The organism is Actinomycetospora sp. CA-101289 (assembly GCF_050955895.1).
Classification (GTDB): domain Bacteria; phylum Actinomycetota; class Actinomycetes; order Mycobacteriales; family Pseudonocardiaceae; genus Actinomycetospora.
Genome location: NZ_CP192093.1, coordinates 2,134,703 through 2,190,134 on the forward strand (window position 1 = coordinate 2,134,703; position 55,432 = coordinate 2,190,134).

Sequence of the window (55,432 nt, forward strand, 5' to 3'; positions counted from 1 at the left end):
TGCCTCCACCGTGCGGAGCGCCGGTCGGCCTTCCCCCGGGCGCTGCGTGTCCCGGGGCCGTTGGACACCGGTGCGCTGCGCGCACTGCTCGACCCGGGATCCGTCGCCCCGCCCACCGGGTCGCGACACAGGCGCGACGACCGTCGCGCTGGTACCAGGAAGCAGGTCGACCCCCATGAGCCAGCCGTGAAGCCCTCACGATGAAGGCGCAGGCGTAGGAGACGAGGTCGCGGGCCCCCCGCTGACCTCGAGGATGAGGAGATCAGTGGCAGGCAAGGCCCGGGTGCACGAGCTCGCGAAGGAGCTCGGCGTCACCAGCAAGCAGGTACTCACACAGCTGGAGTCCCTCGGCGAGTTCGTCAAGTCGGCGTCCTCGACGGTGGAGGCCCCCGTCGCGCGCAAGCTGCGCGACTCCATGTCCGGCGGCGGCAACGGCGGCAGCGGCCGCCGGCCGCGCCCCGGCGCGTCCCCCGGGCCGCGGCCCGGCGGCGGTGCGCCCCGACCCGGCCCGTCGGCCGGTGGCTCGTCCGGTGGCGCCCCGCGCCCCGACGCGGCCCCCGGTCCCCGTCCCGACCAGCCCGCCGGCGGCGGCAACGGCGGCGCCCCGCGTCCCGGACCCCGTCCCGCGTCCCCGGGCCAGCAGCCCGCGGCCGAGCCCGAGGCCCAGCCCGCGGCGGCGTCCGCGGCGGCGCCGGAGGCCCCCGCGGCTCCGTCCACCGACGGTGGCCAGGCGCCCGCAGGAGACCGTCCCCGTCCGGGCGGCGACCGCCCGCGCCCCGGTGGCATCCCGCGCCCGGGTGGCGACCGTCCCGCCGAGCGTGGCGGCGACCAGCGCATGGGCAACCGCGACGGCCGCGACGGCTCGCGCCAGCAGCAGCGCCCGGCCGCGGCCCAGGACGGCCAGGCCGGCCCGCAGGGTGGCGACACCTCCACGGTGCCGCCGCGCCCGCAGGCGCCGAAGCCCGGCCCGAAGTCGCCGCGGGTCGGCAACAACCCGTTCGGTGTCGGCTCCGGCGCCCCGCCGCGTCCGCAGCGCCCGCAGCAGCCCGGCCAGGCGCCGGGTCAGGGCCCGCGCCCGCCGCGTGACGGCGACGCCCCCGCCCCGCGCCCGCCGCGTGACGGCGAGCGTCCCGCGGCCGCGGCCGACCGTCCGCCGCGTCCCGGCGGCGGCAGCGCGACCCCGGGCAACATGCCCCCGCGCCCGAACCCCGGCATGATGCCGGCCCGCCCGGCCGGTCCGCCCGGACGCGGTGGCCCCGGTGGCCCCGGTGGCCCCGGCGCCGGTCGCGGTGGTCCCGGTGCGGGTCGTGGCGGCCCCGGTGGACCCGGTGGCGGTCGCGGAGCCCCCGGTGGGTTCCGTCCCGGCGGCGGTGGCGGCCCCGGTGGGGGCGGCGCCCCCGCGGGTGGCGGCGGTTTCCGTGGCGGCGGTGGCCGTCCCGGCGGCCCCGGTGGCCGTGGTCGTGGCGGCGGTGCCGCGGGTGCCTTCGGGCGCGCCGGTGGCCCGGTGCGTCGTGGCCGCAAGTCGAAGCGGCAGAAGCGCCAGGAGTTCGACAACATGCAGGCCCCCTCGGTCGGCGGCGTCCGCCTGCCGAAGGGCCGTGGTGAGGTCGTCCGCCTGCCGCGCGGTGCCTCGCTCACCGACTTCGCCGAGAAGATCGACGCCAACCCGGCGTCGCTCGTGCAGGTCCTGTTCCACCTCGGCGAGATGGTCACGGCGACCCAGTCGGTCTCCGACGACATCCTCGAGCTGCTCGGCGGCGAGATGAACTACCAGGTGCAGGTCGTCTCCCCCGAGGAGGAGGACCGCGAGCTCCTGGAGTCGTTCTCGCTCACCTACGGCTCCGACGACGGTGGCGACGAAGACCTCGAGGCCCGTCCGCCGGTCGTCACGGTCATGGGTCACGTCGACCACGGCAAGACGCGCCTGCTGGACACCATCCGCAAGACGAAGGTGGCCGAGGCCGAGGCCGGCGGCATCACCCAGCACATCGGCGCCTACCAGGTCGACACCGAGCTCGAGGGCGTCGAGCGCAAGATCACCTTCATCGACACCCCGGGTCACGAGGCGTTCACCGCCATGCGTGCCCGAGGCGCGAAGTCCACGGACATCGCGGTGATCGTGGTCGCGGCCGACGACGGCGTCATGCCCCAGACGATCGAGGCGATCAACCACGCGCAGGCGGCCGACGTGCCGATCGTGGTGGCGGTCAACAAGATCGACAAGGAGGGCGCCAACCCGGCCAAGATCCGGCAGCAGCTCACCGAGTACGGGCTGGTGGCCGAGGAGTTCGGCGGCGACACGATGTTCGTCGACATCTCGGCCCGCCAGAACATCAACATCGACGGGCTGCTCGAGGCCGTCCTGCTCACCGCGGACGCCTCGCTGGACCTCCGGGCCAACCCGGACATGGAGGCCCAGGGTGTCGCGATCGAGGCGCACCTCGACCGCGGCCGCGGTCCCGTGGCCACGGTGCTGGTGCAGCGCGGCACGCTGCACGTCGGCGACTCGGTCGTCGCCGGCGACGCGTCGGGCCGCGTCCGACGGATGCTCGACGAGTTCGGCGAGGACGTGAAGGAGGCCCTGCCCTCCCGTCCGGTGCAGGTCATCGGCTTCACGTCGGTGCCCGGCGCGGGCGACACGTTCCTCGTCGTCGACGAGGATCGCGTGGCCCGGCAGATCGCCGACCGCCGCCGCGCCCGCGAGCGCAACGCGCAGCTGGCGAGCCGCCGCAAGCGCGTCAGCCTCGAGGACCTCGACGCCGCGCTGAAGGAGACCAACGAGCTCAACCTGATCATCAAGGGCGACAACTCGGGAACCGTCGAGGCTCTCGAGGACGCGCTCATGAAGATCGACGTGGGCGAGGAGGTCCAGCTGCGGGTGCTGCACCGCGGCGTCGGTGCGATCACCGAGGGCGACATCAACCTCGCGATCGCCTCCGACGTCATCGTCCTGGGCTTCAACGTCCGGGCCGAGGGCAAGGCCACGGAGCTGGCCACCCGCGAGGGCATCGACATCCGCTACTACTCGGTGATCTACCAGGCCATCGACGAGATCGAGCAGGCCCTCAAGGGCAAGCTCAAGCCGATCTACGAGGAGGTGGAGCTCGGCACCGCGGAGGTGCGCGAGGTCTTCCGCTCCTCGCGTGTCGGCGCGATCGCCGGTTGCCTGGTCACCGAGGGGATCATCCGCCGCAACGCCAAGGCCCGCCTGGTCCGCGACGGTGCGGTGGTCGCGGAGAGCCTCACGGTGAACTCGCTCAAGCGGTTCAAGGACGACGCGACCGAGGTCCGCGACGGCTACGAGTGCGGTCTGACGCTCGGGTCGTTCAACGACATCAAGGTCGAGGACAAGATCATGACCTACGAGATGCGGGAGAAGCCCCGCGAGTAGTGCGTGATGCCTCGGGGCGGTCGGTCCGGCCGCCCCGAGGCACCCTCCTCCCCGGACCGGATGCCCCGTGTACGTCGGTGCCCTGGAGCTCGACCTGCTGCTCGGCGGTGAGGTCGGCTCGATCAAGCAGAAGCGCTCGGTCGTCCGTCCCGTCGTGGCCGAGCTCAAGCGGTACGGGGTGGCGGTCGCCGAGGCCGGCCACCTCGACCTGCACCGGCGCGCCCTCCTCGGGGTGGCGGCGGTCGCGGCCGACGCCGCGCACGTCGGCGAGGTGCTCGACCAGTGCGAGCGCGTCGTCGCCGCCCACCCCGAGTTCCAGGTGCTCTCGGCGCGGACCCGCTGGCTGGGCCCGCACGACGACTAGTCCCCACTCCCAGAAGGAGCGTTCGCCATGGTCGACGCGCCACGGGCCCGCAGGCTCGCCAAGCGGATCTCCCAGATCGTCGCCTCGACCCTCGAGCACGAGGTCAAGGACCCGCGCCTGGCGATGGTGACGATCACCGACGCCCGCGTGACGCCCGACCTGCGCGAGGCCACCGTCTTCTACACCGTCTACGGCGGCGAGCCCGAGCGCACCGGCTCCGCGGCCGCGCTGGCCAGCGCCAAGGGCGTGGTGCGCAGCGCCGTCGGCCGCCACACCGGGGTCCGCTTCACGCCGACCCTGGAGTTCGTCCCGGACGCGGTGCCCGAGGGTGCCAAGCGTCTCGACGAGCTGCTCGAGGGCGCCCGCCAGGCCGACGCCGAGGTCGAGGCGCTCGCGGTCGGCGCGACCTACGCCGGCGAGGCCGACCCGTACCGCAAGCCCCGCGAGGACGACGACGAGGACCTGCCGGTGGGGGACGAGCCCGCCGACCTCGGGTCCGGCTCCGACCTGCCCGGGGCACGGTCGACGGGCTGACGCCGCCTCCGTACGGTCACGCGGGCGCCCGCGGAGGGCGCGCGGACGAGGGGAGCGCACCGGCCATGGTGGACGGGACGAGCCGGCCGGTCGACCTCGCCGAGGCGGTCGGCCTGCTGACCGCCGCGCGGCAGGTCGTCCTGCTCGCCCACGTCAACCCCGACGCCGACGCGCTGGGCAGCGCCCTGGCGCTGGGCCTCGCGCTGCACCGCCGGGGCGCCGAGGTCCAGGTGTCGTTCGGCGCGCCCGAGCGCCCGGCGGAGTCGTTGCGCGACCTCGACGTCGACGGCCTCGTGGTGCCCGCCGACCGCGTCGTGCCCGCGCCGGAGCTGCTCGTCGTCCTCGACACCGGCAGCGTCGACCGCCTCGGCCCGCTCGCCGACCGGGCGACCACGGCCGGGACGACGCTGGTCATCGACCACCACGTGTCCAACGCGGGCTTCGGCACCCACTACTACGTCGACCCGCGCGCCGAGGCCACCGCCGTGATGGTGCTGCACCTGCTCGACGCGATGGGGGCGTCGGTCGACCTGCCGACCGCGCGGTGCCTCTACGCCGGGCTCGTCACCGACACCCGCAACTTCCGCGCCGCGTCGCCCGACACCCACGCCATGGCGGCGCGCCTGCTCGTCGCCGGTGTCGACGCCGAGGCCGTGACGCGTCCCCTGCTCGACACCCACCCGTTCTCGTGGTTGGCGATGCTGTCGGCGGTGCTGGCCACGGCGACCCTGGAGGTCGACGAGGCGCGGGGCCTGGGCCTCGTGCACGCGCTGATCCGCCGCGACCTCGTCAGCGGCGGCCGGCAGGAGGAGGTCGAGAGCGTCATCGACGTCCTGCGCACCACCGCCGAGGCCGAGGCCGCCGTCGTCCTCAAGCAGGTCGGCGAGCACCGCTGGACCGCCTCGATGCGCTCTAAGGGCCACATCGACGTCGCCGCCGCGGCCTCGGCCCTGGGCGGGGGCGGGCACCGCGTGGCGTCGGGGTTCACGCTCGACGGCGACGCCCCGGAGATCCTCAACCGCGTCCGCCGCGCGCTCGCGGACGCGCCGTTGCTGGGATGACCGCCCGGGACGCAGCGCTCGACCCGGGTCCACGCCGGGTGCTCGCGCTGGCCTCCTCCGCGCTCGTCGTCCTCGTCGCCGAGCCGCTCTACCTGCTGGTCGACACCGCCGTCGTCGGGCACCTCGGCGCCGTGCCGCTGGCGGGCCTCGCGGTGGGCGGGGTCGTGCTCGCGCAGGTCGCGAGCCTGGGCACGTTCCTCGCCTACGGCACCACGGCCCGCGCCGCCCGCCACCACGGCGCGGGCGACCGCCCCGCCGCCGTCGCCGAGGGCGTCGCCGCGACGTGGATCGCCCTGCTCGTCGGGGCCGTCGTGGTGCTGGCGGGCTGGCTCGCGGCCCCGTGGATCGCCGCGCTGCTGGGCGGCGGGGGAGCGGTCGCCGACGCCGCGACGGGCTGGCTGCGGATCGCGGTGTGGGGCGCGCCCGGGATCCTCGTCGCGCTCGCGGGCCACGGCTGGATGCGCGGGGTGCAGGACACCCGCCGCCCCATCGTCGTCGTGCTCGCGGGAAACGGGCTGTCGGCGATCGCGTGCCCGGTGCTGGTGTACGGCGCGGGGCCGGTGCCGGCGCTGGGTCTCGAGGGCTCGGCGTGGGCGAACGTGGGCGCCCAGGTGGTGGTCGGGGTGCTGTTCCTCGTCGCGCTCGGGCGGGAGCGGGTCGCGCTGCGGCCGGTGACCGCGGACATGCGGGCCCAGTTCGGGCTCGGGCGCGACCTGCTCCTGCGCAGCGCGGCGTTCCAGGCGTGCTTCCTGTCGGCGACCGCGGTGGCGGCGCGCTTCGGCGCGCCGTCGGTGGCCGCCCACCAGATCGTGCTGCAGCTCTGGGTCTTCATGGTCACGGTGCTCGACGCGCTGGCCATCGCCGCGCAGTCGCTGGTCGGGGCGGCGCTGGGCGCGGCCGCGGTGGGCACGGCGCGCCGGGTCAGCGGGCGGGTCACGCGCTACGGCCTGGTGCTCGGGTGCGTCGCCGGTGTGGTGTTCGCGGCGACGGCGGGCGTGCTGCCGGGGGTGTTCACGCCCGACCCCGCCGTGCGCGACGTCGTGCCGCAGGCGTGGTGGTTCTTCGTGGCGCTGCAGCCGCTCGCGGCCTACGTGTTCGCGCTCGACGGGGTGCTGCTCGGTGCCGGCGACGCCGCCTACCTGCGGCGGATCACGGTCGGCTCGGCGCTCGGCGCGTTCCTCCCGATGATCTGGTTGTCCCTCGTCCTCGACTGGGGGCTCGTCGGCATCTGGGCGGGGCTGTCGCTCTTCATCGCCGCGCGCGCCGTGGCGGTGGGGCTGCGGGTGCGGGGCGAGAGCTGGGCGGTGACGGGGACGTAGGCGGGGTGCCGAGCGCCTGGTGATCGCTCCGGGTGCTCCTTCGGCCTCGCTGGGCGGGCTTCCCGGAGCAGCGGGAGCGATCACGGGCGCGAGGGGCACGCTGCGCATGATCGACAGGTCCTCGACCTGCCTGGTGTGCCCCTCGCGGGGCTCGGGCGCGTGGTGATCGCTCCGGGTGCTCCTCCCGGCTCGCTGGGCGGGCTTCACGGAGCACCGGGAGCGATCACGGGCGCGAGGGGCACGCTGCGCATGATCAACGGGGCCGGCGCCTGCCGAATGTGCCCCTCGCGAGGCCCGGGCGCGCAGTGATCGCTCCGGGTGCTCCTCCGTGCTCGCTGAGCGGGCTCCCCGGAGCACCGGGAGCGATCATGATCCCGGGCGGGGCGACGCGCAGGCCGGCGTTGTCGGGGGTCGGTGCTCCCATCATCGGTGTGGAGTTCGACGCGCAGGTGACGGCGTGGCTCGAGGACGTCCTCGTGGCGCTGCGGGCCACGGGGCTGATCGAGCTCGTGGAACGCACGGTGGCCGGGGTGTGGGAGCGCAACGTCGACCGCCACGACCCCGTGGTCGCGGGCGACACCGCGACGTCGCTGGGCATCACGGCGTCGGAGAACATCCGCACGCTGCTCCTGCGCGCCGACGACGACACCTGGGCCGCGCGCGGGGTGGCGATCACGTCGGTGCAGCAGGCGCTCGTGCTGCGCGCCGCCGGCCTGCGCGTACTGCTCATGAAGGCCGACGCCGGGGTGCCCGCGTGGTCGGGCACGCGCTGGGAGGCCGAGAGCGACGTCCGGCGCCTCGCGGCCGAGGAGAACGCCGCGAGCTACGAGCCGCCCGTCGAGCACCAGACCGGCCAGTTCTGGTGGCCCGTTCTCGCGCCCGGGGCGGGCGACGACCCCTCCCGCCTGCGCCACCTCGTGCTCGTGTGGGGCGGCGACCCGGTCGCCGCGACGACGACGGGCCACCTCGGCGTGCCCTACGCCGGGCCGCCGGGCAGCGCCCCGTGGCTCGCGGTGGCGACGGTCTGGCGCCACGGTCCCGACGACGTGCCCCACCCGCCCGAGCCGGTGATCGCGGTGCCCCGCGCCCGCCGGCCGCCCGACGCGCGGACCCTGCGATGAGGACGCTGCGGTGAGCGCCTCAGCCCGCCGTGCGCAGGTCGGCGGCGGGGAACGGGGGCAGCTCGTCGCGCCCCAGCGACGCGCGCCCGGCGAGCCTCCACGCGCGGGCGACGACGTCGGCGTCCTCCTCGGTGACGAGGTTGCCCATGACGCGCAGCGCCACCGTCATCAGGGCCCGCGAGCGCATGCCCACCGGCCCGGCCAGGGGCAGCAGGCGCGGCATCGTCAGCAGCTTGGCCAGGCGCCGGGCGATCGAGAACGCCGAGCCGTAGTGCGACCGCAGGGTGGCGGGCCAGGCGAGGGTGAGGTCGTCGTCGGTGGCGAGCAGGGCCGCGATGGTCCGCCCGCTCTCGAGGCCGTAGTCGATGCCCTCGCCGTTGAGCGGGTTCACGAGCCCGGCGGCGTCGCCGACCAGCGCCCAATTGCGTCCGGCCACGCCGGAGACGGCGCCGCCCATCGGCAGCAGGGCGGAGGCGACGTCGTGCACCTCGCCCTCGAGCCGCCAGTCCTCGCGGCGCTGCTCCGCGTAGTGCGCGATCAGCGAGCGCAGCCGCACGTTCGCGGGCCGGGCCTCGGTGGCCAGGGTGCCGACGCCGATGTTGACGTTGCCGTCGTGCAGCGGGAACACCCACCCGTAGCCCGAGAGCACGTCGTCGTCGGTGCCGCGCAGCTCGAGGTGCGACGAGATCCACTCGTCGTCGTGTCGCCCGGAGCGCACGTAGCCGCGCGCGGCCACGCCGTACGCGGTGTCGCGGTGCCACTCGCGCCCGAGCACGCGGCCCAGGGGCGAGCGCGCCCCGTCGGCGACGACGAGCCGGCGGCACACGACGGTGGTGGTCTCCTCGCCGACGGCGAACACCACGCCGGTGACCCGGTCGCCGTCGCGCACGACGTCCACCGCGCGGGCGCCCTCCAGCGGCTGCGCGCCCCGCTCGAGGGCCGCGGTGCGGATGCGGGCGTCGAGCTCGGTGCGCGCCACCGCCCCGCCGTACGCGGGCAGCGAGCCCCCGGGCCACGGCAGCTCCAGCAGCTGCCCGAACCCCGCGGCGCGCAGCCCGCGGTTCGTGCCCCGCCCGCGCACCCACTCGCCGAGGCCCAGGTGCTCGAGCTCGCCGATGGCGCGCGGGGTCAGCCCGTCACCGCAGGCCTTGTCGCGCGGGAAGACCGCGGCGTCGGCGAGGAGCACGTCGTGGCCGGCGTCGGCGGCCCACGCCGCGGCGGCCGACCCGGCGGGGCCGGCGCCCACGACGAGGACGTCGGTGCGGGTCGGGGTGGTCACGCCCCCAGGATGCCTGCTCCGGACGCGGGCGGCCGGGTCACGACCTGTGGCGGCGGGCATGATGCCCGCCGTGTCCGGTCAGCGTCGCGAGGGTCGACAGCAGCGTGAGCGGCGGGAGCCCCCGCCGCCGGGGCTGCTGGTGGTGGACAAGCCCGCCGGGTGGACGTCGCACGACGTCGTCGGGCGGGCCCGCCGGCTGGTGGGCACGCGCAAGGTCGGGCACGCCGGCACGCTCGACCCGATGGCCACCGGGGTGCTGGTGCTCGGGGTCGAACGGGCGACGAAGCTGCTCGGGCACCTCGCGCTCGACACGAAGAGCTACCTCGCCACCATCCGCCTGGGGCTCGCCACCAGCACCGACGACGCCGAAGGGGAGCCGCTCGGCGAGCCGGTCGACACCGCGCACCTCGCGCCGGACGCGGTCGCCGCCGGCATCGCGGCGCTCACGGGCGAGATCGCGCAGGTCCCGAGCAGCGTCTCGGCGATCAAGGTCGACGGCCGCCGCGCCTACGAGCGCGCCCGGGCGGGGGAGGAGGTCCGGCTCGAGGCCCGCCCGGTCACCGTCGGGCGCTTCGACGTCCTCGCGGAGCGCGCCGAGGGGCCGTACCGCGACCTCGACGTCCTCGTCGACTGCTCGTCGGGGACCTACGTGCGCGCCCTGGCCCGCGACCTCGGCGCCGGGCTCGGCGTCGGCGGGCACCTCACGGCGCTGCGCCGCACGCGGGTCGGCCCGTTCACGCTGGCGCACGCCCGCACGGTCGAGGCGCTCGCCGCCGAGGAGGAGGAGCACGGGCGCGCGGCGCTGTCGCTCGACCTCGACGACGCCGTCGCCACCGCGTTCCCGCGCCGCGACGCCGACGCCGACGAGGCCGCCGACCTCTCCCACGGCCGGCCCCTGACCGCGGCGGGCGCCGGGGGCACGGTGGGCGTGTTCGGGCCCGACGGGCACGTGGTGGGACTGGTCGCCGACGACCGCGGCGCCGCCCGCCCGGTGCTGGTCCTCGCGCCCGCCTGATCGCGCCCGCCTGATCAGCAGGGCCCGGGTCACCGCCCGTAGGCTCGCCGCGTGCAACGCTGGCGGGGACTCGACGGGGTGCCGTCGGGCTGGGGTCGGTGCGTCGTGACGATCGGCGTGTTCGACGGTGTCCACCGCGGCCACCAGCAGCTGATCGCGCGGGCGGTCGCGCACGGCCGCGAGCTGGGCCTGCCGACGGTGCTCATCACGTTCGACCCGCACCCGGCGTCGGTGCTGCGCCCCGGCACCCACCCGGTGCGGCTGACCTCGCTGACCCGCCGGGCCGAGCTGGTCGCCGAGCTCGGCGTCGACGCCTTCTGGGTGCTGCCGTTCACCATCGAGCTCGCGCGGGTGCCGCCCGACGAGTTCGTCCACGAGCTGCTCGTCGACCGGCTGCACGCGGCGATGGTCGTCGTCGGGCGCAACTTCACGTTCGGCTACCGCGCCGCTGGTGACGTCGCCGAGCTCGAGCGCCTCGGCCAGCGCTTCGGCTTCGCCGCCGAGGGCGTCGACCTCGTCACCGAGCCCTTCGGGGCCGCGGCCGGCGGCTCGACCGTGACGTTCTCGTCGACCTACGTGCGCGCCTGCATCAGCGCCGGCGACGTCCGCGCCGCGGCCGAGGCCCTGGGCCGGCCCCACCGCCTCGAGGGCGTGGTGGTCCGCGGCGATCAGCGCGGGCGCGAGCTCGGCTACCCGACCGCCAACGTCGACTGCGGCGAGCACGCCGCCATCCCCACCGACGGGGTGTACGCGTGCTGGTTCCACCACCAGGGCCGGGCCCGCCCGTCCGCGGTCTCGGTGGGCACCAACCCGACGTTCTCCGGGCGTGTCCGCACCGTCGAGGCGTTCGTCCTGGACACGGACGAGGACCTCTACGGCGCGCGGGTCGCGCTCGACTTCGTCGACCGCCTGCGCGGGATGGACCGCTTCGACTCGGTCGACGAGCTGATCCACCAGATGGACCGCGACGTGGCGCGCACCCGCGAGGTCCTGGAGCTCTGAGCACCGGCCGTCCGGCGGCAGTCGCGCCGAACCGCCCCCACCGCCGCGCGCCGGGTGCCACCATCGCCGCCGGGTGGAGATCCCGTGGTGGGAGGGGTGCGTGGAGGCCGACGCGGTGCGCCGCAACCGGGAGCTGCAGCGTCGCTTCTACGGCGAGCCCCTGGGCGACCGGCTGCGCCGCCTGCTGGCCGCGCTCGGGGTGTCGCAGACGGTCCTCGCGGACACGCTCGGTGTCAGCCCGCCGATGCTCTCGCAGCTGATGAGCGGACGGCGGGTGAAGATCGGGACGCCGGCGGTGTGGGGGCGCCTGGTCATGCTCGAGGAGCGGGTCGGTCACGCCACCGGCGACCGCGCCGCCGTGGTCGCCCTGCTCGCCGAGGTGCGCGCCGCCGAGCCCCGCGCCGAGGTCCCGCTCGCCCGGCGCCGCCCGCCCGACGACGACCGTTCCTACGAGCTGCTGCGCACCGCCGCCGGCCCGGACGAGCTGGCCCGGGCCGCCGACACCCTCGACGGCGGGTTCCCCTCGCTGGCCAGCCTGCTACGCCGGGCCGCGGGCCGCTGACCGGGCTGTCGGGCCCGTCGGTACACTGGAACTCGACACGCCTGGCTGCGGTCCGTGGTGGCCGGGCGGCGGGTGGTCCCGTCGTGGTCCGACCACGGCCCGACCCCCGTGGACACGCGATGCCCGTGACGGGCACACCGTCCCCGCATCGCCGGTCGACACGGCACCGTAGAACAGACAGGAGCACCACCCCCGTGGCACTGACCACCGAGCAGAAGTCGGCCACGCTCGCCGAGTACGGCGTGCACCAGACCGACACCGGATCGCCCGAGGCGCAGGTCGCGCTGCTGACGCAGCGCATCGTGCGGCTCACCGAGCACCTCAAGATGCACAAGCACGACCACCACTCGCGACGCGGGCTGCTGCTGCTGGTCGGCCGCCGCCGTCGTCTGCTGAAGTACGTGGCCTCCGTGGACGTGGCCCGCTACCGCTCGCTCATCGAGCGGCTGGGGCTGCGGCGCTGACGAGGCCTCGCTGAACCCCGCGCCCGCCCCGCGCCGACCGGCAGTCACGCCGGCCGGCGCGGTGGCGTGCGCACCACAGAACGGCCCCGCCGTCACCGCCCGCGCACCCCGGACGCCCGCGCGTCGGCCGGTCCTCGGTAGTGGCTCCCGGACACACCCCGCACCGGCGGGGAGTCCGGGCGCTTCGATCGAAGACCGCTCGCTCGCCGGCCGCGTCGCGGGGAGCACCGCGGACGGGATGCGGTAGGGGCCCTGCAGAGGAGACCCTTCATGACCGAGACCGACTCGGGCGTCCACGAGACCACCGCGGTCCTGGACAACGGTGCCTACGGCACCCGCACCGTCCGCTTCGAGACGGGCCGATTGGCCCGCCAGGCGGCCGGTGCCGTCGTCGCCTACCTGGACGACGACACCATGCTCCTGTCCGCCACGACCGCCTCCAAGCGGCCGAAGGACAACTTCGACTTCTTCCCGCTGACGGTGGACGTCGAGGAGCGCATGTACGCCGCGGGCCGGATCCCCGGCTCGTTCTTCCGCCGCGAGGGTCGTCCGTCGACCGACGCGATCCTCACCTGCCGGCTCATCGACCGGCCGCTGCGCCCGACCTTCGTCGGCAACCTGCGCAACGAGGTCCAGGTCGTCATCACGGTCCAGAGCCTCGACCCCAAGGACCCCTACGACGTCCTGGCGATCAACGCCGCGTCGGCGTCCACCCAGATCTCCGGGCTGCCCTTCGACGGCCCCATCGGCGCCACCCGCGTCGCGCTGATCAACGGCCAGTGGGTCGCGTTCCCGACCTGGGAGCAGCTCCACGACGCCGTGTTCGACATGGTGATCGCTGGCTCGGTGACCGCCGACGGCGGTGACGTCGCGATCGCCATGGTCGAGGCCGAGGCCACCGACCGCGCCATCGGCCTCATCGGTGCCGGCGCGCAGGCGCCCACCGAGGAGATCGTCGCCCAGGGCATGGAGGCGGCCAAGCCGTTCATCCGCACCCTGTGCGAGGCGCAGAAGGAGCTCTACGTCGCCACCGGCACGGTGACGAAGGACTACCCGACGTTCCCGGCGTACCAGGACGACGTGTACTCCGCGGTCGAGAGCGCGGTCGGCTCCGACCTCGACGCGACCATGTCGATCGCCGGCAAGCAGGACCGCGACGAGGCGCAGGACGCCATCAAGGACCGCCTGCTCTCCGAGCTCGGGCCCAAGTTCGAGGGTCGCGAGAAGGAGATCGGCGAGGCGTTCCGGTCGCTGACCAAGGCGACGGTCCGGCGCCGCATCCTCTCCGACGGCTTCCGCATCGACGGCCGCGGCACCACCGACATCCGGCCGCTGGCCGCCGAGGTCGAGGTCATCCCGCGGGCGCACGGCTCGGCGCTGTTCGAGCGCGGCGAGACCCAGATCCTGGGCGTCACCACGCTGAACATGCTCCGGCTCGAGCAGAACATCGACTCGCTCGGCCCGGAGACCACCAAGCGGTACATGCACCACTACAACTTCCCGCCGTTCTCCACCGGCGAGACCGGCCGCGTGGGCTCGCCCAAGCGCCGCGAGATCGGCCACGGCGCGCTCGCCGAGCGGGCGCTCGTGCCGGTGCTGCCCACCCGCGAGGAGTTCCCCTACGCGATCCGGCAGGTCTCCGAGGCGCTGGGCTCCAACGGCTCCACGTCGATGGGCTCGGTCTGCGCCTCGACGATGTCGCTGCTCAACGCCGGTGTGCCGCTCAAGGCGCCCGTCGCGGGCATCGCCATGGGCCTGGTCTCGGGCGAGGTCGACGGCGAGCAGAAGTTCGTCGCGCTGACCGACATCCTCGGCGCCGAGGACGCGTTCGGTGACATGGACTTCAAGGTCGCCGGCACGAAGGACTTCGTGACCGCGCTGCAGCTCGACACCAAGCTCGACGGCATCCCGTCGGAGGTGCTGGGCAAGGCGCTCACGCAGGCCAAGGGCGCCCGCCTCGCGATCCTCGACGTCATGGCCGAGGCCATCGACGCCCCGGACGAGATGAGCGAGTTCGCCCCGCGCATCACCACGGTGAAGGTGCCGGTCGACAAGATCGGCGAGGTCATCGGCCCGAAGGGCAAGATGATCAACTCGATCACCGAGGAGACCGGCGCCGACATCTCCATCGAGGACGACGGCACGATCTACGTCGGTGCGGCCGACGGGCCGAGCGCCCAGGCCGCGATCGACCGGATCAACGCCATCGCCAACCCGCAGCTGCCGAAGATCGGCGAGCGGTTCCTGGGCACGGTGGTCAAGACCGCCGCGTTCGGGGCGTTCGTCTCGCTGCTGCCCGGTCGCGACGGCCTGGTGCACATCTCGAAGCTCGGCGGCGGGAAGCGCATCGGCAAGGTCGAGGACGTCGCCAACGTCGGCGACAAGATGCGGGTCGAGATCACCGACATCGACAACCGCGGCAAGATCAGCCTGATCCCCGTCAAGGAGGAGGACGCCGCGGCGGCCTCCAACGGCGACGGTGGCACCGCTGCCGCGTCGGACGCCCCGGCCGCCGACGACGCCGCGACGGCCCCCGCCGCCAGCGGTGCCGTCACCGGGGCCATCGGGGGCGCGTCGCAGGAGTGACGGCTCTCGACGCTTCCCTCGCGGGAGCCACCGAGCACCCGGCCCCCGGCGTGGCACGCACCGTGCTGCCCGGGGGCCTCCGGGTGATCACCGAGCACGTCGCCGGCGCCCGCTCGGCGTCGGTCGGGCTCTGGGTCGAGGTCGGCTCGCGCGACGAGCCCGGCGTGGGCGCTGGCACGCACGGCGCCGCGCACTTCCTCGAGCACCTGCTGTTCAAGGGCACGCGGCGGCGCTCGGCGCGCGCGATCGCCGAGGAGATCGACGCCGTCGGCGGCGACCTCAACGCGTTCACGGGCAAGGAGCACACCTGCTTCTACGCCCACGTGCTCGACCGCGACATGGCGCTCGCGGTCGACGTGCTCGGCGACGTCGTCCTCGACGCGGTCATGGCCGCGGCGGACGTCGAGCTCGAGCGCGACGTGGTGCTCTCCGAGATCGCGGGACGCGACGAGGACCCCGAGGACCTGCTGGCCGACGACTTCGACGCGCTGCTGTTCGGCGCGCACCCGCTCGGCCTGCCGGTGATCGGCACCGAGGAGTCGGTGGTGGGGATGACCCGCGACCGGCTCGCGGACTTCCACGACCGCCACTACGTCCCGAACCGCTCGGTGCTGGCGGTGGCGGGCAACGTGGCGCACGCCGAGGTGCTCGACGCGGTCGCGGCGGCCTACGGGTCGCGGGCGTCGGGCGCCCCGGAGCCCTGGCACCGCATCGCCGGCGACGTCCCGGCCGTGCCCGCCGACCGGCTCGCGGTGCGCGACGAGGACACCGAGCAGGCCCACCTCATGCTCGGCGTGCCGTCGCTGCGCCGCGCCGACTCCCGCTGGGCGGCATTGCAGGTGCTCTCGACCGTGCTCGGCGGGGGCATGAGCTCGCGGCTGTTCCAGCAGGTCCGCGAGCAGCGGGGCCTGGCGTACTCCGTGTACTCGTCGACCACCGGCTACACCGACGCGGGCACGCTCGCGGTGTACGTCGGCTGCGCGCCCGAGCGCCTCGGCGCCGCGGCCGCGGTGGTGCGCGACGAGCTCGGCGACCTCGCCGCCCACGGCATCACCGACGCCGAGCTGGCCCGTGCCCGCGGGCAGCTGCGCGGCGAGCTGGTGCTGGGGCTCGAGGAGACCTCGGCGCGCATGACGCGCCTCGGTCGCCGCGAGCTCGACCACGGCGGCCTCGAGCAGGCCGGCGACCTCGCCGGCACCCTCGAGCGCATCGACGGCGTCGGCGCGCAGGACGTCGCGGCGCTGGCGTCCGAGCTGCTCACGGGGCCCCGCGCGGCCGCGGTCGTCGGTCCCTACGGTGACCCCGACGAGCTGCCGGGCGAGGTGCGGGAGATGGTGGAGTGAGCTCGACGGTGACCAGGGTCGGCGTGCTGGGCGCCCAGGGCCGCATGGGCTCCGAGGCCTGCGGCGCGGTCGAGGCCGCGGACGACCTCGAGCTCGTGGCCCGGGTGGACGTCGGCGACGACCGCGAGGCCCTGCGCGCCGCGGACGTCGTCGTCGACTTCACGCACCCCTCGGCGGTGGCGGACAACCTGCGCTGGTGTGTCGACGCCGGCCGGCACGTCGTCGTCGGCACGAGCGGGGTGGGGGAGGACCTCCTCGACGACGTCCGCGGGCGCCTGCAGCCCGACCAGGCGGTGCTGGTCGTCCCCAACTTCGGGATCGGCGCGGTGCTGATGATGCGCTTCGCCGCCCAGGCCGCGCGGTTCTACGACTCCGTCGAGATCGTCGAGCTGCACCACCCCCGCAAGCTCGACGCCCCCTCGGGCACGGCGACGCGCACCGCGCAGCTGGTGGCCGAGGCCCGCGCCGCGGCCGGGGTGGGGCCGGGGCCGGACGCGACCACCCACGACCCCGACGGCGCCCGCGGCGCCCGTGTCGACGGCGTGCCGGTGCACGCGGTGCGGATGGCGGGGCTCGTGGCGCACCAGGAGGTGCTCCTGGGCTCCGAGGGCGAGACGCTGACGATCCGCCACGACTCCCTGCACCGCAGCTCGTTCATGCCCGGCGTGCTGCTCGCGGTGCGCGGCGTCGCCGACCACCCCGGTGTGACCGTCGGCCTCGACGCCCTGCTGGACCTGGACTAGTCAGGACAGCAGCGGCAGGTCCAGGTCGCCCAGCGAGGGCTCGGGCGCGAACTCCAGGTCGAGGTCGCCCGCCACGCGGATCTCGCGCAGCGGCCGCCCGCCGGCGTCGAGGGTGCGGACGGTGCCGTCGGGCTCCCACCCGGCGCGCTCCCAGAAGCGCCGCGAGGCCGTGTCGCGCTCGGGCACCCAGGCGACGCCCCGCGCGGCGCCCGCGGCCCGCAGCGCCGCCGCCGTCTCGACCACCAGCCGCCCGGCGTGACCCCGCCGGCCCCACCGCGGCTCCACCAGCAGCGCGGCCACCGCCGCCACGGTGGCGGCGTCCTCGGGCACCGCGCCGCCCGCGTCGGCCAGGTCCTCGGCCGACGCCGGCCCCGCCGCGCAGAAGCCGACGAGCGCGTCGCCCTCGGTGGCCACCCACACCGCGCCGGCCGCGATCGCGCCCGCCCAGCCGCGGGCCACCGCGTCGTCGTCGAAGCCCTCCACCGCGCCGGGCGGCAGCAGGTCGGCGTAGGCCGAGGTCCACACGGCCCGCTGGACGCGGGCGATCGCGCCCGCGTCGTCGGGGACCGCGGGCCGGACGGAGGCGAGCGCCATGCTCCGGAGCCTAGAGACCACCGTCACCGCGCGCCGCACCGTCACAGGGGGTACCGGCCCGGCAGGACCACCACGGAGGGCACATGACTGCGACCGACGAGATGCTGGCGGCGAACGCGACCTACGCGCAGGGCTTCGACCGGGCCGGCCTGCCCGGACCGCCCTCGCGCGGCGTCGCGGTCGTGGCCTGCATGGACGCCCGCCTCGACGTCTACCGCGTCCTGGGCCTCGGCGAGGGCGAGGCCCACGTCATCCGCAACGCCGGCGGCGTCGTCACCGACGACGTCCTGCGCTCCCTCGCGGTCAGCCAGCGCAAGCTCGCGACCCGCGAGGTCGTGCTCGTCCACCACACGAAGTGCGGCATGGCGACCTTCACCGACGACGACTTCGTCGCCGAGCTCGAGGCCGACACCGGCCAGCGGCCCAGCTGGGCGCCCGGCACGTTCGCCGACACCGAGCAGGACGTCCGCGACTCCCTCGCCGCCGTGCGTTCCAGCCCGTTCCTGACCCACACCGACGCCGTGCGCGGGTTCGTCTACGACGTCGACACCGGCGCGCTCGCCGAGGTGTCGTGACGCTCGACATCACCGCCGAGCTCGACGTCCCGCACCGCCCGGACCTCGCGCCGGTCGCCCGCCAGCTCGACGCGCTGGCGCCGGTGGCCGCCCGTTTCCTGGTGCCCGACAACGCCACGGCGCGCGCGGCGGTCGCCGGGCTGGTGGTCGCCGCCGAGGTGCGCCGGCGCGACGCCGAGACCGTCGCCGTCCTCAACGCCCGCGACCGCAACACCCTGGGCCTGCGCCGCGACCTGCTCGGGCTGCTGGCCCTCGGGGTGCACGAGGTGCTGCTGCTGCGCGGCGACCGGCCGGAGGAGGACGCGGAGGACGGCCCGCTGACCGTGGGCGCGATGCTGCGCGAGGCCCGCGCGCTGGCCGAGGAGCACGAGGCCACCCTGCGCGTCGGCGTCGTCGCCGCCCCGGGCCGCGACCTCCCGCGCTGGAAGCGCGACGCCGACGTCGTGTGGCTGGCGCCGACGTTCTCGCTGCCCGCGGTCACCGCCTGGCGCGAGCGCCACGCCAACCTGGCCGTGCCCGTGCGCGCCGGCGTCCTCGTGCCCACCGGGCCGCGGATGGCCCGCGGGGTCGCGGAGGGCATGGACCTCGACCTCCCCGACGGTCTCGTCGAGGCCCTCGGCGAGGACGACACCGCCGGTGTGGACGCGGCGTGCGAGCACGCGCTGGCGCTGCGCGACGCCGGGGTCGACGGCATCCACCTCGTGGCCGTCAGCCGCTACCGCGAGGTGGCGCAGCGGCTCGCCGGGCTCGTCTAGCGCGTCGTCGCCACCAGCAGGTCCGCCTCGGCGCGCAGGCCGTCGGCGAGCACGTCGACGTCGGGGACCAGGCCCGGGTCGACGCACACCCCGAACGAGAGCACGTCGACCATCGACGCCGCCGTGATCCGCAGCGCGTGGTGGGCGCCGATCTCGGCCAGCGGCCAGGTCGCGCGGGCGCGACGGCCCAGCACCGCGACGGGGGAGCGGGGGCCGGGGACGTTGGAGACGCTGACCGTGAACGCCCGGGCGGTGGACCGCAGCCGGTCGCAGACGTGCCGCAGCGGCGGCGAGACCTCCGCGACGCGGTGCAGGAGGTCGTCCAGCAGCGCCGCGTCGCGCGCGTCCTTGCGGCAGGTCGTCAGGTCGTGGACCGCGCGCAGGCGCTCGACGGGGTCGGTGACGTGCACCGGCAGCGGCAGGTCGAACGCCGAGTCCCGGTTGCCCGCCGACGGGTCCTCGCGGGGCAGGCTCACGGGGACGCGCACCCGCAGGTCCGTCACCGCCCCGGCGTGGTGGTCGACCCAGCGCCGCAGCCCGCCCGCCAGCACGGCGAGGAACGCGTCGTTGACGGTCGCCCCGACGGCGTGCGCGGCGGCGTGCAGGGCGGGGAGGTCGACGTCGAGGAACGCGACGGCCCGCCGGGTGGAGATCGCGCCGTCGAAGGGCGAGCGGGACGGCCCCACGGTGAACTCGCGCCGGATGACGCCCAGCAGGTGCTCGCGGCGCCGCCGGTGGTCGGCCTCGACGGTGGCGGGCGGGGACACCGACGGGCCGGTGGCGGGCCGGCCCGCCTCGTCGGCCGGGCCCTCGTCGTAGAGCACCGTGTGCGACAGGCGGGTCATCGTGGCGCCGTCGGCGAGGGCGTGGTGGACCCGCCACAGCAGGGCCGTGCCGCCGGCGGCCAGCGGCGCCACGTCGATGGCCCAGAGGGGCCGGTCGCGGGGGAGGTGCCGGGCGAACCGGTCGGCCACCAGCGCGCACAGCGCCCCGTGGTCCCGGGGCCCGCCGGGGGCGTCGACCACGTGCTCGTCGAGGTCCAGCTCTTCGTCGGGGACCCAGGTGGGGAGCGCGGGCGTGCCGGCGAGGCGGTAGCGCAGCTCGGGCGCGGCGGGCAGGCGGTCCGCGAGCCGTTCGCGCATCTCCGCGGCCGTCACCGCAGGACCGTCGAGCACGGCCATGTGCAGCACGTGCCCGACGACCGTGGCGCACTCGAGGTCGAGGATCGCGCGGTCCTCGTCGCTCAGCGGGATGCTCACAGGTACCCCATCGCCCGGCCCTGCGCGGTCAGGTCGTCGCGGAAGTCCGGGTGCGCGATCGCGATGAGGCGGCTCGTGCGCTCGGCGATCGTCGCGCCGCGCAGCTCGGCGACCCCGTACTCGGTGACGACGTGGTCGACGATGTTCTTGAACGTCGTCACCGCGGCGCCCGGGTGCAGCTGCGGCACGATCCGCGACACCGTGTCGTCGTGGGTGGCCGAGTGCAGGCAGATGAACGCCGCGCCGTGCTCGGACATGATCGCCCCGCGCGCGAAGTCCGGCTGGCCGCCGGACGACGAGAAGTACTGACTGCCCAGCGACTCCGCGGCGCACTGCCCGAGGAAGTCGACCTCGAGGGCCGCGTTTACCGCGCGGAACAGCGGTTCGCGGGCGATGTTCCACGGGTCGTTGGTGTAGTCCACGGGGTGGAACTCGACCCCGGGGTTGTCGGCGACGAAGTCGTGGAGGGACGCGTCGCCCATCGCCGACGTGGTGATGATCTTTCCGCGGTGCGTGGCCTTCCGGGTGCCGGTGACGACGCCCCGGTCCACGAGATCGACGAAGCCGGTGCCGAACACCTCGCTGTGCACGCCCAGCTCGCGGTGGTCGCCGAGGGCGGCGAGCACCATGTCCGGGACCGCGCCGATGCCGGCCTGGAGGGTGGCGCCGTCCGGGATGCGGTCGGCGACGAGCTCGGCGATCGTGCGGTCGCGCGCGGTGGGCACGGGAGGCGGCGCCAGGACGAGGGGCCGATCGGCCTCGCACCAGCCGACGATGTCGCTGATGTGGAGCTGGTTGCCGCCGTAGGTGCGCGGCATCTGCGCGTTGACCTCGACGAAGAACGGGAGCTCACCGATGAACGCCGCGGTGTGGGTGGCCACGGTGCCCAGCGAGAAGTAGCCGTGGCGGTCGGGCGGCGACACGGACGCGACGACCAGGTCTGGGCGCACCGAGCGGCGCAGCAGGCGCGGCACGTCGCTGAAGTTGTTGGGCACTAGGTCGCAGTGCCCGGCGTGGAACGCCTCGCGCGTCGCGGGGGACAGGAACCACGAGACGTGGCGCAGGCCCGGGATCCTGCCCTCGATCGACGGCCGTGTCCGGGGCGCGAGCATCTCGTGGAGGCGGACGTCGGTCAGCCGGTCGCCGGCCGCCTCGAGGGCGTCGATCACCGTCTGCGGCTCCCCGTTGTACCCGTTGACGACGATCTGCGACCCCGGCCCGACGTGCTCGAGGACGGCGTCGGCGGGGCGCCGCGCGGCGGCGATCATGTCGGTCACGGGGGCCACGGGGGAGATCCTGGTGCCCGGCGCCGCCGCTGACCAGCACGGTCGCCGTCCGCGCCCGCCCGGTCACGCGGGGTGGATCAGGCCGGGCGAGGCAACGGCAGCGCCGGCGGCTCGTCGTCGGCGAGCCGCACCTGCCGGGCCGGGTGCTCGACGAGCGCCAGCACCCGGGACGACATGAACCGCGCGGTGCGCACCGGCGTCCCGCCGCGCGTCACCTCGCTGACCTCCACCACGCCCCGGCCGTGCGCGACGTCCACGCGCCGTCCGGCCTTCGTGGCCTCGACCTCCCACGTCCGCGTCGCGCCCCCGGCGTCGACGACGATCTCCACACGGTCCCCGACCATGGGTCCTCCTCATGCTGTTTACCCTGGTCAACGCCCGTGTGGCCCCGTTTCTTCCCCCCGTGGCACCCGGCGCTGTCGGGGGGCTGCGGCATCATGCGCAGCGTGGAGACGATGTCCGCGGCCCAGGCGCGCCGGGCCGCCGTCGCGGCCCAGGGCCTCGCCGGCCCCGCCCGCCGCGGGCCGCCCGCGCGCGCCACGCTCGCGGCCACCGTGCGCCGGCTCGGGCTGCTCCAGCTCGACTCGGTCAACGTCGCCGTGCGCGCGCACTACACGCCGGTGTTCTCCCGCCTCGGCGGCTACGACCGTGACGCCCTCGACGCGCTCGCCTGGCCCCGCACGGCCGCGGAGCGCCGGCGCCGCACGATGGTCGAGTACTGGGTGCACGAGGCGAGCCTGCTGCCGGTGGAGGACTGGCCGCTGTTCCGCTGGCGCATGCGCGACAACGCCGCCCGTGGCAACCGCTGGCTCGGCAACGCGCTCGACCACCGCCCCGACGTCCTCGACGCCGTGCAGGAGGCGATCGCGGCGCACGGCCCGCTCGAGGCCTCGGAGATCGAGCGGGTCCTCGGCGACGGCGGCGACCGGCGCGCCCGCGCCCACGGCGGCTGGTGGACGCGCTCGGACGTCAAGGTGGCGTGCGAGCACCTCTTCGCCACCGGCGAGCTCACCACCGGCACGCGCCGCGGCTTCCGGCGCGCGTACGAGCTGCCCGAGCGCGTGCTGCCGCCCGAGGTGCTCGCCCGCGAGCCGGCGCGCGACGAGGCGATGCGGACGCTGGTGGGCCGGGCCGCGACGGCGCTGGGCGTCGCCACCGAGCCCGACCTGCGCGACTACCACCGCCTGCCGCCCGCGGAGTCGCAGGCCGCGGTGGCCGAGCTCGTCGACGCCGGCGAGCTGGAGCCGGTGGCCGTGGAGGGCTGGACGGCGCCCGCCTACCTCGCGCCCGGCGCGCGGCTGCCCCGGCGCGTCACGGGCCGCGCGCTGCTGGCGCCGTTCGACCCGCTGATCTGGTTCCGCGCCCGCACCCTGCGGCTGTTCGCCTTCCACTACCGCATCGGCATCTACACGCCCGCCGAGAAGCGCACCCACGGCTACTACGTCTTCCCGTTCCTGCTCGACGGGCGGCTCGTGGCGCGGGTCGACCTCAAGGCCGACCGGGTCGCCGGCGTGCTGCGCGTGCCCGGGGCGTACGCCGAGGACGTGCCGGACGGCCCCGACGAGGCCCGCGTCGCGGCCGAGCTGGCCGCCGAGCTGGCGGCCATGGCGGCGTGGCTCGGCCTGGCGGGCGTCGTCGTCGAGGGCCCGGGCGACCACGCCACGGCGCTGGCTCAGGCGGTCAAGGTCGGGGGGTGGACGTAGCGCACGCCCGGGGGCAGGTGCCCCGTGCGGGAGGTGCGGGCCAGCACGCTCAGGAGGTCCTCGCGGAACGCCTGGGCGGCGCGGGTGGGGGCGACGTCGGTGCGGTGGGCCAGCGAGATCGTCCGGTGGCTCCAGGCCCCGCCGTCGAGGCGGGTCGCCCGCAGCGTCGGGTGCCCGGCGAGCACGAGGCTGGGCACGATCGCCACGCCCAGCCCGCGCTCGACCATGCGCAGCACCGCGTCCATCTCCCCGCCCTCCACGGCGATCCGCGGCGTCACGCCGGCCGCGGCGCACGCCGCGAGCGTCACCTCGCGCAGCTCGTAGCCGGGGCGGTTGACCACCAGCGGGTGCGCGGCGAGCTCGGCGACGCCGATGTGGTCGCCGAGGTCCGGCCACCCCCGCGCCGCGACCACGACGAGCTCCTCGCGCAGCACCGGCGTCAGCGCGAGGTCGCGCACCGTCTCGCCGCGGTCGATCACCAGCGCGAGGTCGAGCTGGCCACGCTGGAGGTCGGCGACGAGGTCCTGCGAGCCGCCCTCGGCGATCTGCAGGGCGATGCCGGGGTAGCGGCCGTGGAACACCTCGAGCACGTCGGCCACCACGCTGACGCACAGGCTCGGGGTGGCCCCGAGTCGCAGCCGCCCGCGGCGCAGCCCGGCGAGCTCGGCGATCTCCAGCCGTGCCGTCTCGGAGTCGGCGACGATCCGGCGCGCCAGCGGCAGGAGCGCCTCACCGGCCGCCGTCGGTGTGACGTTGTCGTGACCGCGCGTGAGCAAGGTCTCGCCGAGGTCCTCCTCGAGCGTCCGGATCTGCTTGCTCAAGGTCGGCTGCGCGATCCGGCACAGGGCCGCTGCCTGCGTGAACCGGCCGGTGTCCACCACAGCGAGGAAATAGCTGAGCTGTTTGATGGTCATCGCCATAGCTCGAAGCTATGCCATCCCCGTCTTGCATGCATTAGCGCTCAGCGGGTCCTCGACTTACCGTTCTCACGTGGTCATCACCCCGCAGCGCAACATCGTCTCGAGGACGTGGGGCACCTCGGTCGGCAAGAAGTCGGTCATCGCCGTCACCGGGGTCATCTTCCTGCTCTACGTCACCGCCCACATGCTCGGCAACCTGAAGGTCTTCTTCGGGATCGAGTCCTTCGACACGTACGCCCAGCACCTGCGCGAGATCGGCGAGGCGATCGTCGGTTACGAGGGCGTCCTGTGGATCGTGCGCGTCGTGCTGCTGTCCAGCCTCGTGCTGCACATGTGGGCGGCCTTCTCGCTCTGGTACAAGGCGAAGAAGGCCCGACCGGTGGGCTACCAGCACCGCCAGCGCTGGGAGGGCAGCTACGCCGCCCGCACGATGCGCTGGGGCGGGGTGATCATCGCCCTGTTCGTCGTCTGGCACATCCTCGACCTGACGACCGGCTCGGTGAACCCGCTGCCCGGTGACGCCAGCGCCTACATGAAGCTCGTCGCGAGCTTCGACCGCTGGTACGTCTCGCTCTTCTACATCCTGGCGGTCGTCGCGCTGGGCTTCCACATCCGGCACGGCCTCTGGTCGGCCATCCAGACCTTCGGCGCCAACAGCGCCATGAAGCAGAACGCGCTCAAGACTCTGGCCTTCGTCGTGGCGGCAGTGATCACGATCGGTTTCGCGATCGTCCCGCTGGCCGTGATGACCGGTCTGGTGAGGTGACCATGTCTGAACTGCAGCAAGAGCCCACCGCCGTCCAGGGCGAGGGACGTTACGTCCTCGGCGACCCCATCGCCGACACGCGCGCCCCGGACAGCCCCATCGCCGACCGGTGGGCCGACCGCAAGTTCTCGGCGAAGCTGGTCAACCCGGCCAACCGCCGCAAGATGAGCGTCATCGTCGTGGGCACCGGCCTGGCCGGTGGTGCGGCCGCGGCCACGCTCGGCGAGGCCGGCTACCACGTCAAGTCGTTCTGCTACCAGGACAGCCCCCGGCGCGCGCACTCGATCGCCGCGCAGGGCGGCATCAACGCCGCCAAGAACTACCGCTACGACGGCGACTCGGTGCACCGGCTGTTCTACGACACGGTCAAGGGCGGCGACTTCCGCTCGCGCGAGTCGAACGTGCACCGCCTGGCCGAGGTCAGCCTCAACATCATCGACCAGTGCGTCGCGCAGGGCGTGCCCTTCGCCCGCGAGTACTCGGGCCTGCTCGACACGCGCTCGTTCGGCGGGACGCAGGTCTCGCGCACCTTCTACGCCCGCGGGCAGACGGGCCAGCAGCTGCTGCTGGGCGCCTACCAGGCTCTCGAGCGCCAGGTGCACGCCGGCACCGTCGAGGTCCACCCGCGCACCGAGATGCTCGACCTCATCGTCGTGGACGGGAAGGCGCGCGGAATCGTCACGCGCGACCTGTTCACCGGGCGGCTCGACACGCACCTCGCCGACGTCGTCATCCTGTGCTCGGGCGGCTACGGCAACGTCTACTACCTCTCGACCAACGCCAAGGGCTCCAACGTCACGGCCGCCTGGCGGGCGCACAAGCGCGGCGCGCTGTTCGCCAACCCCTGCTACACCCAGATCCACCCGACCTGCATCCCGGTCAGCGGCGAGTACCAGTCGAAGCTGACCCTGATGTCGGAGTCGCTGCGCAACGACGGGCGCGTGTGGGTGCCCAAGGAGCGCGGCGACGACCGGAACCCGAACGACATCCCCGAGGACGAGCGCGACTACTACCTGGAGCGCCAGTACCCGGCGTTCGGCAACCTGGTGCCGCGCGACATCGCCTCCCGTGCCGCCAAGAACATGTGCGACGCCGGGCACGGCGTCGGCCCCGGCGGACTGGGCGTGTACCTGGACTTCTCGGCCGCCATCGAGCGTCTCGGCCGCCCGGCGGTCGAGGCCAAGTACGGCAACCTGTTCGAGATGTACGAGCGCATCACCGGGGACGACCCGTACGAGGTCCCGATGCGCATCTACCCGGCCATCCACTACACGATGGGCGGGCTGTGGGTCGACTACGACCTGCGCTCGACGATCCCGGGCCTGTTCGTGGGCGGGGAGGCCAACTTCTCCGACCACGGTGCCAACCGCCTCGGCGCCTCGGCGCTGATGCAGGGCCTCTCCGACGGCTACTTCGTGCTGCCCACCACCGTGGCCGACTACCTGGCCGCCGGCCCGTTCGACGAGGTCCCGGAGGACCACCCGGCCGTCCAGGAGGCCGTCGAGGCGTCGCGCGCGCGGCTCGACAAGCTCCTGTCCGCCAACGGCCACCGCACCGTCGACTCGTTCCACCGCGAGCTGGGCCAGCTCGTGTGGGACCAGTGCGGCATGGCCCGGAGCAAGGAGGGCCTGGAGAAGGCGCTCGACCGGATCCCCTCGCTGCGCGCCGAGTTCTGGCGCGACGTGAAGATCGTCGGCACCGGTGACGGGTTCAACCAGTCGCTCGAGAAGGCCAACCGGGTCGCGGACTTCATCGAGCTCGCGGAGCTCATGTGCCTCGACGCGCTGCACCGCGAGGAGTCCTGCGGCGGGCACTTCCGCGTCGAGCACCAGACCGAGGACGGCGAGGCGCAGCGCGACGACGAGAACTTCTCGTACGTCGCGGCGTGGGAGTACGCCGGCGACAACCAGCGGCCGGTACTGCACAAGGAGGACCTCGAGTTCTCCTACGTGCACCCGACCCAGCGCAGCTACAAGTAGCGGAGTCACACGTGAAGCTCACCCTGCGCATCTGGCGGCAGGCCTCGCCCGAGGCCAAGGGCAAGATGCAGAAGTACACCCTCGACGACGTCGAGCCCGACATGTCCTTCCTCGAGATGCTCGACGTGCTCAACGAGAAGCTCGTCATCGACGGCAAGGACCCGGTGTCGTTCGACCACGACTGCCGTGAGGGCATCTGCGGGTCGTGCGGCATGGTCATCAACGGCAACGCCCACGGGCCGCAGCAGTACACGACGACGTGCCAGCTGCACATGCGGCACTTCAACGACGGCGACACGATCGACATCGAGCCCTGGCGGGCCCGGGCGTTCCCGGTGGTCAAGGACCTCGTCGTCGACCGCAGCGCGCTCGACGAGATCATCAAGTCGGGCGGCTACATCTCGGTCAACACCGGCTCGGCGCCCGAGGCGCACGCGATCCCGGTGGACAAGGTCTCCGCCGACGACGCGTTCGACGCGGCGACCTGCATCGGGTGCGGCGCCTGCGTCGCGGCCTGCCCCAACGGCAGCTCGATGCTGTTCACCGCGGCCAAGGTGACCCACCTGGGCCTGCTCCCGCAGGGGCAGCCGGAGCGTCAGAGCCGCGCGGTCAACATGCTCACGCGGCAGGACGAGCTGGACTTCGGCGGCTGCACCAACGTCGGGGCGTGCCACGAGGTGTGCCCGAAGGGCATCCCGCTGGCGACGATCGCCCAGCTCAACCACGACGTCCTCGGCGCCACCCTCACCGGAGCGCGCTCCGACTAGTCTGTCGCGCCAAGGAGATCCGCGCGTCAGCGCTCCTGCGTCGCGCTGGCGTGCGATCTCCGGCGCGCTCCGGTGGTGACCGGAGTCGTGCGGCCTCAGGGTGCTGACGTCCGGGCGGGGGCGAGCAGGGACGCGGCGGCGCCGGAGCGGATCGCGGTGGCCTCCGCGGGGTCGAGGCCCGCAGCGTCGAGGCGGTCGAGCGGGTCGGTGACACCCATGTCGAAGGGGTAGTCGGTGCCGATCGCGACGCGGTCGGCGCCGGCGACGGCCACGAGGTGGCGCAGCGCCTCGGGCGTGTACACCAGCGCGTCGAACCACAGCCGCCGCAGCGCGGTGCTCGGCGGGGCGGCGGCCGCGCGGTCGCCGGGGCGGGCGTGCCAGGCGTGGTCCTGGCGCGCCGTGCCGTACGGGAAGAACCCGCCGCCGTGCGCGGCCAGCACCCGGGCGCCCGGGGAGGCGTCGAGCACCCCGGACGCGACGAGCCGGGAGAGCGCCACCGTGGTCTCGACGGGGTTGCCCACGGCGTTCGACAGGTAGCCGACGTCGAGACGCTCGCCGAGCGTGCAGCCCCACGGGTGGACGAACACGACCGCCTCGAGCTCCGAGGCCGCCGCCCAGAACGCCGCCAGCGCCGGGTCGTCGAGCTCGCGGCGCACGCCGTCGGGGCCCGTGACGTACGTCGACACCTCGACCCCGCGCAGGCCCGCGCCCACCGCGGCGCGCAGGACGTCGACGGCGAGGTCGGGGTGCTGCAGGGGCGCGGTGCCGAGCCCGACCAGCCGCCCGGGAGCCGCGGCGCAGTGCGCGAGCACGCCGTCGTTCACCGCCGCCGCGTATCGGGCCGCGAGGTCGCGCTCTGCCCACGCGTGGTGGATCGGCATGGGGCTGACCAGCTGGACGTCCATCCCGGCCGCGTCCATCGCCGCCAGCCGGGCGTCCACCGACGTCAGGGCCGGTCCCAGCCCCCCGATCTGCTCGCGGTTGACCCGCGACGACGCCGGGCCCGCCGCCCGGGCCTCGTCGGCGCGGGCCGCGGCGAGCGCGGGCTCCTCGGCGACCAGGCCCTCGGCCGCGGGGACCAGGACGTGGGCGTGGACGTCGACGGTCGGGTCGGCGGGGTCGATCATGCGTGCTCCCGGTGGTGCGGACGGGTGCGGGGGCGCGGGCGGGCGCCGGGGATCGCGACGGGCGCCACACCGGCGACGATGCGGCTCGCGAGCGTGCCGATGCCCTCGACCTCCAGGGCCACGACGTCGCCCGGGGCCAGCGGCGGCAGGTCCTCGCGCGAGGTCCCGCGGCCCCACAGCTCGCCCAGACAGCCGCCGTGCCCGCAGGTCCCGGAGCCCAGGACGTCGCCGGGACGCACCTCGGTGCCGCGCGAGGCGTAGGCCACGAGGTCGCCGAAGGGCCAGCCCATGTTCGACAGCAGGTCCTCGCCCACCACGCGCCCGTTGACCGCCGCGGTGAGCGCCAGGTCGAGGAAGCCCTCGGCGTCCGGGGAGAACGCGTCGGCCGTCACGAGCCAGGGCCCGAGCGTCGTCGCGGTGTCCTTGCCCTTCGCCGGGCCCAGGCCGACCTGCATCTCGCGGGCCTGCACGTCGCGGGCCGACCAGTCGTTGAGGATCGTCAGCCCCGCGACGTGGGCCCACCCCTCCCCCGGGGCGACGTCGCGCCCGGTCCGCCCGATCACCGCGGCCACCTCGAGCTCGAAGTCGAGCACGGCGCAGCCCGGCGGCACGGGGACGTCGTCGGCGGGCCCGAGCGTCGCGTAGGGGTTGGAGAAGTAGAACGTGGGCGCGTCGTACCAGGCCTCGGGGAGGCCGGCGAGGTTCCGCATGCCCTCGACGTGCTCCTCGAACGCCACGAAGTCCCGCACGGTCGGCGGCTCCAGCGGGGCGAGCAGGCGGACGTCGGCGAGGGGGAGCGGCCGGGCGCGCCGCGCGTCGCGCCCGGCCGCGGTCAGGTCGCCCGCGCGCAGCAGCTCGAGCAGGGTCACCGGCCGGTCGAGCAGGTGCACCCGCTCGTCACCGGGGTCGCCCTCGACGAGGCCGACGCGGGGCCCGTCGTCGGTGGCGACGGTCGCGAGACGCATCAGACGGCCACCTCTCACACCGGGGGCGCGACGAAGACGCCGCGGTCGGGGTCGTTGAACGACTTCTTGGCGACGAACTCGCTCATCGGGTTCGCGGTGCCCCACTGGTCGGAGACCATCGGGTCGCTGATGTCGTGCAGGCTCGGGTGCCAGGTGTCCTCGTCGAGGCACTCCAGCTCCGTCGTGTACTCGACGGTGTTGCCCTGGGGGTCGAGGAAGTAGGAGAACGTGTTGTTCCCGGCCATGTGCCGGCCCGGGCCCCACACCTTCTCGACGCCGGCGCGCAGCAGCCGGCCGGTGCCGCGCATGTACTCGTCGATGCCGCGCATCTCGAACGACGCGTGGTGCAGCGACACGTGCGGGCAGCGCGCGATGGCCAGCGAGTGGTGCTGGGGGTTGCAGCGCAGGAAGTACATCATCTCGCCCATGTGCGGGGAGGTGAGCGTGTCGGAGAGCTTGAAGTCGAGGTGGCGGTCGTACCAGGCCAGCAGCGCCTCGGGCTGCGTGGAGTTGATGACGACGTGGGAGAGCTTCACCGGCACCGACTCGCCCTCCTCGATCTTGCGGTGCGCGCGCACCGCGACGTCGGAGGACACCTCGATCGTGCGGCCCTCGAGGTCGAAGAACCGGAAGCCGTAGCCGCCGCCGGGGGTCTGCAGCTTGTCGGGGGTGCTGACGAGCGTGACGCCCTCGCGCCCCAGCTTCTCGGCCAGGGCGTCGACGTCGGCGGCCGTCTCGGCGCCGAACGCGATGAGGTCGACGCGCTTCTCGGCGTCGGCGCGCAGCCGCACCTGGTACTGCTCCGGCGAGCCCTCGGCGGCGAGGAACGCGATGCCGGTGTCGGTGGTCTCCGGGGACAGCTTCCAGAGGTCGGTGTAGAAGGCGAGCTGGGTGTCGAAGTCGGGCACGGCGAGGTCGACGTGCCGCAGGTGGGTGATCAGGCGGTCCATGGCTCTGGCTCCTCAGGGGCGCTGGGTCAGGAGGGCGGCGGTGCGGCCCAGGAGGCCGGGCACGTCGGCGGTGCCACCGGCCTGCGGCGGCGGCTCGTGGGTCAGCAGCCACCGCGCGAGCTGCACGGAGCCGTCGACGACGGTGCGGGCGCGCGGCAGGCGGCGCTCGACGTAGGCGGTCAGTGCGGTCTCGACGTCGTCGGCGGCCAGCAGCTCGTCGGCGAGCACCGTGGCGTCCTCGAGGGCCTGTGCGCAGCCCTGGGCCAGGGTGGGCGGGCAGGAGTGCGCGGCGTCCCCGGCGAGCACGAGACGCCCGCGATGCCACGGCGCCGCGACGACGTGCGACTCGAAGTGGGTGTAGTTGGTGGGGGCGCCGTCGGCCATCCGCTCGCGGATGTCGACCCACGGTCCGCCGTACTGCCCGGCCAGCGCACGCATCGTGGCCAGCTGCTCCTCGGGGGAGAGGCCGGTGCGGTCCTGGGCGTCCTCGACCAGGTAGGCGTAGATGCTGTCCTCGCCGGTGGGGCAGTAGCCGGCGATGTAGGCGGCGCCTCCGTAGGTGAGGTCGGTGCGCTCGATGCTCTCCGGGCGCGTCGTGAGCACCCGCCAGATGCCCATGCCGACGGGGTCGACGGCGGCCGGGATGCCGGCGAGCTCGCGGACCCGGGACCGCACGCCGTCGGCGCCCACCACGAGGTCGTAGAGGCCCGACGAGCCGTCGGAGAACGCGACATCGCCGTCGGGGGAGACGCTGGTGACCGTGGTCGCAAGGCGGACCTTCACCCCGTCGGCGACGGCGCGGTCGAGCAGCAGCCGCGCGAGCTCGGGCCGCGGCACGCCCACCGTCGCCGGGAGGTCGTCGCCGCCCATGCGGACGTCGCGCATCTCCACGAGGACCGTGCCGTCGGGGGCGCGGAGACCCGTGACGTCGAAGGCGTACCCCGCGGCCAGGACCTCGTCGTAGACACCGAGGTCGCGCAGGACGCGCAGGGCGTTGCCCTGCAGCGTGAGGCCTGAGCCGACGCTCGTGACGTCGGGCTTGATCTCCACGAGGTCGACGGCGACCCCGGCGCGGGCGAGCAGCATGGCGGTGGCGCAGCCGGCGGCACCACCGCCGACGACCAGGACGTCCTGCACGGCGGGCATCAGCTCTCCTACTTGACGGCGATGGGGTTGACCGGCGAGCCGACGGCGCCGGTGATGCGCAGCGGGGCGGCGGTGAGGAAGAAGTCGTGAATGTGGTCGGCGGCGCAGTCGTCGGCGAGCGCGTCGAGGTCCCACATCTCACCGAGGAACAGGCCCAGGTGCGGGATGGCGATCTGGTGCAGCGGCTGGAACGCGTCGTCGAACTCGTTGGGCCGCACCTCGACGCCCCACGTGTCCGTGGCGACCGCGGCGATGCCGGTGTCGTGCAGCCAGTCGGCGGTGGTGAACGAGAGCCCGGGTGCGGGCCCGCCGGCGTAGCCGCCCCAGCCCTCGCGGCGGGTGCGGGCGTACTGCCCGGTGCGCACGCAGACGAGGTCGCCCTCGCCGACCGCGACGCCGTGCGCGGCGTGCGTGGCCTCGAGGTCGTCGGCGGTGATCGGGTACGCGTCGGGCAGCTCGCCGCGCTCGTCGCCGAGCACCCGGCCGACGTCCAGCAGCACCCCGCGCCCGGCGAGGTGCGCGGCGGCGGTCTCGATGCCGGTGACGCGGTCGCCCGCGCTGGTCACGACGTCGGCGGCGGCGCGGCCGTTCCAGGCCCGGCCGTGGTCGAAGATGTGGCCCAGCCCGTCCCACTGCGTCGAGCACTGCAGCGGCATCGCGATCACGTCGTCGGCGCCGCCGAGGCCGTGCGGGAACTCGCCGTCGAGGGCCTCGCGGCCGGTGTCGAGCATGGTGTGCACGGGGTTGGTCCGCCGGCGCCAACCGCGCTGCGGGCCCTCGGCGTCGAACGGCTGCGACAGCGAGAACGCCACCCCGCGCCGCACGCACGCCGCGCCCTCGAGGCGCTTGGCGGCGGTGAGCAGGTTGAGCGAGCCGAGCACGTCGTCGGCACCCCAGCGGCCCCAGCGGGACACGCGGGCGGCGACGGCGGCGATCGCGTCCTCGGGCTTCGCGGGGTCGAAGCCGGCGGCCCGGAGCGCGGTGGTGTCGGTGACGGGGGCGCTCACCGCTCGGCCACCACGCGGGTCTGCTGGGCGCCGAGGCCGGTGATCGTCCCGTGCATGACGTCGCCGTCGCGCAGCAGGCGGCCGTGGGCCATGCCGTTGCCGGCGGGGCTGCCGGTGAGCACGACGTCGCCGGGGCGCAGTGGCGTGATCTCCGAGGCCGCGGCCACGAGGCTGGCGACGTCGAAGAGCATGTCCTTCGTGGTCTCGTCCTGCATGACGGCGACGTCCAGGCGCAGCGTGATCCGCAGGTCCGACGGGTCGACGTCGCGGGCGGGCACCAGCCACGGACCCAGCGGGGTGAACCCGGGGCCGTTCTTGGCGCGGAACCAGTCGGTGCCGATCTCGGGCATGTCGCGGCGGAACACCTGGTCGCGGGCGGTGAGGTCGTTGGCGATCGTGTAGCCCGCGACGTGGTCGAGGGCGTGCTCGCGGTCGACGCGGAACGCCTCGCGACCGATGACCGCGGCCAGCTCGAGCTCCCAGTCGAACTGCGTGGTCCAGGAGGGGATGACGACGTCGTCGTAGGGCCCGGTGACGGCCGACGGCAGGCCCACGAACAGGTACGGCGTCCCGTCGGCGGCCCGGCGGTCCATCATCTCCGCGACCTCGGCCCGGATCTCGGCGTCGGGCCGGGTGCCGCGCTCGGCGTGGTGGGCGGCGGCGAGGTCGATGACGTGCGTGCGGTAGTTCGCGCCGGACTGGAGGATCTGGCCCGGCTCCAGCGGCGCGTGCACCGCGAGCTGGTCCAACGGGGTGCCGGGCCGGTCGGCCAGGGCGTCCAGCTGCGGCAGGACGCGGTCCCAGTCGGCGAGCAGCGCCCGGGTCGTCACCGGCCCGTCGACGACACCCGTGTCGGTGAGGTCGACGACGGTGTCGCCGTCGGTCACCAGGCCCGCGAACCGGCGGCCGTCCCCGCCCGAGAACGTGCCCAGTCTGATCCCGACCATCCGGTCCTCCGCGACGTCGTCGATGGGCTCGCCGACCACGATGGGGGCGCGGGTGGGGGAGCCGGAAGGCCGAACCGCTGATGACCGGCATCGGCGGGGGTGATGGGCGAGCACCGGCGCGGCGCATCCGGTATCCCTACGGCATGAGCGAGGGCGCGGGCGGGGTGCGGCGACCGGTCCGGCTCGTCAACCTGGACCTCAACCTGCTGCTCTCGCTGCGGGCGCTGCTCACCGAGCGGAACGTGACGCGCGCGGCCGCCGCGCTCGGGCTCTCCCAGCCGGCCGTGTCCGCCGCGCTGGCCCGGCTGCGCCGCCACTTCGGCGACGACCTGCTGGTGCGTGTCGGGAACCGCTACGAGCTCACGCCGCTGGCGCTGCGGCTGGTGGAGCGCACCGAGCGGGCGGTCGGCGGGATCGAGGAGGTCTTCTCCGCGGCGCCCGACTTCGACCCCGTCTCGACCGCGCGCGAGTTCACCCTGCTCGTCTCCGACTACGCGACGAGCGTGCTCGGCGTCCCGCTCGCCGCCGCCATGGCCGCCCGCGCGCCCTGCGCCCGGCTGGTGCTGCGCCCGCACAGCCCCGACGACGTGGTCGGCGCGGCGGAGCGCCTGCGCCCGGTCGACGGGATGGTCATGCCGCACGGGTTCATCGACGAGATGCCCTACCTCGACCTCTACGAGGACCGCTGGGTGGTGCTCGCGGCGACGGGCAACACGCGGGTCGGCGAGGCCGTCACGCTCGACGACCTCGCCGCGCTGCCGTGGGTGACGATCTACCACCGGCCGACCGCGTTCACCCCCGCCAACCTCCAGCTGCGCACCCTCGGCATCGAGCCGCGCGCCCAGGTGGTCGTCGAGTCCTTCCTGCCGGTGCCCGAGCTCGTCGCCGGCACCGAGCGCGTGGCCCTGGTCCAGGCCCGGCTCGCCGCGCGGCTGGGCCCCGACCCCGGCGTGCGGGTGCTGGCCGCGCCGTTCGACGTCGGGCCCCTGCTCGAGGCGCTGTGGTGGCACCCGGTGCACGACACGGACCCCGCGCACACCTGGTTCCGGGGCCTCGTCGCAGAGGTCGCGGCGGGGCTGCCCGGAGCGGGTGCGCTCAAGGACTGAGGGCCGGCCGCGGGCGCGCCGGGGCGACGGTGACGTCGCCCGCGCCGGTGCGGGCCCGCACGTGCAGCGGCCGGTCGCCGGTGCCCTCGGTGGCGTCTCCGGCGGGCCGGCTCTCGTGCACCGGCAGCTCGCTGTGCACGCGGCCCACGGCGGTGCGCAGCTCCACCCGCGCGTCGACGCCCGGGTGGACGCCGACCCAGACCGTGCCGACCCCGGTACCGATCTCGAGGTCCCCGGAGACGGCGTCGGCGACCTCGACGTCGCCCGCGGCGGCGCGCACCGCCACGTCGGCGCGCACCTCGCCGAGCCGGATGCGCCCGGCGCCGGTGGTGATCTCGACGGGCGCGAGCACGCGGTCGAGGCGCACCCCGCCCGCGCCGCCCTTCAGGGTCAGCCGCCCGCCCAGGGTCCGGACGTGCACCTCGCCGGCGCCGCAGCGCAGGTCGGCGCGGCGCGTGACCTCGTCGAGCGTGACCTCGCCGGTACCGCGCACCGCGACCTCGGCCGCCGAGCCCTCGACGACGACCCGGGCGGCGCCGGCCCGCACGGTCACCTCGCTGCCCTCGGGGGCGCGGACGGTGATCGCCAGCGGCACCCCGCGCAGGGCGAGGTCCCCCGGCCCGCGGACGGTGAGGCGGCGGGCGTCGGCGTCCCAGTCGAGCGTGGTGGCCGCGACGGCGGCCTCCGCGCGCTCCTCGGGCGACGACGCGCCCCGCTCGCTGCCGCCGAGGAGGCCGAGCAGGCCGGACATCCCGGCGAGCCCGACCAGCCCCTGCAGACCCTGCAGCCACCCGGGCGGCGCGTCGGGGTCGAGTTCGACGCGCGCCCGGACGGTGGTGGTGTCGGTGATGTCGGCTGCCTGTTCCGCCAGGTGCACGCGCACCGAGCCCGCGTCGAGCGCGAGGTCGAGGGTGGCCGGGCCCGCGCCCGTGCCGGTGACCTCGCGTCCCGGGGCGGTCATCCCCGGACCCAGCCGTCGACGCCGCCGCCGTCGGGGCCGTCGTCGCCCGGCTTGGCGGTGCCGGTCTCGTCGGTGCCGGGCTTGTCGGTGCCCGGGGTGCTGTCGGTCGGGGTCGTGGGGCCGGTGGACGAGCCACCGTCACGGGCCGCGCGGCCCGCGTCCCAGCCCGAGTCCCAGCTCCCGCCGGTCCCACCGGTGTCGCCGGTGTCCGGGCCGGCGTCGCCGCCGGAGGCCCAGCCGCCCCAGCCACCGCGCCCGCCGTGCTGGCGCAGCGCCCCCTGGACGGCCTGGCCGATCCAGGAGTTCAGCGACATGCCCTGGGCCGCGGCCGCGCGCTCGGCCTGGCCCTTGATCTGGTCGACGAGGCGCAGCGTCATCCGCGAGATGTCGCCGACGTCGGGGCCGCCGCGGCCACCGAAGCCCTGCCCGCCGCCGAAGGCGCCCCAGGGTCCCTCGCCGCCCCCCGGGAAGCCGGGTCCGGGCGGGGGCGGCGGCGTGGAGCGGTGCGGCCCGCCCGCGCCGCCCGCCGGGGCACCCGCGAACGGCGAGGACGCCGGGCCGGCGAAGAAACCGCCGTCGTCGGACGTGGGCTCGCGATCGACGACCACCTTGACCTCGCGGCCGGAGAGCCGCAGGGAGACCGAGCGGTCGCCGAGGGCCTCGGTGACCTCGCCGGCCAGGTCGGAGAGGGCGTTCATCATCGCCAGGCGAACGGCCGGCTCGAGGGCGGCGGCGAGCGAGGTGCCCGCCCGGGAGGTCGCCTCGTCGCCGACCGCGGCGGCCGCGGCGAGGTCGTCGCGCAGGGCGGAGACGTACGGTGTCAGGTCCATGACACCACTGTGACACCACGACGGCGCTTCGTGCCACCAATTCGACATCATCAGCTGTCGGCGAACGCCGTCGGGGGCGTGTCGTACCGTGGCCCGGTGCCGGAAACCGTGACGCCGCAGGTGACGCTGATCGCCAAGACGGAGTTCTTCGCGCCGCCCGGGGTGCCGTGGGAGACCGACGCCGACGGTGGGCAGGCGCTCGCTGAGTTCGCCGGCCGGGCCTGCTACCAGTCCTGGACCAAGCCGAACCCGGCGACGGCCACCAACGCGGGCTACCTGCAGCACATCCTCGAGGTCGGTCACCTGTCGGTGCTCGAGCACGGCACGGTCAGCTTCTACCTCACCGGCATGTCGCGCAGCCTCACCCACGAGCTCATCCGGCACCGGCACTTCTCCTACTCCCAGCTCTCCCAGCGCTACGTCCCCGAGCGGGACGCGGCGATGGTGGAGCCGGCGGTCATCGCGGAGGACCCGGAGCTGCACCAGCTCTTCGCCGAGGCGGGCGCCGCCGCGCTGGCCTCGTACGAGAAGCTGCTGGCGGGCCTCGAGGAGCGCTTCGCCGACGAGCCCAACCGCACGCTGCGCCGCAAGCAGGCCCGCCAGGCCGCGCGCGCGGTGCTGCCCAACGCCACCGAGACGCGCATCGTGGTGACGGGCAACTACCGGGCCTGGCGGCACTTCATCGCCATGCGCGCCAGCGAGCACGCCGACGTCGAGATCCGCGACCTCGCGATCGCCTGCCTCAAGGTGCTCCAGGTCGAGGTGCCCAACGTCTTCGCCGATTTCGTGATCTCGGAGCTGCCCGGCGGCTCCGAGGTCGCGTCCAGCCCCTTCGTCGCCGAGGGCTGATCCACCTGGGCGCACCCCCGAGGGGTGTGCCCGACGGCGTGCGGGTAGGGAGACCCCATGACTGCCGCACAGATCGCCGACGCCGAGCGTCGCGATCTCGCCGACCTGTTCCTGCGCCTGGGCCCGGACGAGCCCACGCTGTGCGGGGACTGGTCGACGCGCGACCTGGTCGCCCACCTGATCGTCCGCGAGCGCCGGCTCGACGCGGCGCCCGGCATCCTCATCCCGCCGCTGGCGGGCTGGACGCAGCGCGTGCAGGACCAGGTGGCGGGCGGCGACTTCGGTGAGCTGGTGGGCACGCTGCGCACCGGCCCCCCGTTCTGGAGCCCGCTGGCGCTGCCGCCGCTGCGCGCCGTCGACGTCCAGGAGTACTTCATCCACCACGAGGACGTGCGCCGCGCCCAGTCCGGCTGGTCGCCGCGGCCGCCCGACGAGGCCCGCGACCGCGTGCTGTGGCGCATGGCCGGCCTGCTCGGGCGGCTCACCTACCGCTCCAGCCCGGTGGCCGTGACGCTGCGGCGCCCGGACGGCACCGAGACGGCCGTGCGTTCGGGCCCGCGGACGGTCATCCTCACGGGGGAGCCGGGTGAGCTGCTGCTGCACGCGGCGGGCCGCGACGAGTGCGTCGTGCACCCCGAGGGCGAGCCCGCCGACGTTGCCGCGGTGATGGCGCTCGACCGCGGTCTGTAGACCCAGCACCGCCGGGCGGCACCTCGCCCGGCTGCCCGTACCAGGAGGAACCGATCACCACCCGCCTGCCGCGTCTCCACCCGGGGACCAAGCGATGAGCCGCTCGACCGCCCGCCGCCCCGACCCGTCGCGCGGAGGCGGCGGCCCGGCGACCCCGTCGTCAGCACCGTCGACGCCGCCGGCACCCTCGGCGCCCTCCGGCAGCCCGGCCGTCGAGCACGAGTGCGCCCGCGGCTCCGGCGTCCCGACCGCGTCGGTGCCGGGCTCCGAGGGCACGCCGCCGCCGCTGCCCGAGGGGGCGCTGCGCGTCGTCGCGCTGGGCGGCATCGGCGAGATCGGCCGGAACATGACCGTGCTCGAGTACGGCGGCCGGCTGCTGATCGTCGACTGCGGCGTGCTGTTCCCGTCCGAGGACTCGCCCGGCGTCGACCTGATCCTGCCCGACTTCCGGGCCGTCGAGGACCGCCTCGACGACGTCGACGCCCTGGTGCTCACCCACGGGCACGAGGACCACATCGGCGCCGTGCCGTTCCTGCTGCGCCAGCGTCCGGACCTGCTGGTGGTCGGCTCGCGGTTCACGCTCGCGCTGGTGGCCGCCAAGTGCCGGGAGCACCGCCTCACGCCGCACCTGCTCGAGGTCCACGAGGGCCAGCGCGCCCACCACGGCTCGTTCGACTGCGAGTTCTTCGCGGTCAACCACTCGATCCCCGACGCGCTGGCCGTCGCCGTGCGCACGCCGGGCGGCACCGTGCTGCACACCGGCGACATCAAGCTCGACCAGCTGCCCCTCGACGGGCGCCTGACCGACCTGGCCGGCTTCTCGCGCCTCGGCGACGAGGGCGTCGACCTGCTGCTGGTCGACTCCACCAACGCCGAGGTCCCGGGCTTCGTCACCCCGGAGCGCGACATCGCCCCGGTGATCGACAACGTCTTCCGCGACGCCCCGACCCGGCTGATCGTCGCGTGCTTCGCCAGCCACGTGCACCGCGTCCAGCAGATTCTCGACGCCGCCGAGAAGCACGGCCGCAAGGTGTGCTTCACCGGCCGCTCGATGGTGCGCAACATGGGCATCGCGACCGACCTCGGCCTGCTGCGCGTGCCCGAGGGCCTGCTCGTCGACCTCGACGACGCCCTCTCGATGCCCGAGCGCGACGTCGTGCTCGTCTCGACGGGGTCGCAGGGCGAGCCGCTCTCGGCGCTCGGGCGCATGGCGCGCGGCGAGCACCGCCAGATCACGATCACCCCGGGCGACACCGTCGTCCTGCTCTCGAGCCTGATCCCCGGCAACGAGACCGCGGTGTTCGCGGTGATCAACGGGCTGACGCGGCTCGGTGCCGACGTCGTGCACTCCGGGGTCGCCAAGGTCCACGTCTCGGGCCACGCGAGCGCCGGCGAGCTGATGTTCCTCTACAACGCGCTGCGCCCGCGCAACGTCATGCCCGTGCACGGCGAGTGGCGCCACCTGCGCGCCAACGCCGAGATCGCGCGGCGCACCGGCGTGCAGAACGTGGTGATCGCCGAGGACGGGGTCGTCGTCGACGTCGTCGACAAGCACGCGTCGATCGTCGGCCGCGTCGAGGTCGGCCACGTCTACGTCGACGGCAACCAGGTCGGCGACGTCGGCGAGTCCACGCTCTCGGACCGTCTCGTGCTCGGCGAGGGCGGCTTCATCGCCATCACCGTCGCCGTCGAGGCGGCCACCGGCCGGGCGGTCGCGCCGCCGCGCATCTCCGGGCGGGGCTTCTCCGACGACCCCAAGGCGCTCGAGGACGTCGTCGCCCTGGTGGAGATGGAGCTCTCGCGCACCGAGGCCGAGGGCATCGTCGACACCCACCGCATCGCGCAGGCGGTCCGGCGGGTCGTCGGCAAGTGGGTCGGCGAGACCTACCGGCGCCGCCCGATGATCGTGCCGACGGTGCTGCCGGTCTAGGTGCACGCCGCCCGCCTCGTCACGACGGCGACGTCGCCGACCCTGCTGCTGGCGGTGCTCTACCCGGTGGTCGGCGCGTTGGCCGTCGGCCCGGCCGGGGTGGCGTGGTCGCTGGTGGGGATGCTGTTCACCGTGGTGATCCCGGCGTTCATCGTCGACCGTGGGGTGCGCGCCGGCCGCTACACCGACCACCACCTGCGCGAGCGCGAGCAGCGGGCGGTGCCGCTGGGCCTCGCGGCCCTGTCGGTGGCCACCGGGGTGGTGGTGCTGCTCGTGGCCGGCGCGCCGCGGGAGATCACGGCGCTGCAGGTCGCGGTGCTCGTCACCGTCGCGGTCGCCACGGCCATCACGCTGGTGTGGAAGGTCAGCTTCCACACCGCGGTGGTCGCAGCCGCCGCGTCGGTGCTCACCCTGCTCGGCGGCCCGTGGTGGGCGCTGAGCTGGCTGGCGGTGCCGGTGGTCGGCTGGGCCCGGATCGTGCTCCGCGCGCACACGTTCGCCCAGGTCGCGGCCGGGCTCGTCGTGGGCGCGGGCGTGACCACGGCCGTGCTCCTGCTGGCCGGCGTCCGGTGAGCCGCCCGCGGGTCGCGGTGCTCTGCGGGCTGCTCACGGCCGGACTCGTGGTCGCGGGGCTCGTGGGCGTGCTGCGCGCCGTGGGCGGCGAGGCGACGTTCTCCGGCGCCGCGCTGCTGGTGGGCGCCGGCGTGGTCGCGGGCGCCATCGGCGTCGCCTGCCTCCCGGCGCCGCGCGGGGTCGGGCCGCGCCTGGTCGACCTCGCCGCGGCCGGGGCGGGCACGCCGCGCTGGGCGCTCGTCGCCCGCCACGACGCCTGGCGCTCGTCGGCGGGCGGGCTGGGCGCGCTCGGCGTGGTGCTCTGGGCGGCGGGCACCACGCTCGACGGCGTGCGGTCGGGGTCGGCGGCGACGGTCGCCGAGGGTGCCGGCGGCGTCGTCGTGGTCGGCGCGGTCGCGGGCGTGCTGCTCGCCCGGAGCCTCGCGCACCGCTCGATGGCCCTGACGGCGGACGCCGTCGTCGTCCGGGCCGGTCGCGTGCGCCTCGAGATCCCGTGGGGGACCGTCCGGGCGGTGCGGTCACACGGCGTCGAGGACCCGACCGGGCGCCCACGGAGGATCGCACTCGACGTCGCGGGGCTGCGCCCGCCGTGGCCGGCGTCGCGGCTCCACGACCGGCTCGCCGGGGGCACGGCGGCCCGTCCCGGCGCGCCGCGGGTGCTCGTGCTCCCCACCGCCGGGCTCGACACCGACCCGGCCCTGCTGCTCGCGGCCCTCGACCACTACCTCGAGCTGCCCGCCGAGCGCGCCGCCATCCCCGACCACGACTGGTCGGACGCGTCCTGACCGGGGAGGCGGCGAGCCTGGTCAGTCGTCGTCGTCCCCGTCACCGTCGTCCCCGTCGGCGTCACCCTGCGGCGGGGCCGCCGGCTGCTCGACCTGCCCGCCGGGCGCGGGCTGGATCTGGCCGCCGGGCGCCGGGGCCACCTGCCCGGGCGCCGGGACGACCTGGCCCACCGGCGGTGTGGCGGGGGCGGCGTCATCGTCGTCGTCGTCACCGCCCTGCGGGAAGCTGAACACCAGCACCAGCCCGAGGACGGCAGCCGCGATCGCGAGCCCCGCCCCGACCCGGTCCTTCGTCAACACGGCGAGATCGCCCCCTGTGGTCAGGTCGGGTCGGGTCAGCGGGTCGAGCCGGGCTCAGTCGTCGACCGGGACCTCGCCGAAGGCCAGCAGGCTCACGGCGAAGTAGGCGACGTAGAGGCCGAGCAGGACGGCGCCGTGCCAGCGGCGCAGCCGCCCGGTGGCGAGGAAGATCGCGGCGAGCACCGTCATCACGAGCAGCACCGGCATGTGCCAGGACAGGACGTCGTCGTCGACGGTGATCGCCCCGCCGACGAGCAGGATGATCCCGAGCTTGCCGGTGGCCGAGAAGACGACGCTGCCGACGACGTTCGCGATGCCGATCTCCGGTGCGCCCCGGCGGGCGGGCTCCGCGGTGAGGAAGATGTCCTCGAGCGACAGGGCCAGCGTCGCGATCGTGACGCCGAAGACCGTGCCCTCGATGGCGAACTCGTCGATGATCCCCTCGGTACCCGCTCCGGCGACGACGGCGCCGACCACGAGCCCGATGAGCGCGAGCACGGCGAGGGCGATGCTGCCCCCGGCCGAGAGCTGCCGGGCCTTGAGGAAGCCCTGGTCGACGCGCAGGTCGTCCGGCAGGTCGAAGCTCCGGTGCCCGCCCGCGGTGCCGGTGCCGGTGCCGCCGCCGGCCGGTGCGTCCCCGCCCGCGCCGCCGCTGCCGTCCCCGCCGCCGCCGCCGCGGACCAGCGTCGCCGTGCCCGTGCCGCCGGCCCCGACCCCGGCCTTCTCGAGCTGCTCGTAGAGCTCGGCGTTGCGCCACACCGGGCGCCGCGCGGAGTACTCGCGGTAGGCCACCCAGCCGACGAACGCCACGAACAGCACGAGCAGGCCGACGCCGGCGAGGACCGTCAGCGCGCCCGTGAGCGCCAGCGCGTACATCACCACCGGCGCGGCCACGAACAGGACGAGGTAGCTCTTCGGCACGTCCACCGGGCTCGGCGCGATCAGCGCGGCGACGGCGAGCACGATCCCGGTCATCGCGATCGTGGTGCCGACGACCGTGCCGAGGGCGACCTCGCTGAGGTCCTCGAGGTTGAGCACGATGCCGAACGCGAGGTCGTCGAACTCGATGCCGGTGAAGACCACAGCGATGAGGAACAGGGAGATCGCCCACCGGCTCGCGACCCCGACCAGGTAGCCGATGAGCTTCTCGGCGCTGTACACCAGCACCGCGATGCCCAGTACGAACTCGATGATCGGGATCACGTATCCGCCCCCTCAGCTGCTTCACGACCGGGTGATCGCCCGTCGATGGTGATCGGGAACACGGCCGTGCGCAACGGGTTGACGATGGGCAGTGACGCGGTGTAGCTCGACGAAACCGCAGGTCATCGCCGACCCGAGGGCTCAGTCGGCGCGGTGGGGCCGGGACACCAGGGCCGGCATCGGCACGAGCACCGGCTCCCGGGCCGGGCCCGGAGAGGCGGGGGCGTCGGGGTCGTTCGCGGCGGCCACGGCCTCGTCGATGAGGTGGCGGTCGGGGGAGAGCACGCACACCGGGTCGGTGCGGTGCATGTCCCCGGTGAGCTGGAACGCCTGGCAGCGGCACCCGCCGAGGTCGACCTCGCGCCGGTCGCAGCTCGCGCACGGGTCGGGCATCCAGTCGGTGCCGCGGAACGCCGAGAACAGGGGCGACGACTCCCAGATCCACGCGAGGTCGTGCTCGCGCACGCTCGCCCGCGGCAGCGGGAGCTCGTGGGCGGCGAGGCACGGCCACGCGTCGCCCTCGGGCCCGACGACGAGCTGCCGGGAGCCCCAGCCGCCCATGCACGGCTTGGGGTACTGGCTGTAGTAGTCGGGGATGACGTAGATGACGTCGGTCTGCCCGCGCAGCCGCTCGCGGGCCGCGCGCGTGACGGTCTCCGCCCGCTCGAGCTGCTCGCGGCTCGGCAGGAGCGCGGCGCGGTTGGCCAGGGCCCAGCCGTAGTACTGGGTGTTGGCCAGCTCGACGCGGTCGGCCCCCAGCTCGGAGACCCAGCCGAGGATCGCCTCGATCCGGTCGATGTTCTGCCGGTGCAGCACGACGTTGAGCGTCAGCGGCCAGCCCAGCTCCTTGACCAGCCGGGCGGCCTCGATCTTCTTGTCGAACGACGAGATGCCGGCCAGGCGGTCGGAGAGCACGGCCTCGTCGGCCTGGATGCTGACCTGCACGTGGTCGAGCCCGGCCTCGCGCAGCGCCTCCGCGCGCGGTCGGGAGAGGCCGATCGCGCTGGTGACGAGGTTGGTGTACATCCCGAGGCCGCTCGCGTGGGCGACGAGGTCGACCACGTCGCGGCGCAGCAGCGGTTCGCCGCCCGAGAGGTGGCACTGGAGCACGCCCAGTTCGGCGGCCTGGTCGAGGACGCGGCGCCAGTCGTCGGTGCCCAGCTCGTCGGAGCGCTTGGTCAGCTCCAGCGGGTTCGAGCAGTACGAGCAGGCCAGGGGGCAGGCGTGGGTCAGCTCGGCCAGGATGCCGAGCGGTCCGTCAGTCATCGGGGTTCGTGGCATCGGAGATCTCCACCCAGCGTCGCGAGGCGAGGCGCGCGAGGAACTGCGTCACCTCGTCGTCGACGACGCGGTCGTAGCGGCGGCCGAGCTCGTCAACGATGTCGGCCACGCTGCGGTGGCCGTCGCACAGCTCGAGGATGTCGGCGCCAGTGGGGTTGAGCACGACGACGGTCTCGGGACCGAGCAGCACGTGCCGCCCGCGAGACCGGTCCTCGCGCATCTTGACGAACCGGGCGAGGTGCGGCCGCCCGGTGCGCGGAACGGTGCTGGTCACGCCGGGTACGCGCGATCGATCGCGTCCATCATGCTCCAGAGGACGTCGTTCTTGAACGCCAGCGCGGCGACGGCGGCGTCCTGCTGCTCGGCGGTCCGGCAGCGCTCCTCCACGATCTCCAACGCGTGCTCCGAGTCGCGCGGCGCCTGGTGCAGGCGGCGACGGAAGTAGTCCAGCCCGTCGCGGTCGATCCAGGTGTAGTGCTCCTCGAACGCCGCGAGGCGCTCGGCCATGAGGCCCGGCGCGAACAGCTCGGTGAGCGAGGACGCGACGGCCTCCACCCACGGGCGGGTCCGCGCGAAGGTCACGTAGGCCTCGACCGCGAAGCGCACGCCCGGCACGATGTGCCGCCCGTCCTCGATCTCGGCGCGCTCGAGCCCGCAGGCCTCGCCGAGCCGCAGCCAGGCCTCGATGCCGCCCTCGGTGGTGCCCGTCTCGGTCACGGTGCCGTCGTGGTCGGTGATGCGCCGGATCCAGCGCTGCCGGACCTCGCGGTCGGGGCAGTTGAGCAGGATCGCGGCGTCCTTGCGGGGGATCGCCTCCTGATAGCAGAAGCGGTTGGCCACCCAGCCCCGGATCTGCTCGGGGGAGAGCTCGCCGGCGTTCATGCGGACGTGGAAGTCGTGCTCGCTGTGGTACCGGTTCGCCTGGGACCGCAGGCGCTCGACGAGGGCCTCGGGGCCGACGGCCGTGCCGGCGCCGTTGCCCGTGCCGTTCGCCGGACGCGTCCCGCTGACTGTGCTGGTCATGCGCTCCTCAGACCTCCACCTCGAGCCCGTCGACGCCGATCTCCACCCCGAGGGCGGTGACGGCGGCGTGCTCGGGGGAGTCCTCGAGCAGCATCGGGTTCGTGTTGTTGATGTGCACGTAGATCCGGCGCTCGGCCCGCAGGCCGGACAGCACCGCGAGGCTCCCGTCGGGGCCGTCGACGGCCAGGTGGCCCATGTCGCGGGCGGTCTTGGACGCGAGGCCGAGGCGGATCATCTCGTCGTCGGTCCACGTGGTGCCGTCGACGAGCACGACGTCGGCGCCCGCGAGCTCCTCGTGGACCGCGGGCGTGACCTCCTGGACGCCGGGCAGGTAGACCGCGCTGCGGCCGGTCGCGGTGTCGGTGAGCCGGTAGCCGACCACGCGGCCCTCGTCCTCCACCCCGCCCCCGAACCGCGCCTTCTTCACGGTCGGCACGTCGAACGCGCGGTAGCTCAGCCGCTCGCCGAGGGCGACCGTCTCGCCGGGCACCACCCGGTGGCGCTCCACCTGCGTGTAGCGCTCCAGCGTGGGCAGGAACCCGGTGCCGTCGGTCAGCGTGGCGAACGAGGCGTCGGTGGCGTGCAGCGTGACGCCCGGGCCCTCGCGCAGCAGGAGCAGGCCCATCGTGTGGTCGAGCTCGGCGTCGGTGAGCAGCACCGCGGCGATCGGGCTGTCCCTCCCGGACCGCGGCCAGAGGTCGCGGCAGGCGTCGATCTGCGCCCGCAGGTCGGGGGAGGCGTTGAGGAGGAACCACGTCGTCCGGTCGGCGCTGACGGCCACGGACGACTGCGTGCGCGGGGTGGCCGGCCGGGAGCCGTCACGGACGGCGCGGCAGCCCGGGCACCCGCAGTTCCACTGGGGGAAGCCACCGCCCGCGCCGGCGCCGAGCACCCGCAGCCACATCGCGTGGACCTCCCTGGTGGATCCTGGTGGCCGAACGAGCGCGAGGGGCGCCGGGATGACCCCGAGCGCCCCTCGCGGTCACTCGTCAGTCGTCGAGCTGGGCGACGTACATGGTCACCTCGGGGGCGACACCGAACTCCTCGAACTCCGGGGTCTCCCAGATGGACAGCGACTCCATTGTTGCCACCTCCTCTCGTCGATTCGATCAACCTACCCGCTGCGCGATGTCCGCATCAGCGGGAACGGGATCACCAGAACTTGATCCCGACGGACTTGAGCCGACGCCCGTGGAGGTGCTCCACCTTCGCGATGTCGTCGGCCGAGATGAGGTCGCCCCACGCCTGGGCCGCCTTGACGCCCTCGGTGAGCAGTTCCTGGATCTGCTCGTCGACGACGTCGGCGCTCTGGATCACGCGGGACCCGAAACCGATGTGCCAGCGCTCGTCGCGCAGCACCAGCTCCATTCCCTTGTGCGTGCCGGGCATGGAGACCGAGCAGCCCTTGAGCGTCTCGAGCAGCGCGTGCTGGCCCGCCGTGAGCACCACGCCCTCGAGGATCATGTGGTAGAGCCCGACACCGGCGGTGAGCTGGTCGTGGTCGGCGGCGACCTCGGAAGCCATCGCGGGCAGACGCTCCTCGAACAGCTCGACGAGGTCCGGGCTCACGCGGTCGCGCAGGGCGTCGACGCGCTGGGTCATGTTGTCGCCGGGGACGCCGGCCACGTCCCGCACCACCCGGTCGAAGAAGCGGGCGTGGCGGGCCTCGTCGCGGGCCTGGGCCTGGAGGACGTCCGCCATGCGGTCGTCGGTGGTGGCCGCGGCGTGGAACGACGTGAGGTGGGTGGCGACGGACGTCTCGCCGATGCAGAACCCGGCGAGCAGCCCGAGGACCTGGTCGTGCTCCTCCTGCTCGAGCTTCGGCCAGGACTCGATGTCGGCGGTCAGGTCGATCGTGGTCTCGTCCCACTGCAGCGATTCCGCGAGCTGGACGAAGTGGCCGTACCCGGTGATCATTCTTGCTGCAACCTCACATCTCCGGGAACTCACCCGGTTCCAACGCCCGGAAGTCCGACTTCTCGGCTCCGCAGATCGGGCACATCCAGTCGTCCGGGATGTCCTCGAAGGGGGTGCCCGGCGGGATGCCGCTGTCGGGATCGCCCTCCTCGGGATCATAGATGAACCCACACATTTCGCAGAGCCAGCGCACGGCCTCGGGGGGCGCCTCTGTCTGCTCGACGGGCATGCGATCTCCTGCAGGATCTCCGGGGGCCGGGGAGCGGGACCGCGAAGGGGCGCCGGACGGTGACCGTCCGGCGCCCCCTCGCGAACGTGCTGTCGGTCAGTCGTCCATCTGGGCGACGTACATCGTCACCTCAGGGGCGACACCGATCTCCTCGAACGCGGGCGTCTCCCACTCGATACGGGTGTCCATGCGACACCTCCTTCCTGCCGGTCCTCCGGCGTGGGTCTGTGGGGGGTCTTACTCGGGCAGGGCGAAGCAGAACAGCGCGTCACCGGCGGACGCACCGAGCAGGCCGGGCAGGAAGCCCTCGACCCAGCCGCCCCAGCCGGTCGGCACGGCGACGTACTGACGGCCGTCGACCGAGAAGGTCGAAGGGCTGCTGTGGTGCCCGCTGCCGCACTGGAACGACCAGAGCTTCTCGCCGGTGTCGGCGTCCAGGGCGACGAGCTCACCCGTGGGCGTGCCCTGGAACACGAGTCCGCCCGCCGTGGTCAGCGTCGACGCGCACATCGGGTACTCGCTGTTCCAGCGCCACTTCTCCTCGCCCGTGAGCGGGTCGATGGCGGCCACGAAGCCGTAGTGGTCGTCGAGGTCGACGGCCACACCGGCGCCCCAGTAGGGGATGCTCTCCCGGAACTCGCGGCGCCGGCGGGTCGCCGTCGCCCCGACCTCCTGGACGGGCACGTAGATCAGCCCGGTCGCGGGGTTGTAGGACATGTGCGTCCATTCCTTGCCCCCGGCCGGCCCCGGCCAGAAGTGCACGGGGACGCCTTCCTCGTCCGGGTACACCTTCGGCGTGACCTTGCCGTCGGGCGTGATCTCGCCCCACGTGATGCGGTCGACGAAGGGGAAGACCCGGACCAGCTCGCCGTTGGTGCGGTCGAGCACGAAGAAGTAGCCGTTCTTGTCCGCGTGGGCGAGCAGCTTGCGCCCGTCCGGACCCTCGAACAGCAGGTTCTCCATCGTGGAGTCGTAGTCCCACAGGTCGTGCGGCGTGAACTGGTAGTGCCACTGGATCGTGCCGGTGTTCACGTCCACCGCGACGACGCTGTCGGTGTAGAGGTTGTCGCCCGGGCGGACGTCGCCGTCGAAGTCGGGCGCCGGGTTGCCGGTGCCCTGGAACAGCAGCTCGAGCTCCGGGTCGTACGTAGCGGTGACCCAGCAGTTCGCGCCGCCGCGCTGCCACGCCTCGCCGGCCTCGTCGCCCCAGGTCTCCGAGCCGGGCTCGCCCGGCTTCGGCACCGTGTAGCAGCGCCAGCGGCGCTCGCCGGTCTCGGCGTCGAACGCGTCCATGTGGCCGCGGAGGCCGAACTCGCCGCCGGCGCTGCCGACGACGACCATGTCCTTGACGAGCAGGGGCGCGACCGATCCGCTCTCGCCGGCGCGCACGTCACCGTTGACCGTGTCGAACACCAGCTCGCCGGACTGCGCGTCCAGGGCGATGAGGTGCGCGTTGAGCGTGTACAGGTACACCTTGCCGTGGCCCACGGCCACGCCGCGGTTGACGTTGCCGCAGCACAGCGAGACGTCGAACGGGGAGGCGTGCTTGTAGCGCCACAGCTCCTCGCCGGTGGTCGGGTCGATCGCCCAGACCTTGCCGTCGGGGCCGGACACGAACATGACGCCGTCGACCACGAGCGGGGAGGCCTCGAACGAGTAGGTCGAGGCGCCCGAGTGCATACCGGTCGAGCCGGCCTGGAACACCCACGCCGGCGAGAGGCGCTTGACGGTGTCCTTGTTGATCTGGTCCAGCGCGCTGTGGCGCTGGCCGTCGTAGGTGCCGTAGTAGGTCATCCAGTTCTCGGGCTCCGAGCGCGCGTTCTGGATGCGCTCGTAGTCCACGTTCCGGATGGCCGGGGCCTGGCCCTTGACGTTGCTGAGGGTCCGGAAGGCGACGGCCTCGCCGGCGTCGACGTAGTCGGTCATGTCTGCTCCCTTACGGACGCGGCTGCGGGGGACGGTCGATCTTGGCCGAGTCGGGTACCTCGCCACCGAAGACGAGGGCGGCGGTCAGGCCGCGCCCCTCGTCGTTGCCGGTCGTCGACCCGTACCAGTAGGTGCCGGGTCCGCCCAGGCTCAGGCGGGCGGTGCCCTTGGAGTGGTTCACCAGCCAGATGATCTTCGGGTCCCCGTTGTGCGGCAGCACCGCGCAGTGGGTGTTCTTGTCATCGTTGATGAGCGTCAGCTCGACCTCGCCGCCGTGGGGGAAGACCACGATGCTCGGGTCGAAGACCAGCTCGTCCTCCGGGATGCGGATCGTGGCACGCATGATGCCGTCGTCCCCCACCTCGGCGTGACCGACGTTCCCGGTGCCGAGCATCCGGCCCAGCGCGGTCCGGTTCTGCCCGTCCAGGCCCGCGGCGTGGAGCTGATCAGCTCGATCGTCTGTGGACGTCATCCGACGTACCTCCTCATGGTGTCCTTCCTGCCCGCGGCGGCGTGCCGCCCCGGAGTCGTGTCCGCCGACCGCACGCCGGCACCGGGCGCAGGCCCGTCGCCGGTCGGGGCGCGTCGGCGGTCGTCGAGCCAGGGGCGTGACGGGGTGCTCCCATGCGCTCCTCCTGGCCGTGTGTCGTCGAGGGACACGGCGGCTCCGCGCAGGGGTGCCGCCACGGGTCTCTCGACCGTCGGGCCGACGATGTCGGCCGCTGGGCGGCAGGACACACGGTTCTCGACGTTGACCGGCCGTCATCGGCCGTCGAACGGTGTGTGCTGAGCCACAGGGGACCCTAGGGAGCCGATCGGACCGCGGCAAGGGGCCGGACGGGGTCGGCGTGGGTCGATCTCGCCGGTCACCCGTCCGTCACCCATCTCGCCTGCAGGAACCACGCAGAGTGATCGTCGAGATCGTGTGCCGGTCTCCGGAAAGGGCGGCGGGGACCCGGTGTGCGCGGCACCCCTGCCCGACAGGCCAGGTTCCGGCCGACGAGGTGTCCTGGATCACGAGGGCGTGGTTATGGTCCGGGTGGGCGAGGCCGCTGACGGGGTGCGGCCCCCGCCCGGTGGGAGGTCGATCGGGGTTGGGCAGGTTCGGATCGGCCGAGGCGCTCGCGTGGCTCGCCACGGTCGGTACCCATGCGGACAGCGTCGAGCTCAAGGCGCTGCTCGCGCCGCCGGCGGGTGCGGCGGCCGAGGCGCTGACGGGCCGGCGCGCGCCGACCTGGAGCGTGCGCCAGACCTACCTGCTCGACACGGAGGTCCTGGATCTGCTCCGCGCCGGCGTGGAGGTCCGCCTGCGTCGTCGCGCCCGGGGTCGCTTCGACCTCGCGGTGTCGGCGCGGCGCGCGGGCACCGTCCGGGAGCAGTTCGTCCCCCGGGGCGCGCGCGTCGAGTACGACGTCGTCCCCGGCGGCGTGTGGCAGGACATCGAGGTGCGCCGCGAGATCGACGCCGCGCTGGCCGCGGCGGTGATCGCCGGCTCGGCGAAGGCGCGGGACCTGCTCTCGGCCACCCAGTGCTCCTGGGCGTGCGGCGGCGGGAGCGAGCCCGTGGACGACGCCCGGCTCAGCGAGCTGGCGGTGCACGGGCCGCTGGTGGTCCGCCGGGTCAAGATCGGTGCGGCGGCCCCGGGCCTGCGGCGCGCCGACCTCGAGCACTTCCGCTTCCCCAGCGGGCGCGAGCTGGTCGAGCTCTCGACGCGCTGCGAGCCGCCGGAGGTGGCGGCCACCGTGGCGGGCTTCGAGCAGCTGCTCGCGGAGCGCGACGTCGTGGTCGCGCCGCAGTACTGCACGAAGACCGCGGTGTGGCACGACGAGCTGGCCGGACGCGGGCGGGGCTGAGGGCAGCGCTGAGGGCAGCGCTGAGCACACCGCGGCGGCAGGAGACACCCTGTCGGGGACGCGTGTGGCTACCGGGGCGCGTGGGGCGTCAGGGCTACCGTGACCCCATGGCCGGGCGGACCGAGACACCAGACAAGCGCGCGTCGCGCAGCCGCCCGATCACGGGTGGCCGGACGCCGCGCTCCCGGGCGGCCGCGTCCGAGACCACGACCCGGTCGCCCCAGCAGCGGCGCCCGGCGAAGGGACGCTCCGGCGGCCGGAGGACGGCCGGCCGCGCGCCGGCGCGCCGCAGCGGGCCGGGCCCGATCGTCCGGGCGCTGCGCGGCGGCTGGGTGCTCACCGCGCGGGGCCTCGGCTCGCTGGTCCGCACCCTCGGGCGCGCCCGCGACGTCGACGCCGCCCACCGCCGCGACGGCGTGGCGCTGGCGCTCGTCGTGCTCGCGGTGCTCACCGCGGCCGGGGTGTGGTGGGGCGCGGGCGGCCCCGTCGGCACCGGCCTCGACGTCGGCCTGCGCACGCTGATCGGGGCGGCCGCGCTGGTCCTGCCCGTGGTGCTGGTCGGCGTCGCGGTGATCCTCCTGCGCACCGACCCGGTGCCCGAGACCCGCCCGCGCTCGGTGGTCGGCGGCCTGCTGCTCGGCCTCGCCGTCCTCGCCGTCTGGCACCTCGTCGTGGGTGGGCCCCGCGACCTCGACGCCCGCCGCGCCGGCGGGGGCGTGCTCGGCGCGGTCGTCGCCGACCCACTGGCGCGCGGGGTCACCACCTGGATCGCCGGCATCGTGCTCGTCCTGGTCGGGCTCTACGGGCTGCTCGTGCTGACCGGCACCCCGGTGCGCGAGGTCGGCGTGCGGCTGCGCGCCCTGGTCACCGGCGAGCACCCCGACGACGAGTGGGGCGGGCCGGAGGACGTCGACTACGACGGGGAGCGCGCTCCCGAGGACGACGACCCCGACGGCACGGCCCCGACCACCGCCATCCCGCGCGGCCGCGGCCGGCGCAAGGCCGACGCCACCGACGGCACCGACGCGACCGACGCCGAGGCCGACGCCGCCGCCCACCCGGCGCGCCACCGCGAGCGCGGCGCCGCGGCCGTGCCCGACCTGACCACCCCGCCCGAGGGGTGGCCGGTCACCCCGCCCGCCGCGCCGGCCGCACCGCCCGCGGCCGCGCCGGCCGCCCGCGCCCGGAAGGCCGCCGCGCCGCCGGCGCCGCCCGTCGCGGCGCCCGAGGAGACCGAGACCGACCCGCACGCCGCGACGTCGTTCAGCTCCCACCGGGAGATCGACGTCGAGACCGATTACCACCTGCCGCCGACCGACCTGCTGACCCCCGGGGACCCGCCGAAGGCCCGCAGCGCCGCGAACGACGCGATGATCGAGGCGATCACCGGCGTCCTCGAGCAGTTCAAGGTCGACGCCCAGGTCACCGGCTTCACCCGCGGCCCGACGGTCACGCGCTACGAGGTCGAGCTCGGCCACGGCGTGAAGGTCGAGAAGATCACCGCGCTGCACCGCAACCTCGCCTACGCGGCGGCGACCGACCGCGTGCTGCTGCTCGCGCCGATCCCCGGCAAGTCGGCGGTGGGCATCGAGGTGCCCAACACCGACCGCGAGATGGTGCGCCTCGCCGACGTCCTGAACTCGACGACCGCGCGCGCCGAGACCCACCCCATGGTCATCGGGCTGGGCAAGGACATCGAGGGCCGGATGGTCACGGCCAACCTCGCGAAGATGCCCCACCTGCTGGTCGCGGGCTCCACCGGCTCCGGCAAGTCGAGCTTCGTCAACTCGATGCTGGTCTCGCTGCTGACCCGGGCCACGCCGGACGAGGTCCGGATGATCCTCATCGACCCGAAGATGGTCGAGCTGACGCCCTACGAGGGCATCCCGCACCTCATCACGCCGATCATCACCTCGCCGAAGAAGGCGGCCACGGCGCTGGCCTGGCTGGTCGAGGAGATGGAGCAGCGCTATGCGGACATGCAGGCCAACCGCGTGCGCCACATCGACGACTTCAACCGGAAGGTGCGCTCGGGGGAGATCACCGCGCCGCTCGGCAGCGAGCGCGTCTACCGCCCGTACCCGTACATCCTCGCGATCGTCGACGAGCTCGCCGACCTCATGATGACCGCCCCCCGCGACGTCGAGGACGCCATCGTCCGCATCACCCAGAAGGCCCGGGCCGCCGGCATCCACCTGGTGCTCGCGACCCAGCGCCCGTCGGTCGACGTCGTCACCGGCCTCATCAAGACCAACGTGCCGTCGCGGCTCGCGTTCGCCACCAGCTCGCTCACCGACAGCCGCGTCATCCTCGACCAGCCCGGCGCCGAGAAGCTCATCGGCATGGGCGACGCGCTCTTCCTGCCCATGGGCGCGGGCAAGACCAACCGCCTGCAGGGCGCCTACATCGCCGACGAGGAGATCTCGGCGGTCGTCGAGCACTGCAAGGAGCAGGCCGAGCCCGACTACGACGACACGGTCACCACCGAGGCCGCCGCCGAGAAGAAGGAGATCGACGCCGACATCGGCGACGACCTCGAGCTGCTGGTCGCCGCGGCCGAGCTCATCGTCACCAGCCAGTTCGGGTCGACGTCGATGCTGCAGCGCAAGCTGCGCGTCGGGTTCGCGAAGGCCGGCCGGCTCATGGACCTGCTCGAGAGCCGGGGCGTCGTCGGCCCGTCGGAGGGCTCGAAGGCCCGCGACGTGCTGTTCAAGCCCGACGAGCTGGCCCACCTGCTCGCGTCGCTGCGGGGCGAGCCGGCGCCCGCACCGGCCGCGGACCCGGACTCGCCCGTGCCGCCGCCGACCGACAGCGCGAGCGCGGACGAGCCGGCCTGATCAGGGGTCGGTGCGGGCCGCCGTGACCAGCCCCGTCTCGTAGGCGAGGACGACCGCCTGGACGCGGTCGCGCAGGTCGAGCTTGGCCAGGATGTGCCCGACGTGGGTCTTCACGGTCTGCTCGGCGAGCACGAGGTGCCCGGCGATCTCGGTGTTGGACAGGCCGCGGGCCACGAGCACCAGCACCTCGCGCTCGCGGGCGGTGAGCACGTCGACCCGGCGGGACACGGCGCGGGCGGGCACCGAGCGCGTGGCGAACTCGGCGATGAGCCGCCGCGTGACCGACGGCGCGAGCAGGGCCTCGCCGCCGGCGACGACGTGCACCGCGCGCACGAGCTCCTCGGCCGGCGCGTCCTTGAGCAGGAAGCCGCTGGCCCCGGCGCGCAGGGCCTCGTAGACGTAGTCGTCGACGTCGAACGTGGTCAGCATCAGCACCCGGACACCCGCGTCGCGGGCGAGGATGCGCCGGGCGGCGGCGAGCCCGTCGAGCCGCGGCATCCGCACGTCCATGAGCACCACGTCCGGGCCCAGCCGCGCGGCGGCGGCGACCGCCTCCTCGCCGTCGGCGGCCTGCCCGACGACCTCGATCCCGGGCTGGGCGGCCAGCAGCGCCCCGAAGCCCTCCCGGACCATGGCCTGGTCGTCGACGACGAGCACCCGCGTCACGCGGGCACACCCGCCGCCCGCCCGGCCGGCAGGCGGGCCTCCACGACGAAGCCGCCGGTGCCGTCGGGGCCGTCGGGCCCGGCGGTCAGCTCGCCGCCCACGGCCGCCGCGCGGTCGCGCATGCCCGGCAGCCCCAGGCCCGAGCCGGGGCCTGCGGCGTCGCGGCCGGGCCCGTTGGCGACGCGGACGTGCACGGCGTCGCCGGCGTGGTCGAGCGCCACGGTCACCGGGGCGCCCGCCGCGTGCCGCGAGGCGTTGGCCAGCGCCTCGGCGAGGATCCGGTACAGCGACACCGCCGTCGCCGGGCCGACGGGGCCCTCGCCGGTGCGGGTCACGGCGAGGTCGACGCCCGCCGCGGCGGTGGCGGCGAGGAGGCCGTCCACGTCGGCCGCGGTCGGCTGGGGCGCGAGCGCGGCGTCCGGGCGGTCGTCGGCGCGCAGGACGTCGAGCACCCCGCGCAGCTCGGTCAGCGCCTGGCGCGCGGCGTCGCCGATCGCGGCGAACTCGCCGGCGGCGGTCTCGCCGACCTCCGGCAGCCGGTAGCGGGCGGTCTCGGCGCGCACCGCCACCATCGACATGGCGTGCGCGACCACGTCGTGCAGGTCGCGGGCGACCCGCGCCCGCTCCTGCAGCACGGCGCGGCGCGACTCCTCGTCGGCGCGCCGCTCCTCGACCACGGCGATCTCGCGCCGCTGGGCGAGCACGCGGCGCACCAGCGAGGCCACCGCGAGCAGCACCAGGGTCCAGAAGAACGCGAGCGCCACGCCCTCCGTGGACCGCGTGGCGGCCGCGACCACGAGCGCCGGGCTCACCGCCGCCACGGCCACCGCCCACGGCGCGCAGCGCAGCGCCACGAGCGCGGTGAGGCCGCCGAGGACCACGAGGTACACGGCCTGGACGCCGAGCGCGTGCCCCGGCGCGGGCCCGACGACCAGCGCCACGA

The 55,432-nt window shown here is 74.7% G+C and carries 56 protein-coding genes (2 of these 56 cut by a window edge); 28 read left to right on the top strand and 28 right to left on the bottom strand.

Annotated elements, in window-relative coordinates:
- The 7 genes from ACQPX6_RS10610 to ACQPX6_RS10640 form a co-directional block, all read left to right on the top strand.
- Positions 1-204 carry the 3' portion of a YlxR family protein gene (locus tag ACQPX6_RS10610; RefSeq protein WP_433787260.1) on the top strand. The gene continues 75 nt to the left of window position 1, outside the view, so 204 of the gene's 279 nt are visible here — the last part of the coding sequence; its start codon lies beyond the left edge, outside the window; its stop codon occupies positions 202-204.
- 61 nt (positions 205-265) lie between these two features.
- Entirely contained in the window at positions 266-3,391 is a 3,126-nt protein-coding gene (gene infB, locus ACQPX6_RS10615; RefSeq protein WP_433787261.1) for a translation initiation factor IF-2, read from the top strand.
- A 67-nt stretch (positions 3,392-3,458) separates the two neighbouring features.
- Complete coding sequence (locus ACQPX6_RS10620) at positions 3,459-3,755, top strand: DUF503 family protein (RefSeq protein ID WP_433787262.1); 297 nt, start codon at positions 3,459-3,461, stop codon at positions 3,753-3,755.
- A 27-nt stretch (positions 3,756-3,782) separates the two neighbouring features.
- Positions 3,783-4,289, top strand: a complete 507-nt coding sequence (rbfA, locus tag ACQPX6_RS10625) for a 30S ribosome-binding factor RbfA (RefSeq protein WP_433787263.1) — start codon at positions 3,783-3,785, stop codon at positions 4,287-4,289.
- 65 nt (positions 4,290-4,354) lie between these two features.
- Complete coding sequence (locus ACQPX6_RS10630; RefSeq protein WP_433787264.1) at positions 4,355-5,350, top strand: DHH family phosphoesterase; 996 nt, start codon at positions 4,355-4,357, stop codon at positions 5,348-5,350.
- Complete coding sequence (locus ACQPX6_RS10635; RefSeq protein ID WP_433787265.1) at positions 5,347-6,669, top strand: MATE family efflux transporter; 1,323 nt, start codon at positions 5,347-5,349, stop codon at positions 6,667-6,669. Before ACQPX6_RS10630 ends, ACQPX6_RS10635 begins: the two co-directional genes overlap by 4 nt.
- A gap of 431 nt (positions 6,670-7,100) precedes the next feature.
- Entirely contained in the window at positions 7,101-7,790 is a 690-nt protein-coding gene (locus ACQPX6_RS10640; RefSeq protein ID WP_433787266.1) for a hypothetical protein, read from the top strand.
- A gap of 19 nt (positions 7,791-7,809) precedes the next feature.
- Here ACQPX6_RS10640 and ACQPX6_RS10645 read toward each other — a convergent pair whose 3' ends face one another.
- Positions 7,810-9,069, bottom strand: coding sequence for a geranylgeranyl reductase family protein (locus tag ACQPX6_RS10645; protein ID WP_433787267.1), 1,260 nt, complete (start codon positions 9,067-9,069; stop codon positions 7,810-7,812).
- 70 nt (positions 9,070-9,139) lie between these two features.
- On the opposite strand from ACQPX6_RS10645, the gene truB reads away from it, so the two are divergent.
- From truB to dapB, 7 genes are all read left to right on the top strand, one after another.
- Positions 9,140-10,084, top strand: a complete 945-nt coding sequence (truB, locus tag ACQPX6_RS10650; protein WP_433787268.1) for a tRNA pseudouridine(55) synthase TruB — start codon at positions 9,140-9,142, stop codon at positions 10,082-10,084.
- Positions 10,085-10,135: 51 nt separating this feature from the next.
- Entirely contained in the window at positions 10,136-11,086 is a 951-nt protein-coding gene (locus tag ACQPX6_RS10655) for a bifunctional riboflavin kinase/FAD synthetase (protein WP_433787269.1), read from the top strand.
- 73 nt (positions 11,087-11,159) lie between these two features.
- The gene (locus ACQPX6_RS10660) at positions 11,160-11,648 is read left to right on the top strand and encodes a helix-turn-helix domain-containing protein (protein WP_433787270.1); all 489 of its coding nucleotides are present in this window, start codon (positions 11,160-11,162) and stop codon (positions 11,646-11,648) included.
- 194 nt (positions 11,649-11,842) lie between these two features.
- Positions 11,843-12,112, top strand: a complete 270-nt coding sequence (rpsO, locus tag ACQPX6_RS10665) for a 30S ribosomal protein S15 (RefSeq protein ID WP_433787271.1) — start codon at positions 11,843-11,845, stop codon at positions 12,110-12,112.
- A 270-nt stretch (positions 12,113-12,382) separates the two neighbouring features.
- Positions 12,383-14,698, top strand: coding sequence for a polyribonucleotide nucleotidyltransferase (locus ACQPX6_RS10670; protein ID WP_433787272.1), 2,316 nt, complete (start codon positions 12,383-12,385; stop codon positions 14,696-14,698).
- Positions 14,695-16,041, top strand: a complete 1,347-nt coding sequence (locus tag ACQPX6_RS10675) for a M16 family metallopeptidase (RefSeq protein WP_433787273.1) — start codon at positions 14,695-14,697, stop codon at positions 16,039-16,041. The genes ACQPX6_RS10670 and ACQPX6_RS10675 overlap by 4 nt, the downstream gene beginning before the upstream one ends.
- A gap of 8 nt (positions 16,042-16,049) precedes the next feature.
- Complete coding sequence (dapB, locus tag ACQPX6_RS10680) at positions 16,050-16,784, top strand: 4-hydroxy-tetrahydrodipicolinate reductase (protein WP_433787274.1); 735 nt, start codon at positions 16,050-16,052, stop codon at positions 16,782-16,784.
- Here the strand turns inward: dapB and ACQPX6_RS10685 are convergent, their stop codons facing one another.
- Complete coding sequence (locus ACQPX6_RS10685; RefSeq protein WP_433787275.1) at positions 16,785-17,378, bottom strand: N-acetyltransferase family protein; 594 nt, start codon at positions 17,376-17,378, stop codon at positions 16,785-16,787.
- Positions 17,379-17,461: 83 nt separating this feature from the next.
- Between ACQPX6_RS10685 and ACQPX6_RS10690 the strand changes: the two genes are divergently transcribed.
- Together ACQPX6_RS10690 and ACQPX6_RS10695 are read left to right on the top strand one after the other, a co-directional pair.
- Positions 17,462-17,953 carry a beta-class carbonic anhydrase gene (locus ACQPX6_RS10690; protein WP_433787276.1) on the top strand — a complete coding sequence of 164 codons (492 nt, stop codon included), beginning with the start codon at positions 17,462-17,464 and terminating at the stop codon, positions 17,951-17,953.
- Positions 17,950-18,708, top strand: a complete 759-nt coding sequence (locus ACQPX6_RS10695; protein ID WP_433787277.1) for a hypothetical protein — start codon at positions 17,950-17,952, stop codon at positions 18,706-18,708. Before ACQPX6_RS10690 ends, ACQPX6_RS10695 begins: the two co-directional genes overlap by 4 nt.
- On the opposite strand, the gene ACQPX6_RS10700 is transcribed toward ACQPX6_RS10695, so the two are convergent.
- The 3 genes from ACQPX6_RS10700 to ACQPX6_RS10710 all read right to left on the bottom strand — a co-directional run bounded on the left by ACQPX6_RS10700 (position 18,705) and on the right by ACQPX6_RS10710 (position 21,597).
- The gene (locus ACQPX6_RS10700; protein WP_433787278.1) at positions 18,705-19,967 is read right to left on the bottom strand and encodes a wax ester/triacylglycerol synthase domain-containing protein; all 1,263 of its coding nucleotides are present in this window, start codon (positions 19,965-19,967) and stop codon (positions 18,705-18,707) included. The two genes, ACQPX6_RS10695 and ACQPX6_RS10700, sit on opposite strands and share 4 nt — an antisense overlap.
- A complete protein-coding gene (locus ACQPX6_RS10705) occupies positions 19,964-21,253 on the bottom strand; it encodes an acetyl-CoA hydrolase/transferase family protein (protein ID WP_433787279.1) in 1,290 nt (429 codons plus the stop codon). The genes ACQPX6_RS10700 and ACQPX6_RS10705 overlap by 4 nt, the downstream gene beginning before the upstream one ends.
- A gap of 77 nt (positions 21,254-21,330) precedes the next feature.
- Positions 21,331-21,597 (bottom strand): hypothetical protein, encoded by a 267-nt coding sequence (locus tag ACQPX6_RS10710; protein WP_433787280.1) that lies wholly within the window; start codon positions 21,595-21,597, stop codon positions 21,331-21,333.
- A gap of 93 nt (positions 21,598-21,690) precedes the next feature.
- Between ACQPX6_RS10710 and ACQPX6_RS10715 the strand changes: the two genes are divergently transcribed.
- Positions 21,691-22,956, top strand: coding sequence for a winged helix-turn-helix domain-containing protein (locus tag ACQPX6_RS10715; protein ID WP_433787281.1), 1,266 nt, complete (start codon positions 21,691-21,693; stop codon positions 22,954-22,956).
- Here ACQPX6_RS10715 and ACQPX6_RS10720 read toward each other — a convergent pair.
- Positions 22,926-23,870 (bottom strand): LysR family transcriptional regulator, encoded by a 945-nt coding sequence (locus tag ACQPX6_RS10720; protein ID WP_433787282.1) that lies wholly within the window; start codon positions 23,868-23,870, stop codon positions 22,926-22,928. The two genes, ACQPX6_RS10715 and ACQPX6_RS10720, sit on opposite strands and share 31 nt — an antisense overlap.
- A gap of 76 nt (positions 23,871-23,946) precedes the next feature.
- Here ACQPX6_RS10720 and ACQPX6_RS10725 point away from each other — a divergent pair, with 76 nt between their 5' ends.
- From ACQPX6_RS10725 to ACQPX6_RS10735, 3 genes are read left to right on the top strand one after another with little or no spacing between them, the layout of a single operon-like run.
- Positions 23,947-24,642: a succinate dehydrogenase cytochrome b subunit gene (locus ACQPX6_RS10725; protein ID WP_433787283.1), complete on the top strand. Its 696-nt coding sequence runs from the start codon at positions 23,947-23,949 to the stop codon at positions 24,640-24,642.
- A 2-nt stretch (positions 24,643-24,644) separates the two neighbouring features.
- Positions 24,645-26,621 carry a fumarate reductase/succinate dehydrogenase flavoprotein subunit gene (locus ACQPX6_RS10730; protein ID WP_433787284.1) on the top strand — a complete coding sequence of 659 codons (1,977 nt, stop codon included), beginning with the start codon at positions 24,645-24,647 and terminating at the stop codon, positions 26,619-26,621.
- Positions 26,622-26,632: 11 nt separating this feature from the next.
- Entirely contained in the window at positions 26,633-27,388 is a 756-nt protein-coding gene (locus ACQPX6_RS10735; RefSeq protein ID WP_433787285.1) for a succinate dehydrogenase/fumarate reductase iron-sulfur subunit, read from the top strand.
- A gap of 95 nt (positions 27,389-27,483) precedes the next feature.
- Here ACQPX6_RS10735 and ACQPX6_RS10740 read toward each other — a convergent pair whose 3' ends face one another.
- The 6 genes from ACQPX6_RS10740 to ACQPX6_RS10765 are packed head-to-tail and all read right to left on the bottom strand — an operon-like array spanning position 27,484 to position 33,530.
- A complete protein-coding gene (locus ACQPX6_RS10740; protein WP_433787286.1) occupies positions 27,484-28,515 on the bottom strand; it encodes an amidohydrolase family protein in 1,032 nt (343 codons plus the stop codon).
- Positions 28,512-29,480: a fumarylacetoacetate hydrolase family protein gene (locus tag ACQPX6_RS10745; protein WP_433787287.1), complete on the bottom strand. Its 969-nt coding sequence runs from the start codon at positions 29,478-29,480 to the stop codon at positions 28,512-28,514. Before ACQPX6_RS10745 ends, ACQPX6_RS10740 begins: the two co-directional genes overlap by 4 nt.
- Positions 29,481-29,494: 14 nt before the next feature.
- Positions 29,495-30,430 carry a VOC family protein gene (locus ACQPX6_RS10750; RefSeq protein WP_433787288.1) on the bottom strand — a complete coding sequence of 312 codons (936 nt, stop codon included), beginning with the start codon at positions 30,428-30,430 and terminating at the stop codon, positions 29,495-29,497.
- A gap of 12 nt (positions 30,431-30,442) precedes the next feature.
- Entirely contained in the window at positions 30,443-31,576 is a 1,134-nt protein-coding gene (locus tag ACQPX6_RS10755; protein WP_433787289.1) for an FAD-dependent monooxygenase, read from the bottom strand.
- 8 nt (positions 31,577-31,584) lie between these two features.
- Positions 31,585-32,583 (bottom strand): cyclase family protein, encoded by a 999-nt coding sequence (locus ACQPX6_RS10760; RefSeq protein WP_433787290.1) that lies wholly within the window; start codon positions 32,581-32,583, stop codon positions 31,585-31,587.
- Positions 32,580-33,530, bottom strand: coding sequence for a fumarylacetoacetate hydrolase family protein (locus ACQPX6_RS10765; RefSeq protein ID WP_433787291.1), 951 nt, complete (start codon positions 33,528-33,530; stop codon positions 32,580-32,582). The genes ACQPX6_RS10760 and ACQPX6_RS10765 overlap by 4 nt, the downstream gene beginning before the upstream one ends.
- Positions 33,531-33,673: 143 nt before the next feature.
- Here ACQPX6_RS10765 and ACQPX6_RS10770 point away from each other — a divergent pair, with 143 nt between their 5' ends.
- Positions 33,674-34,636, top strand: coding sequence for a LysR family transcriptional regulator (locus tag ACQPX6_RS10770; protein ID WP_433787292.1), 963 nt, complete (start codon positions 33,674-33,676; stop codon positions 34,634-34,636).
- Here the strand turns inward: ACQPX6_RS10770 and ACQPX6_RS10775 are convergent.
- Both ACQPX6_RS10775 and ACQPX6_RS10780 read right to left on the bottom strand, forming a co-directional pair.
- Positions 34,626-35,597 (bottom strand): DUF4097 family beta strand repeat-containing protein, encoded by a 972-nt coding sequence (locus ACQPX6_RS10775; RefSeq protein WP_433787293.1) that lies wholly within the window; start codon positions 35,595-35,597, stop codon positions 34,626-34,628. The two genes, ACQPX6_RS10770 and ACQPX6_RS10775, sit on opposite strands and share 11 nt — an antisense overlap.
- Positions 35,594-36,427, bottom strand: coding sequence for a hypothetical protein (locus ACQPX6_RS10780; RefSeq protein WP_433787294.1), 834 nt, complete (start codon positions 36,425-36,427; stop codon positions 35,594-35,596). Before ACQPX6_RS10780 ends, ACQPX6_RS10775 begins: the two co-directional genes overlap by 4 nt.
- Before the next feature lie 96 nt (positions 36,428-36,523).
- On the opposite strand from ACQPX6_RS10780, the gene thyX reads away from it, so the two are divergent.
- The 5 genes from thyX (at position 36,524) to ACQPX6_RS10805 (ending at position 41,254) form a co-directional block, all read left to right on the top strand.
- Positions 36,524-37,276, top strand: a complete 753-nt coding sequence (thyX, locus tag ACQPX6_RS10785) for an FAD-dependent thymidylate synthase (RefSeq protein ID WP_433787295.1) — start codon at positions 36,524-36,526, stop codon at positions 37,274-37,276.
- Positions 37,277-37,333: 57 nt separating this feature from the next.
- Positions 37,334-37,966 (top strand): TIGR03085 family metal-binding protein, encoded by a 633-nt coding sequence (locus ACQPX6_RS10790; protein WP_433787296.1) that lies wholly within the window; start codon positions 37,334-37,336, stop codon positions 37,964-37,966.
- A gap of 94 nt (positions 37,967-38,060) precedes the next feature.
- Complete coding sequence (locus tag ACQPX6_RS10795) at positions 38,061-39,896, top strand: ribonuclease J (protein WP_433787297.1); 1,836 nt, start codon at positions 38,061-38,063, stop codon at positions 39,894-39,896.
- The gene (locus ACQPX6_RS10800; RefSeq protein WP_433787298.1) at positions 39,897-40,469 is read left to right on the top strand and encodes a hypothetical protein; all 573 of its coding nucleotides are present in this window, start codon (positions 39,897-39,899) and stop codon (positions 40,467-40,469) included.
- Complete coding sequence (locus ACQPX6_RS10805) at positions 40,466-41,254, top strand: hypothetical protein (protein ID WP_433787299.1); 789 nt, start codon at positions 40,466-40,468, stop codon at positions 41,252-41,254. Before ACQPX6_RS10800 ends, ACQPX6_RS10805 begins: the two co-directional genes overlap by 4 nt.
- A 21-nt stretch (positions 41,255-41,275) precedes the next feature.
- Here ACQPX6_RS10805 and ACQPX6_RS10810 read toward each other — a convergent pair whose 3' ends face one another.
- From ACQPX6_RS10810 to ACQPX6_RS10865, 12 genes are all read right to left on the bottom strand, one after another.
- Positions 41,276-41,554, bottom strand: coding sequence for a hypothetical protein (locus ACQPX6_RS10810; protein ID WP_433787300.1), 279 nt, complete (start codon positions 41,552-41,554; stop codon positions 41,276-41,278).
- A gap of 54 nt (positions 41,555-41,608) precedes the next feature.
- Positions 41,609-42,757, bottom strand: coding sequence for a sodium:calcium antiporter (locus ACQPX6_RS10815; protein ID WP_433787301.1), 1,149 nt, complete (start codon positions 42,755-42,757; stop codon positions 41,609-41,611).
- A gap of 141 nt (positions 42,758-42,898) precedes the next feature.
- The gene (gene pqqE / locus ACQPX6_RS10820) at positions 42,899-44,023 is read right to left on the bottom strand and encodes a pyrroloquinoline quinone biosynthesis protein PqqE (protein ID WP_433787302.1); all 1,125 of its coding nucleotides are present in this window, start codon (positions 44,021-44,023) and stop codon (positions 42,899-42,901) included.
- Positions 44,016-44,312: a pyrroloquinoline quinone biosynthesis peptide chaperone PqqD gene (gene pqqD, locus ACQPX6_RS10825; protein WP_433787303.1), complete on the bottom strand. Its 297-nt coding sequence runs from the start codon at positions 44,310-44,312 to the stop codon at positions 44,016-44,018. Before pqqD ends, pqqE begins: the two co-directional genes overlap by 8 nt.
- Positions 44,309-45,061 carry a pyrroloquinoline-quinone synthase PqqC gene (gene pqqC / locus ACQPX6_RS10830; protein WP_433787304.1) on the bottom strand — a complete coding sequence of 251 codons (753 nt, stop codon included), beginning with the start codon at positions 45,059-45,061 and terminating at the stop codon, positions 44,309-44,311. The genes pqqD and pqqC overlap by 4 nt, the downstream gene beginning before the upstream one ends.
- A gap of 7 nt (positions 45,062-45,068) precedes the next feature.
- Positions 45,069-45,965 carry a pyrroloquinoline quinone biosynthesis protein PqqB gene (gene pqqB, locus ACQPX6_RS10835; protein ID WP_433787305.1) on the bottom strand — a complete coding sequence of 299 codons (897 nt, stop codon included), beginning with the start codon at positions 45,963-45,965 and terminating at the stop codon, positions 45,069-45,071.
- Positions 45,966-46,050: 85 nt separating this feature from the next.
- Positions 46,051-46,143, bottom strand: a complete 93-nt coding sequence (gene pqqA, locus ACQPX6_RS10840) for a pyrroloquinoline quinone precursor peptide PqqA (protein ID WP_116706252.1) — start codon at positions 46,141-46,143, stop codon at positions 46,051-46,053.
- Between the two features lie 70 nt (positions 46,144-46,213).
- Entirely contained in the window at positions 46,214-46,978 is a 765-nt protein-coding gene (locus ACQPX6_RS10845; RefSeq protein WP_433787306.1) for a ribonucleotide-diphosphate reductase subunit beta, read from the bottom strand.
- A 13-nt stretch (positions 46,979-46,991) separates the two neighbouring features.
- Complete coding sequence (gene rd, locus ACQPX6_RS10850) at positions 46,992-47,207, bottom strand: rubredoxin (RefSeq protein ID WP_433787307.1); 216 nt, start codon at positions 47,205-47,207, stop codon at positions 46,992-46,994.
- 96 nt (positions 47,208-47,303) lie between these two features.
- Positions 47,304-47,396 carry a pyrroloquinoline quinone precursor peptide PqqA gene (gene pqqA / locus ACQPX6_RS10855; RefSeq protein WP_433787308.1) on the bottom strand — a complete coding sequence of 31 codons (93 nt, stop codon included), beginning with the start codon at positions 47,394-47,396 and terminating at the stop codon, positions 47,304-47,306.
- Positions 47,397-47,444: 48 nt separating this feature from the next.
- On the bottom strand, positions 47,445-49,133 hold the full coding sequence (locus ACQPX6_RS10860; RefSeq protein WP_433787309.1) for a PQQ-dependent dehydrogenase, methanol/ethanol family: 1,689 nt from the start codon (positions 49,131-49,133) through the stop codon (positions 47,445-47,447).
- Positions 49,134-49,143: 10 nt separating this feature from the next.
- Entirely contained in the window at positions 49,144-49,605 is a 462-nt protein-coding gene (locus ACQPX6_RS10865) for an MSMEG_3727 family PQQ-associated protein (RefSeq protein WP_433787310.1), read from the bottom strand.
- Positions 49,606-50,227: 622 nt separating this feature from the next.
- Between ACQPX6_RS10865 and ACQPX6_RS10870 the strand changes: the two genes are divergently transcribed.
- Positions 50,228-50,986 carry a hypothetical protein gene (locus ACQPX6_RS10870; protein WP_433787311.1) on the top strand — a complete coding sequence of 253 codons (759 nt, stop codon included), beginning with the start codon at positions 50,228-50,230 and terminating at the stop codon, positions 50,984-50,986.
- Positions 50,987-51,093: 107 nt separating this feature from the next.
- Positions 51,094-53,823, top strand: a complete 2,730-nt coding sequence (locus ACQPX6_RS10875) for a DNA translocase FtsK (protein ID WP_433787312.1) — start codon at positions 51,094-51,096, stop codon at positions 53,821-53,823.
- Here the strand turns inward: ACQPX6_RS10875 and ACQPX6_RS10880 are convergent, their stop codons facing one another.
- Entirely contained in the window at positions 53,824-54,489 is a 666-nt protein-coding gene (locus ACQPX6_RS10880) for a response regulator (RefSeq protein WP_433787313.1), read from the bottom strand.
- Positions 54,486-55,432, bottom strand: partial view of a sensor histidine kinase gene (locus ACQPX6_RS10885; RefSeq protein ID WP_433787314.1) — the 3' portion only. It continues 211 nt past the right edge of the window; the window shows 947 of its 1,158 coding nt (coding positions 212-1,158); its start codon lies beyond the right edge, outside the window — the gene reads right to left on this strand; it ends in the stop codon at positions 54,486-54,488. The genes ACQPX6_RS10880 and ACQPX6_RS10885 overlap by 4 nt, the downstream gene beginning before the upstream one ends.

What these genes read in the sequence shown, in the direction of transcription:
- rbfA (WP_433787263.1), top strand. Translation starts at nt 3,783, where the DNA reads ATGGTCGACGCGCCACGGGCCCGCAGGCTCGCCAAGCGGATCTCCCAG.
- ACQPX6_RS10630 (WP_433787264.1), top strand. Translation starts at nt 4,355, where the DNA reads ATGGTGGACGGGACGAGCCGGCCGGTCGACCTCGCCGAGGCGGTCGGC.
- ACQPX6_RS10635 (WP_433787265.1), top strand. Translation starts at nt 5,347, where the DNA reads ATGACCGCCCGGGACGCAGCGCTCGACCCGGGTCCACGCCGGGTGCTC.
- ACQPX6_RS10670 (WP_433787272.1), top strand. Translation starts at nt 12,383, where the DNA reads ATGACCGAGACCGACTCGGGCGTCCACGAGACCACCGCGGTCCTGGAC.
- ACQPX6_RS10685 (WP_433787275.1), bottom strand. Translation starts at nt 17,378, where the DNA reads ATGGCGCTCGCCTCCGTCCGGCCCGCGGTCCCCGACGACGCGGGCGCG.
- ACQPX6_RS10690 (WP_433787276.1), top strand. Translation starts at nt 17,462, where the DNA reads ATGACTGCGACCGACGAGATGCTGGCGGCGAACGCGACCTACGCGCAG.
- ACQPX6_RS10710 (WP_433787280.1), bottom strand. Translation starts at nt 21,597, where the DNA reads ATGGTCGGGGACCGTGTGGAGATCGTCGTCGACGCCGGGGGCGCGACG.
- ACQPX6_RS10715 (WP_433787281.1), top strand. Translation starts at nt 21,691, where the DNA reads ATGCGCAGCGTGGAGACGATGTCCGCGGCCCAGGCGCGCCGGGCCGCC.
- ACQPX6_RS10720 (WP_433787282.1), bottom strand. Translation starts at nt 23,870, where the DNA reads ATGACCATCAAACAGCTCAGCTATTTCCTCGCTGTGGTGGACACCGGC.
- ACQPX6_RS10730 (WP_433787284.1), top strand. Translation starts at nt 24,645, where the DNA reads ATGTCTGAACTGCAGCAAGAGCCCACCGCCGTCCAGGGCGAGGGACGT.
- ACQPX6_RS10740 (WP_433787286.1), bottom strand. Translation starts at nt 28,515, where the DNA reads ATGATCGACCCCGCCGACCCGACCGTCGACGTCCACGCCCACGTCCTG.
- ACQPX6_RS10745 (WP_433787287.1), bottom strand. Translation starts at nt 29,480, where the DNA reads ATGCGTCTCGCGACCGTCGCCACCGACGACGGGCCCCGCGTCGGCCTC.
- ACQPX6_RS10750 (WP_433787288.1), bottom strand. Translation starts at nt 30,430, where the DNA reads ATGGACCGCCTGATCACCCACCTGCGGCACGTCGACCTCGCCGTGCCC.
- ACQPX6_RS10755 (WP_433787289.1), bottom strand. Translation starts at nt 31,576, where the DNA reads ATGCCCGCCGTGCAGGACGTCCTGGTCGTCGGCGGTGGTGCCGCCGGC.
- ACQPX6_RS10765 (WP_433787291.1), bottom strand. Translation starts at nt 33,530, where the DNA reads ATGGTCGGGATCAGACTGGGCACGTTCTCGGGCGGGGACGGCCGCCGG.
- ACQPX6_RS10770 (WP_433787292.1), top strand. Translation starts at nt 33,674, where the DNA reads ATGAGCGAGGGCGCGGGCGGGGTGCGGCGACCGGTCCGGCTCGTCAAC.
- ACQPX6_RS10775 (WP_433787293.1), bottom strand. Translation starts at nt 35,597, where the DNA reads ATGACCGCCCCGGGACGCGAGGTCACCGGCACGGGCGCGGGCCCGGCC.
- ACQPX6_RS10780 (WP_433787294.1), bottom strand. Translation starts at nt 36,427, where the DNA reads ATGGACCTGACACCGTACGTCTCCGCCCTGCGCGACGACCTCGCCGCG.
- ACQPX6_RS10790 (WP_433787296.1), top strand. Translation starts at nt 37,334, where the DNA reads ATGACTGCCGCACAGATCGCCGACGCCGAGCGTCGCGATCTCGCCGAC.
- ACQPX6_RS10795 (WP_433787297.1), top strand. Translation starts at nt 38,061, where the DNA reads ATGAGCCGCTCGACCGCCCGCCGCCCCGACCCGTCGCGCGGAGGCGGC.
- pqqE (WP_433787302.1), bottom strand. Translation starts at nt 44,023, where the DNA reads ATGACTGACGGACCGCTCGGCATCCTGGCCGAGCTGACCCACGCCTGC.
- pqqC (WP_433787304.1), bottom strand. Translation starts at nt 45,061, where the DNA reads ATGACCAGCACAGTCAGCGGGACGCGTCCGGCGAACGGCACGGGCAAC.
- pqqB (WP_433787305.1), bottom strand. Translation starts at nt 45,965, where the DNA reads ATGTGGCTGCGGGTGCTCGGCGCCGGCGCGGGCGGTGGCTTCCCCCAG.
- pqqA (WP_116706252.1), bottom strand. Translation starts at nt 46,143, where the DNA reads ATGGAGTCGCTGTCCATCTGGGAGACCCCGGAGTTCGAGGAGTTCGGT.
- ACQPX6_RS10845 (WP_433787306.1), bottom strand. Translation starts at nt 46,978, where the DNA reads ATGATCACCGGGTACGGCCACTTCGTCCAGCTCGCGGAATCGCTGCAG.
- rd (WP_433787307.1), bottom strand. Translation starts at nt 47,207, where the DNA reads ATGCCCGTCGAGCAGACAGAGGCGCCCCCCGAGGCCGTGCGCTGGCTC.
- pqqA (WP_433787308.1), bottom strand. Translation starts at nt 47,396, where the DNA reads ATGGACACCCGTATCGAGTGGGAGACGCCCGCGTTCGAGGAGATCGGT.
- ACQPX6_RS10860 (WP_433787309.1), bottom strand. Translation starts at nt 49,133, where the DNA reads ATGACCGACTACGTCGACGCCGGCGAGGCCGTCGCCTTCCGGACCCTC.
- ACQPX6_RS10865 (WP_433787310.1), bottom strand. Translation starts at nt 49,605, where the DNA reads ATGACGTCCACAGACGATCGAGCTGATCAGCTCCACGCCGCGGGCCTG.
- ACQPX6_RS10875 (WP_433787312.1), top strand. Translation starts at nt 51,094, where the DNA reads ATGGCCGGGCGGACCGAGACACCAGACAAGCGCGCGTCGCGCAGCCGC.